58 protein-coding genes and 2 riboswitches (1 of these 60 running past the window's edge) are annotated in these 57,671 nt (G+C 44.8%); of the genes, 35 read left to right on the top strand and 23 right to left on the bottom strand.

Annotation, left to right across the window (positions count from 1 at the left end):
* The 5 genes in view from hflK to ACN0V2_RS10090 are tightly spaced (at most 5 nt apart) and all read left to right on the top strand, a layout consistent with a single transcriptional unit that may run on beyond the window.
* Positions 1 to 506, top strand: partial view of an FtsH protease activity modulator HflK gene (hflK, locus tag ACN0V2_RS10110; protein WP_417550691.1) — the 3' end only. Its footprint begins 703 nt before the window's first position; only the last 506 of its 1,209 coding nucleotides appear in the window; the start codon falls outside the window, past its left edge; the stop codon is at positions 504 to 506.
* Between the two features lie 2 nt (positions 507 to 508).
* Positions 509 to 1,378: a protease modulator HflC gene (gene hflC / locus ACN0V2_RS10105; RefSeq protein ID WP_417550690.1), complete on the top strand. Its 870-nt coding sequence runs from the start codon at positions 509 to 511 to the stop codon at positions 1,376 to 1,378.
* Positions 1,378 to 1,575, top strand: coding sequence for a DUF2065 domain-containing protein (locus tag ACN0V2_RS10100; RefSeq protein WP_417550689.1), 198 nt, complete (start codon positions 1,378 to 1,380; stop codon positions 1,573 to 1,575). The genes hflC and ACN0V2_RS10100 overlap by 1 nt, the downstream gene beginning before the upstream one ends.
* Positions 1,576 to 1,580: 5 nt before the next feature.
* Positions 1,581 to 2,771, top strand: a complete 1,191-nt coding sequence (locus tag ACN0V2_RS10095; protein WP_417550688.1) for an ATP phosphoribosyltransferase regulatory subunit — start codon at positions 1,581 to 1,583, stop codon at positions 2,769 to 2,771.
* A complete protein-coding gene (locus ACN0V2_RS10090; protein ID WP_417550687.1) occupies positions 2,764 to 4,059 on the top strand; it encodes an adenylosuccinate synthase in 1,296 nt (431 codons plus the stop codon). Before ACN0V2_RS10095 ends, ACN0V2_RS10090 begins: the two co-directional genes overlap by 8 nt.
* Before the next feature lie 58 nt (positions 4,060 to 4,117).
* Here the strand turns inward: ACN0V2_RS10090 and ACN0V2_RS10085 are convergent, their stop codons facing one another.
* A complete protein-coding gene (locus tag ACN0V2_RS10085; protein WP_417550686.1) occupies positions 4,118 to 4,981 on the bottom strand; it encodes an NAD(P)-dependent oxidoreductase in 864 nt (287 codons plus the stop codon).
* 105 nt (positions 4,982 to 5,086) lie between these two features.
* Here ACN0V2_RS10085 and glyA point away from each other — a divergent pair, with 105 nt between their 5' ends.
* The 14 genes from glyA to ACN0V2_RS10015 all read left to right on the top strand — a co-directional run bounded on the left by glyA (position 5,087) and on the right by ACN0V2_RS10015 (position 17,959).
* Entirely contained in the window at positions 5,087 to 6,340 is a 1,254-nt protein-coding gene (gene glyA / locus ACN0V2_RS10080) for a serine hydroxymethyltransferase (RefSeq protein WP_417550685.1), read from the top strand.
* A gap of 14 nt (positions 6,341 to 6,354) precedes the next feature.
* A complete protein-coding gene (gene nrdR / locus ACN0V2_RS10075; RefSeq protein ID WP_292357693.1) occupies positions 6,355 to 6,828 on the top strand; it encodes a transcriptional regulator NrdR in 474 nt (157 codons plus the stop codon).
* 87 nt (positions 6,829 to 6,915) lie between these two features.
* Positions 6,916 to 8,013, top strand: coding sequence for a bifunctional diaminohydroxyphosphoribosylaminopyrimidine deaminase/5-amino-6-(5-phosphoribosylamino)uracil reductase RibD (gene ribD / locus ACN0V2_RS10070; protein WP_417550684.1), 1,098 nt, complete (start codon positions 6,916 to 6,918; stop codon positions 8,011 to 8,013).
* Positions 8,014 to 8,016: 3 nt separating this feature from the next.
* The gene (locus ACN0V2_RS10065) at positions 8,017 to 8,658 is read left to right on the top strand and encodes a riboflavin synthase (RefSeq protein WP_417550683.1); all 642 of its coding nucleotides are present in this window, start codon (positions 8,017 to 8,019) and stop codon (positions 8,656 to 8,658) included.
* A complete protein-coding gene (ribBA, locus tag ACN0V2_RS10060) occupies positions 8,658 to 9,764 on the top strand; it encodes a bifunctional 3,4-dihydroxy-2-butanone-4-phosphate synthase/GTP cyclohydrolase II (RefSeq protein WP_417550682.1) in 1,107 nt (368 codons plus the stop codon). The genes ACN0V2_RS10065 and ribBA overlap by 1 nt, the downstream gene beginning before the upstream one ends.
* Positions 9,765 to 9,773: 9 nt before the next feature.
* Positions 9,774 to 10,910: a lipid-A-disaccharide synthase gene (lpxB, locus tag ACN0V2_RS10055; protein ID WP_417550681.1), complete on the top strand. Its 1,137-nt coding sequence runs from the start codon at positions 9,774 to 9,776 to the stop codon at positions 10,908 to 10,910.
* The gene (gene rnhB / locus ACN0V2_RS10050) at positions 10,907 to 11,479 is read left to right on the top strand and encodes a ribonuclease HII (protein WP_417550680.1); all 573 of its coding nucleotides are present in this window, start codon (positions 10,907 to 10,909) and stop codon (positions 11,477 to 11,479) included. Before lpxB ends, rnhB begins: the two co-directional genes overlap by 4 nt.
* Before the next feature lie 51 nt (positions 11,480 to 11,530).
* A complete protein-coding gene (pcnB, locus tag ACN0V2_RS10045) occupies positions 11,531 to 12,904 on the top strand; it encodes a polynucleotide adenylyltransferase PcnB (protein ID WP_417550679.1) in 1,374 nt (457 codons plus the stop codon).
* Positions 12,904 to 13,392: a 2-amino-4-hydroxy-6-hydroxymethyldihydropteridine diphosphokinase gene (folK, locus tag ACN0V2_RS10040; RefSeq protein ID WP_417550678.1), complete on the top strand. Its 489-nt coding sequence runs from the start codon at positions 12,904 to 12,906 to the stop codon at positions 13,390 to 13,392. Before pcnB ends, folK begins: the two co-directional genes overlap by 1 nt.
* Positions 13,389 to 14,048 (top strand): deoxynucleoside kinase, encoded by a 660-nt coding sequence (locus ACN0V2_RS10035; RefSeq protein WP_417550677.1) that lies wholly within the window; start codon positions 13,389 to 13,391, stop codon positions 14,046 to 14,048. The genes folK and ACN0V2_RS10035 overlap by 4 nt, the downstream gene beginning before the upstream one ends.
* Positions 14,045 to 14,839 (top strand): 3-methyl-2-oxobutanoate hydroxymethyltransferase, encoded by a 795-nt coding sequence (panB, locus tag ACN0V2_RS10030; RefSeq protein ID WP_417550676.1) that lies wholly within the window; start codon positions 14,045 to 14,047, stop codon positions 14,837 to 14,839. Before ACN0V2_RS10035 ends, panB begins: the two co-directional genes overlap by 4 nt.
* Positions 14,839 to 15,693 carry a pantoate--beta-alanine ligase gene (panC, locus tag ACN0V2_RS10025; RefSeq protein ID WP_417550675.1) on the top strand — a complete coding sequence of 285 codons (855 nt, stop codon included), beginning with the start codon at positions 14,839 to 14,841 and terminating at the stop codon, positions 15,691 to 15,693. Before panB ends, panC begins: the two co-directional genes overlap by 1 nt.
* A 51-nt stretch (positions 15,694 to 15,744) precedes the next feature.
* Complete coding sequence (gene panD, locus ACN0V2_RS10020; protein WP_069296020.1) at positions 15,745 to 16,125, top strand: aspartate 1-decarboxylase; 381 nt, start codon at positions 15,745 to 15,747, stop codon at positions 16,123 to 16,125.
* A 118-nt stretch (positions 16,126 to 16,243) separates the two neighbouring features.
* Entirely contained in the window at positions 16,244 to 17,959 is a 1,716-nt protein-coding gene (locus ACN0V2_RS10015; RefSeq protein ID WP_417550674.1) for a GNAT family N-acyltransferase, read from the top strand.
* 4 nt (positions 17,960 to 17,963) lie between these two features.
* Here ACN0V2_RS10015 and ACN0V2_RS10010 read toward each other — a convergent pair whose 3' ends face one another.
* Together ACN0V2_RS10010 and ACN0V2_RS10005 are read right to left on the bottom strand one after the other, a co-directional pair.
* Positions 17,964 to 18,422 carry a YchJ family protein gene (locus ACN0V2_RS10010; RefSeq protein ID WP_417550673.1) on the bottom strand — a complete coding sequence of 153 codons (459 nt, stop codon included), beginning with the start codon at positions 18,420 to 18,422 and terminating at the stop codon, positions 17,964 to 17,966.
* Positions 18,422 to 19,201 (bottom strand): SDR family oxidoreductase, encoded by a 780-nt coding sequence (locus tag ACN0V2_RS10005; protein WP_417550672.1) that lies wholly within the window; start codon positions 19,199 to 19,201, stop codon positions 18,422 to 18,424. The genes ACN0V2_RS10010 and ACN0V2_RS10005 overlap by 1 nt, the downstream gene beginning before the upstream one ends.
* Before the next feature lie 128 nt (positions 19,202 to 19,329).
* Here ACN0V2_RS10005 and ACN0V2_RS10000 point away from each other — a divergent pair, with 128 nt between their 5' ends.
* The 3 genes from ACN0V2_RS10000 (at position 19,330) to ACN0V2_RS09990 (ending at position 23,706) form a co-directional block, all read left to right on the top strand.
* Positions 19,330 to 22,059 (top strand): cation-transporting P-type ATPase, encoded by a 2,730-nt coding sequence (locus ACN0V2_RS10000; RefSeq protein ID WP_417550671.1) that lies wholly within the window; start codon positions 19,330 to 19,332, stop codon positions 22,057 to 22,059.
* A gap of 18 nt (positions 22,060 to 22,077) precedes the next feature.
* Positions 22,078 to 22,605 (top strand): hypothetical protein, encoded by a 528-nt coding sequence (locus ACN0V2_RS09995; protein WP_417550670.1) that lies wholly within the window; start codon positions 22,078 to 22,080, stop codon positions 22,603 to 22,605.
* Positions 22,606 to 22,677: 72 nt separating this feature from the next.
* Positions 22,678 to 23,706: a CNNM domain-containing protein gene (locus ACN0V2_RS09990; protein ID WP_417550669.1), complete on the top strand. Its 1,029-nt coding sequence runs from the start codon at positions 22,678 to 22,680 to the stop codon at positions 23,704 to 23,706.
* On the opposite strand, the gene ACN0V2_RS09985 is transcribed toward ACN0V2_RS09990, so the two are convergent.
* Together ACN0V2_RS09985 and ACN0V2_RS09980 are read right to left on the bottom strand one after the other, a co-directional pair.
* Complete coding sequence (locus ACN0V2_RS09985; protein ID WP_417550668.1) at positions 23,699 to 25,258, bottom strand: hypothetical protein; 1,560 nt, start codon at positions 25,256 to 25,258, stop codon at positions 23,699 to 23,701. The genes ACN0V2_RS09990 and ACN0V2_RS09985 overlap by 8 nt on opposite strands.
* Positions 25,259 to 25,270: 12 nt before the next feature.
* On the bottom strand, positions 25,271 to 25,951 hold the full coding sequence (locus ACN0V2_RS09980) for a tellurite resistance TerB family protein (protein WP_417550667.1): 681 nt from the start codon (positions 25,949 to 25,951) through the stop codon (positions 25,271 to 25,273).
* Positions 25,952 to 26,059: 108 nt separating this feature from the next.
* Between ACN0V2_RS09980 and ACN0V2_RS09975 the strand changes: the two genes are divergently transcribed.
* Positions 26,060 to 26,584: a retropepsin-like aspartic protease family protein gene (locus tag ACN0V2_RS09975; protein ID WP_417550666.1), complete on the top strand. Its 525-nt coding sequence runs from the start codon at positions 26,060 to 26,062 to the stop codon at positions 26,582 to 26,584.
* On the opposite strand, the gene ACN0V2_RS09970 is transcribed toward ACN0V2_RS09975, so the two are convergent.
* From ACN0V2_RS09970 to ACN0V2_RS09940, 7 genes are all read right to left on the bottom strand, one after another.
* Positions 26,570 to 27,223, bottom strand: a complete 654-nt coding sequence (locus ACN0V2_RS09970) for an ElyC/SanA/YdcF family protein (protein ID WP_417550665.1) — start codon at positions 27,221 to 27,223, stop codon at positions 26,570 to 26,572. The genes ACN0V2_RS09975 and ACN0V2_RS09970 overlap by 15 nt on opposite strands.
* Positions 27,224 to 27,337: 114 nt before the next feature.
* A complete protein-coding gene (locus ACN0V2_RS09965; protein WP_417550664.1) occupies positions 27,338 to 27,961 on the bottom strand; it encodes a lytic transglycosylase domain-containing protein in 624 nt (207 codons plus the stop codon).
* A gap of 83 nt (positions 27,962 to 28,044) precedes the next feature.
* The gene (locus ACN0V2_RS09960) at positions 28,045 to 28,497 is read right to left on the bottom strand and encodes a CopD family protein (protein WP_417550663.1); all 453 of its coding nucleotides are present in this window, start codon (positions 28,495 to 28,497) and stop codon (positions 28,045 to 28,047) included.
* A gap of 11 nt (positions 28,498 to 28,508) precedes the next feature.
* A complete protein-coding gene (locus ACN0V2_RS09955) occupies positions 28,509 to 30,038 on the bottom strand; it encodes a fumarate hydratase (protein ID WP_417550662.1) in 1,530 nt (509 codons plus the stop codon).
* Positions 30,039 to 30,040: 2 nt separating this feature from the next.
* The gene (locus tag ACN0V2_RS09950) at positions 30,041 to 31,753 is read right to left on the bottom strand and encodes a proline--tRNA ligase (protein WP_417550661.1); all 1,713 of its coding nucleotides are present in this window, start codon (positions 31,751 to 31,753) and stop codon (positions 30,041 to 30,043) included.
* 74 nt (positions 31,754 to 31,827) lie between these two features.
* Positions 31,828 to 32,163, bottom strand: coding sequence for a phenylpyruvate tautomerase MIF-related protein (locus tag ACN0V2_RS09945; protein WP_417550660.1), 336 nt, complete (start codon positions 32,161 to 32,163; stop codon positions 31,828 to 31,830).
* A gap of 2 nt (positions 32,164 to 32,165) precedes the next feature.
* The gene (locus tag ACN0V2_RS09940; protein ID WP_417550659.1) at positions 32,166 to 32,624 is read right to left on the bottom strand and encodes a DUF4124 domain-containing protein; all 459 of its coding nucleotides are present in this window, start codon (positions 32,622 to 32,624) and stop codon (positions 32,166 to 32,168) included.
* A gap of 55 nt (positions 32,625 to 32,679) precedes the next feature.
* On the opposite strand from ACN0V2_RS09940, the gene ACN0V2_RS09935 reads away from it, so the two are divergent.
* Positions 32,680 to 33,492 (top strand): RluA family pseudouridine synthase, encoded by an 813-nt coding sequence (locus ACN0V2_RS09935; protein WP_417550658.1) that lies wholly within the window; start codon positions 32,680 to 32,682, stop codon positions 33,490 to 33,492.
* Between the two features lie 65 nt (positions 33,493 to 33,557).
* Positions 33,558 to 33,758 (top strand): hypothetical protein, encoded by a 201-nt coding sequence (locus ACN0V2_RS09930; protein WP_417550657.1) that lies wholly within the window; start codon positions 33,558 to 33,560, stop codon positions 33,756 to 33,758.
* Here ACN0V2_RS09930 and ACN0V2_RS09925 read toward each other — a convergent pair.
* A complete protein-coding gene (locus tag ACN0V2_RS09925) occupies positions 33,755 to 35,074 on the bottom strand; it encodes an MATE family efflux transporter (RefSeq protein ID WP_417550655.1) in 1,320 nt (439 codons plus the stop codon). The two genes, ACN0V2_RS09930 and ACN0V2_RS09925, sit on opposite strands and share 4 nt — an antisense overlap.
* A 116-nt stretch (positions 35,075 to 35,190) precedes the next feature.
* On the opposite strand from ACN0V2_RS09925, the gene ACN0V2_RS09920 reads away from it, so the two are divergent.
* From ACN0V2_RS09920 to clpA, 6 genes are all read left to right on the top strand, one after another.
* Entirely contained in the window at positions 35,191 to 35,985 is a 795-nt protein-coding gene (locus ACN0V2_RS09920; RefSeq protein ID WP_417550654.1) for a sulfite exporter TauE/SafE family protein, read from the top strand.
* Positions 35,986 to 36,077: 92 nt separating this feature from the next.
* On the top strand, positions 36,078 to 36,605 hold the full coding sequence (gene ppa, locus ACN0V2_RS09915; protein ID WP_417550653.1) for an inorganic diphosphatase: 528 nt from the start codon (positions 36,078 to 36,080) through the stop codon (positions 36,603 to 36,605).
* Between the two features lie 91 nt (positions 36,606 to 36,696).
* Positions 36,697 to 37,527: a phosphoserine phosphatase SerB gene (serB, locus tag ACN0V2_RS09910; protein WP_417550652.1), complete on the top strand. Its 831-nt coding sequence runs from the start codon at positions 36,697 to 36,699 to the stop codon at positions 37,525 to 37,527.
* A gap of 73 nt (positions 37,528 to 37,600) precedes the next feature.
* Positions 37,601 to 37,912: a Grx4 family monothiol glutaredoxin gene (grxD, locus tag ACN0V2_RS09905; RefSeq protein ID WP_417550651.1), complete on the top strand. Its 312-nt coding sequence runs from the start codon at positions 37,601 to 37,603 to the stop codon at positions 37,910 to 37,912.
* Between the two features lie 8 nt (positions 37,913 to 37,920).
* Positions 37,921 to 38,247, top strand: coding sequence for an ATP-dependent Clp protease adapter ClpS (gene clpS / locus ACN0V2_RS09900; RefSeq protein ID WP_417550650.1), 327 nt, complete (start codon positions 37,921 to 37,923; stop codon positions 38,245 to 38,247).
* A 32-nt stretch (positions 38,248 to 38,279) separates the two neighbouring features.
* Entirely contained in the window at positions 38,280 to 40,529 is a 2,250-nt protein-coding gene (clpA, locus tag ACN0V2_RS09895; protein ID WP_417550649.1) for an ATP-dependent Clp protease ATP-binding subunit ClpA, read from the top strand.
* 358 nt (positions 40,530 to 40,887) lie between these two features.
* Here clpA and cobO read toward each other — a convergent pair whose 3' ends face one another.
* From cobO to ACN0V2_RS09845, 10 genes are read right to left on the bottom strand one after another with little or no spacing between them, the layout of a single operon-like run.
* Complete coding sequence (gene cobO / locus ACN0V2_RS09890) at positions 40,888 to 41,496, bottom strand: cob(I)yrinic acid a,c-diamide adenosyltransferase (protein WP_417550648.1); 609 nt, start codon at positions 41,494 to 41,496, stop codon at positions 40,888 to 40,890.
* A gap of 7 nt (positions 41,497 to 41,503) precedes the next feature.
* Complete coding sequence (locus tag ACN0V2_RS09885; protein WP_417550647.1) at positions 41,504 to 42,226, bottom strand: adenosylcobinamide-GDP ribazoletransferase; 723 nt, start codon at positions 42,224 to 42,226, stop codon at positions 41,504 to 41,506.
* Positions 42,226 to 43,284: a nicotinate-nucleotide--dimethylbenzimidazole phosphoribosyltransferase gene (gene cobT / locus ACN0V2_RS09880; RefSeq protein WP_417550646.1), complete on the bottom strand. Its 1,059-nt coding sequence runs from the start codon at positions 43,282 to 43,284 to the stop codon at positions 42,226 to 42,228. Before cobT ends, ACN0V2_RS09885 begins: the two co-directional genes overlap by 1 nt.
* Positions 43,285 to 43,803 carry a bifunctional adenosylcobinamide kinase/adenosylcobinamide-phosphate guanylyltransferase gene (gene cobU, locus ACN0V2_RS09875; RefSeq protein ID WP_417550645.1) on the bottom strand — a complete coding sequence of 173 codons (519 nt, stop codon included), beginning with the start codon at positions 43,801 to 43,803 and terminating at the stop codon, positions 43,285 to 43,287. It abuts the gene before it with no gap.
* The gene (locus ACN0V2_RS09870) at positions 43,796 to 45,262 is read right to left on the bottom strand and encodes a cobyric acid synthase (RefSeq protein WP_417550644.1); all 1,467 of its coding nucleotides are present in this window, start codon (positions 45,260 to 45,262) and stop codon (positions 43,796 to 43,798) included. The genes cobU and ACN0V2_RS09870 overlap by 8 nt, the downstream gene beginning before the upstream one ends.
* Positions 45,259 to 46,248, bottom strand: a complete 990-nt coding sequence (gene cobD / locus ACN0V2_RS09865) for a threonine-phosphate decarboxylase CobD (RefSeq protein ID WP_417550643.1) — start codon at positions 46,246 to 46,248, stop codon at positions 45,259 to 45,261. The genes ACN0V2_RS09870 and cobD overlap by 4 nt, the downstream gene beginning before the upstream one ends.
* Positions 46,241 to 47,149: an adenosylcobinamide-phosphate synthase CbiB gene (cbiB, locus tag ACN0V2_RS09860; protein ID WP_417550642.1), complete on the bottom strand. Its 909-nt coding sequence runs from the start codon at positions 47,147 to 47,149 to the stop codon at positions 46,241 to 46,243. The genes cobD and cbiB overlap by 8 nt, the downstream gene beginning before the upstream one ends.
* The gene (bluB, locus tag ACN0V2_RS09855) at positions 47,146 to 47,808 is read right to left on the bottom strand and encodes a 5,6-dimethylbenzimidazole synthase (RefSeq protein ID WP_417550641.1); all 663 of its coding nucleotides are present in this window, start codon (positions 47,806 to 47,808) and stop codon (positions 47,146 to 47,148) included. Before bluB ends, cbiB begins: the two co-directional genes overlap by 4 nt.
* Entirely contained in the window at positions 47,805 to 49,097 is a 1,293-nt protein-coding gene (locus ACN0V2_RS09850) for a cobyrinate a,c-diamide synthase (protein ID WP_417550640.1), read from the bottom strand. Before ACN0V2_RS09850 ends, bluB begins: the two co-directional genes overlap by 4 nt.
* Positions 49,097 to 49,672, bottom strand: a complete 576-nt coding sequence (locus tag ACN0V2_RS09845) for a hypothetical protein (RefSeq protein ID WP_417550639.1) — start codon at positions 49,670 to 49,672, stop codon at positions 49,097 to 49,099. Before ACN0V2_RS09845 ends, ACN0V2_RS09850 begins: the two co-directional genes overlap by 1 nt.
* A gap of 54 nt (positions 49,673 to 49,726) precedes the next feature.
* Positions 49,727 to 49,929, bottom strand: a riboswitch (cobalamin riboswitch).
* A gap of 79 nt (positions 49,930 to 50,008) precedes the next feature.
* A riboswitch (cobalamin riboswitch) is annotated at positions 50,009 to 50,204 on the top strand.
* 60 nt (positions 50,205 to 50,264) lie between these two features.
* On the opposite strand from ACN0V2_RS09845, the gene ACN0V2_RS09840 reads away from it, so the two are divergent.
* The 4 genes from ACN0V2_RS09840 to ACN0V2_RS09825 form a co-directional block, all read left to right on the top strand.
* Positions 50,265 to 52,094, top strand: coding sequence for a TonB-dependent receptor domain-containing protein (locus ACN0V2_RS09840; RefSeq protein ID WP_417550638.1), 1,830 nt, complete (start codon positions 50,265 to 50,267; stop codon positions 52,092 to 52,094).
* 217 nt (positions 52,095 to 52,311) lie between these two features.
* Complete coding sequence (locus ACN0V2_RS09835) at positions 52,312 to 53,496, top strand: O-succinylhomoserine sulfhydrylase (protein WP_417550637.1); 1,185 nt, start codon at positions 52,312 to 52,314, stop codon at positions 53,494 to 53,496.
* An 87-nt stretch (positions 53,497 to 53,583) separates the two neighbouring features.
* Positions 53,584 to 55,407 carry a vWA domain-containing protein gene (locus tag ACN0V2_RS09830; protein ID WP_417550636.1) on the top strand — a complete coding sequence of 608 codons (1,824 nt, stop codon included), beginning with the start codon at positions 53,584 to 53,586 and terminating at the stop codon, positions 55,405 to 55,407.
* A partial coding sequence (locus tag ACN0V2_RS09825) for a hypothetical protein (protein ID WP_417550635.1) occupies positions 55,408 to 57,671 on the top strand: 2,264 nt, incomplete at its 3' end.

The following is a 57,671-nucleotide window of genomic DNA, read 5'->3' as shown; positions in this document are numbered from 1 at the left end:
CCAGTGTGAGCATGCAGGATGTACAACCGCCTGAACAGGTTCAGTCAGCGTTCGCGGATGTTGTAAAAGCACGTGAAGATGAAGTCAGAGCAAAAAACGAAGCGGAAGCCTATTCAAACGATATTATCCCTCGTGCGCGTGGTCAGGCATTCCGGGTCATTCAAGAAGCCGAAGCTTATAAAAGTCAAGTGGTTGCCAAAGCTAATGGTGAGGCAAGTCGCTTTGTACAAGTTATGACCGAATATGAAAAAGCACCTTTAATCACTCAAGAACGACTTTATATTGATGCAATGGAATCCGTTTATAGTCGTAGCCAAAAAGTAATGGTTGACGTAGATAGCGGTGGCAACAACGTGTTGTATTTACCACTGGATAAAATGCGTGGTAGCAGTAATAGCGCCCCGCGGGTTGATTTAAATAATTTGAATTATCCGACTACAAATAACCCCCAATCAACAACGAACACATCGACACAAGATGGTGCACGTAGCCGGGGAGGACGTTAATCATGAGTTCTAGATTTACTGCAATTATTTTTATTGTTGTACTTGCATTAATTACGCTAAGTTCAACCATCTTTTTTGTCGATGAACGTGAACGCGTGATATTGCTACGTTTAGGTCAAATTGAGCATGCAGATTTTGAACCGGGCATACATTTTAAAATTCCATTTGTAAATGAAGTTCGTCGCTTTGATGGTCGCATTCTGAGTCTTGATGCAACACCAGCTCGTTATCTGACAGGTGAAAAAAAGAACGTTATCGTCGATTCATTCATTCTGTGGCGTGTGTCAAATGTCGCTGATTATTTCACTTCAATGGGTGGTGACGAAGAAAGCGCCAAGCTACGTTTATCACAAATTGTAAAAGACGGATTGCGAGCTGAGTTTGGTCGTCGCACTATCCAGGAAGTTGTTTCCGGTGAACGTTCAGTAATGGTAAGTGGACTGATGGACGAAGCGAACCGTATTGCTAATGAGTTTGGTATAGAAGTCGTCAACGTGCGTATTAAACGTATCGACTTACCTACAGAAGTAAGTTCATCGGTCTACACCCGTATGGAAGCTGAACGTGAACGTGTTGCTAAAGATTTACGGTCACGCGGTGCAGAAGAAGCTGAAAAAATTCGTTCAGATGCTGATAGACAAAGAACTGTCATTTTGGCTGAGGCTAATCGTCAGTCTGAAATGCTTCGAGGTGAAGGCGATGCTTCTGCAACTCAAATATACGCAGATGCATATGGTCAAAACGAATCTTTTTACTCGTTCTACCGACGTTTAGGGGCATATAAGCATATTTTCCAAGGTGATGATTTGCTAGTTATTGAGCCCAAAGGTGACTTTTTCAGCAGTTTTAGTGACTTGAATACACTGGACTAGTGAGTGAGTCTCTGATCCACAGCCTATGGCTCGCCACTGCATTAATGCTGATTATTGAGGGGATTTTGCCTTTTATTAATCCCACAGCATTAAGGCGGGCCTTACTGCAAGTTGCCACTATGACTGACCAACAATTACGTACAACGGGATTGCTCAGCATGGTGGCAGGCTTGCTGATTTTATATTGGGTTAATTAATTTACATGACATTAAAAGAGAGTTGGTTGCTCCCTGAGGGCATTGATGAATTAATGCCGGAAGAGGCTGCGCAGCTGGAAAGAATGCATCGGCAGTTGGTTGATCGCATGCAAAGCTGGGGATATCAACTTGTTGTCCCACCCTTGGTCGAGTACTTGGACTCCTTGTTAACAGGAACGGCAAAAACACTTGATCTGCAAACCTTTAAACTGATTGATCAATTATCCGGTCGTTTGCTTGGCATTCGTGCTGATATGACGCCTCAAGTAGCCAGAATTGCAGCACACCGCCTACGCGACAACTCAGATGTTTTACGCCTGTGTTATATCGGTAGCGTATTGCATACGTTACCTGCTGGTCAGGCCAGTTCAAGAAATCCCATTCAATTAGGTGCTGAAATTTACGGACATGCTGGTCCGGAAAGTGATATGGAAAGCATCCAGCTGATGATCGAATTGTTGGTTAACAGCGGTGTCGCTGGACCTATTTCTTTAGATATTGGTCATGTTGGCATTTATCGTGGACTAGCAGACTTTGCTGAACTGGATGAAGAACAGGAACAAGCACTTTTTTCGGCAATGCAGCGTAAAGCCCTACCGGAAATCGAAAGTTTGTTAAGCCGTTATGCTATTGCTGAACCGGCAAGCAAAATGTTGGCAGCTTTGTCTGAACTTAATGGTGATGTCAGCGTTTTGGATAAAGCCAAACAGATATTAAAGGACGCACCAAAAGCGGTGTTAAACGCTTTAGATACATTAAATGTATTGGCGGAGATGTCGCAACAACGATTATCCGGTATCCAATTAAATTTCGATTTGGCAGAGCTTCGCGGCTATCATTATCATACAGGCGTGGTTTTCGCGGCTTACCAATCTAGCTCAGCACAAGCGATCGCCCTGGGTGGCAGATATGATGATATCGGGCAAGATTTTGGTCATGCTCAACCCGCCACGGGTTTTAGTCTGGATTTAAAAAAGTTAGTCACCAGCTTTCCCAAACCCACTGAAAAGCGCCAAGTGATTAGCGCAAGCTGGTCATCGGATCCAATTCAGCTAGAGATGGTCGAAAGCTTACGTGAGCAAGGTGAAATAGTGATGTTTACTTTGCCTGGCAGTACAGCTCAAAGCGAAAAAACATTGATTCAACAAGATGACCGCTGGCAAGTGGTCGAGACAGGAAATAACACGCGTGGCTAAAAATATTGTAGTAATCGGTTCTCAATGGGGTGATGAAGGCAAAGGCAAAGTAGTAGATTTGCTGACTGACAGCGTTTCCGCTGTAGTGCGTTTTCAAGGCGGACATAATGCAGGCCACACTCTGGTAATTGAGGGTAAAAAGACCATTTTGCACCTCATTCCTTCTGGCATTTTGCGTGAACATGTTCAATGTCTGATCGGTAATGGTGTAGTGCTATCACCGGAAGCATTAATTAAAGAAATGAACGAATTGGAAGCGAATGGTATTCCAGTTCGCCAGCGTCTGAAAATCAGTGCAGCCTGTCCGTTAATTTTGCCTTACCACGTGGCATTGGATGTCGCCAGAGAATCACGTCGTGGTAAAGATGCGATTGGAACAACTGGTCGGGGCATTGGCCCGGCCTATGAAGACAAAGTAGCTCGTCGTGGTTTGCGTCTTGGCGATCTGACTAATGAACAAAAATTTGTCGAAAAACTACGTGAAGTAGTCAATTTCCATAACTTTGCATTAATCAACTATTATCAGGCGGCGCCAGTCAGTTTTGAACAAGTACGTGATGAAACATTAGCTATGCGTGATGTGTTGCTTCCGATGATTGCTGATATTCCGGCTATGCTGCAACAATATTACCTCAATGGTGATCGTGTCATGTTTGAAGGTGCTCAAGGCGCTTTACTGGATATCGATCACGGTACTTATCCATACGTGACATCATCGAATACCACCGCAGGCGGCAGTGCGACAGGTGCTGGCGTCGGGCCATGCCATATTGATTACGTATTAGGCATTACCAAAGCTTACGCCACACGTGTTGGCGCAGGTCCATTTCCATCAGAATTAAGCTGTGACATCGGTAAACATTTATCGGTAAAAGGTCACGAAAAAGGTTCTACTACCGGGCGTGATCGCCGGTGTGGTTGGCTGGATATGGTGGCATTAAATCGCGCCAGTTGGATCAACAGTATTACTGGCTTATGTTTAACCAAACTGGATGTGCTGGATGGGCTGGAAACTATTCGTCTATGCGTTGGTTATAAACGTAATGGTGAAGATGTAACGGTTCTGCCTTTAAGTGCGGATGAATTTGACGGATGTGAGCCGGTGTATATTGATATGCCAGGCTGGCAGGAAGCGACCATAGGTATTACAGACTTTGATGCATTACCGGAGAATGCACGCAACTACATCGACAAAATCCAGGAATTGGCTGGCGTGCCGATTGATATTATTTCCACAGGTCCAGATCGTTGCGAAACCATTATTCGTCGGGATTTATTCAGTTTGTAATATCGACTGAAAATTATTTCAAAACGCCCTCTTTTTGAGGGCGTTTTTGTTTGTGGCATTATTTTCTATCAGGAGAAATCGCGGCATAGAGTGCCGAATAGTCGGTATTTTCCATGCCCATTGCTACAGCTTTATCTAACAATCGACTTATACCTTCAAGTGCTGTGGTATCAAGTCGCAGTTTTTCACCGACCTCCAGGAATAGTCTAGTGTCTTTAGCTAGATGTTTAGTCGGGAAATTCGGATCGCTGAAGTTTCGATCGCGCATGCGATCTAATTTTTTATCAAAGGTTGGTGCGTATAGAGCACTTTCACGCAAAATCTGCATAAATAGATCAACATCAATCTGAGATTCCTCGATTAATGCAAGACTTAATGAAAATGTTGCAGTAAGACCGGCGATTAACTGATTCATAGCTAATTTAACCGCCGCCCCCTGGCCAGTTTCACCGATGTAGCGAGGTGTTTCTCCAATCATTTTCAACAACGGAAGTGCCTGACGATAATTCTCTTCCAAACCCGCCGCCATAAGAATTAATGTACCACTCCGGGCTTCAGGTAAACTGCCTAGCACTGGACATTCAAGATATTTAGCATCAACACTGTTCAGCTGGTTTTCAAGATGCTGAGATTGCTCCGGAGCAATCGTGCCCATCTGGATAAATAACTTATCCGAAAAGGCACCGGGACTGACACTGTCCAGTACGGTTGCAATCGCCTCGGCATCGCTTAACAGCAAGATAACCATTTCACTTTGCTCAACAGCTTCGCTGGCAGTTTCGCAAATTCGGGCACCATGAGTGCTTAGATCTGCAATCTTTTCAATACTTCGATTATAGATACTTAACTCACATTTCTCGCTGAGAAGGTGTTCTGCCAGAGCATTGCCCATCAGGCCACCGCCAAGAATGGCTATTTTCATAATGACTCCTAAATTTGTGTAACTAAAAAAACTATTCTTACATAGATGCTACGTGCGTTGTGGGATACAATATGCGGGCATTTACAGCCGCTACAGGGGAAAACTGTGTACAAAAAAAACATGAGCATCGCTGATTTTGATGACGAGTTATTTCAAGCAATTTCTGCTGAAGAACAACGTCAGGAAGATCATATCGAATTAATCGCTTCTGAGAACTATACCAGCCCACGGGTGATGGAAGCTCAGGGCTCATTGTTAACCAACAAATATGCAGAAGGTTATCCCGGCAAACGTTATTATGGCGGTTGTGAACACGTTGATACTGCTGAAGATTTAGCCATTGAACGTGCTAAAGCTTTGTTCGGTGCGGATTACGCTAACGTGCAACCACATTCCGGTTCACAAGCCAATGCTGCGGTTTATCTGGCTTTATTGCAACCTGGCGATATGATTCTAGGCATGAGTCTGGCACACGGTGGCCATCTAACTCATGGTGCCAAAGTCAGCGCATCCGGAAAAATCTATAATTCTGTTGCTTATGGCATTAGCAGTGATTCCGGTGAGATTGATTACAACGAAGTTGAAAAACTAGCCAAAGAACATCAGCCAAAAATGATCGTTGCCGGTTTCTCGGCTTACTCACGTATTATCGATTGGCAAAAATTCCGTGATATCGCGGATTCTGTTGGCGCTTATCTGTTGGTCGATATGGCACACGTTGCCGGTTTGGTAGCTGCAGGGCTTTATCCAAATCCAGTACAAATCGCTGATGTAACGACCACTACGACTCACAAAACATTAAGAGGCCCGCGTGGTGGTCTGATTCTGGCCAAATCTAATCCCGAGATTGAGAAAAAATTGAACTCCGCTGTCTTCCCTGGTTTCCAGGGTGGTCCGTTAATGCACGTCATTGCGGCGAAAGCGGTTGCTTTCAAGGAAGCAATGTTGCCAGAGTTTAAAACCTATCAACAGCAAGTTGTTAAGAATGCCCAAGCCATGGCCAAAGTGTTTATGGCTCGTGGCTATGATGTGGTTTCGAAAGGAACTGATGATCATCTTTTCCTGGTCAGCTTTATTGAAGCCGGTCTGACCGGTAAAGAAGTCGATGCATGGTTGGGTAATGCACATATTACGGTCAATAAAAATGCCGTTCCTAATGATCCACAATCACCATTCGTTACCTCTGGTATTCGTGTCGGAACACCGGCGGTTACCACTCGCGGTTTCAGCGAGCAGGATTGCACTGATCTGGCCGGCTGGATGTGTGATGTCATTGATAGCCATGGCGATGAGAAAGTAATTGCAGCTATTCGTGACAAAGTAACGACTATATGCAAACGATTGCCAGTTTACTCATAAGTTTGTGCTGACTGATGCGCTGCCCGTTTTGCGGAGCTGAAGATTCAAAAGTCGTCGATTCGCGTCTTTCTTCCGAGGGAGACGCGATTCGACGTCGTCGCATGTGTCAGGAATGTAATGAACGTTTTACTACGTATGAAACGGCTGAGCTGAGTTTGCCTCGGTTGATCAAGCGTGACGCTACTCGTGAAGCATTTGATGAAAATAAATTACGTGCTGGCATTATGCGGGCTTTGGAAAAACGCCCGGTCAGTATTGATGCCATTGATAATGCAGTAAAAACCATTACTCGGCGCTTATGGGCGACGGGCGAAAGAGAAGTGCAGAGTCGTCTGGTGGGTGACTGGGTAATGGATGCATTGCGTGAGCTTGATGAAGTGGCTTATGTCAGATTTGCATCAGTGTATCGAAGTTTTCAGGATGTGAATGCATTTCGAGAAGAAATCGAGCGTATGGAAAATCGTGCTTTATCTGATAAAGACAGCTGAATCTCGCTATCAGCCTAAGTTTATGCAAACGCATCATTCGAATGCGATTACAATCAATGTAAAAGATCATCTGTGGAGGCAACCCCAATGAGCCAACACGAACAATACATGGCCCAAGCAATTCAACTGGCTTGGAAAGGCTTATATACCGCCGATCCTAATCCGCGGGTGGGTTGTGTCATTGTCAAAAATGATCAGATCATTGGCCAGGGCTGGCATCACCGTGCCGGAGAAGCGCATGCCGAAATAAATGCTCTGCATGATGCCGGACATGATGCAGAAGGCGCAGATTGTTATGTAACACTTGAACCTTGTAGTCATTTTGGTCGCACTCCGCCTTGTGCTGATGCATTGATCCGATCGGGAATTAAACGTTTATTTGTGGCAATGACCGATCCCAATCCAGTCGTTTCGGGTACTGGTATTCAGCGTATTGAACAAGCGGGCATTGAAGTTCATCAAGGCATATTGGCAGCTCAAGCAGAACAATTAAATCCTGGTTTTATTCAACGTATGCGTATCGGCAGACCCTATGTGCGAAGTAAAATGGCCATGAGTCTTGATGGTCGCACAGCCATGGCATCAGGCGAGAGCAAATGGATAACGGGTACAGAAGCACGCGCTGATGTACAAAAACTTCGAGCTCGTAGCTCAGCGATACTCACCGGTGTGGGCACCATTATCGCGGATGATCCTTTGTTAAATGTTCGCCATGTTGCTGAATGGTATCCGCAAGGAGAGGCGATACGCCAACCGCTAAAAGTCATCGTAGACAGCGAGCTTCGGATGCCTGTCAATGCACAAATCCTCAATGATGAAAAAGTGTTGCTGTTTACTGCCTGTGATCGCATGGTGCGTGATGATGTTGAAACCATTGTATTGCCTGCACCAAATAATCAGGTCGATTTAACTGGCATGTTATCGGTATTAGCCAAGCGTGAAATTAATGAAGTTATGGTTGAAGCTGGCGCGGTATTAAACGGCGCATTATTACGCTCACAATTAATTGATGAAATGATTTTTTATGTTGCACCGAAACTGATGGGGGATTCCGCTAGAGCCGTTTTCCACCTCCCAGGCATGGAGCGCATGGCTCAGAATATTCAACTTAATATCATCGATATTCGCGCCGTTGGCAATGACTGGCGGATTACCGCTAAACCCCAATATAACGAGGCTTTTTAATTCATGTTCACAGGTATTATTGCGGCTGTAGGTCAGCTTAAATCTTTGCAATCAGTTGGTGGTGATATCCGCTTGCATATTGACACTGCGAAGTTGGATCTTAATGACGTCAAGCTGGGTGATAGCATCGCGGTAAATGGTGTGTGTTTGACTGTGGTGGAAATGGCAGCTAAAAGCTTACAGTTTGATGTGTCTCAGGAAACATTACAGCGAACCAGTCTGGGACAATTAAAAACCGGTAGTGAAGCCAATCTTGAGAAAGCCCTTGCCGTTGGGGATCGATTAGGTGGTCATATGGTGAGCGGCCATGTTGATGGTTTGGGTGAAGTGATCAGTAAAACGGCTTCGGCTCGTTCTTGGCAATATAAGATAAAAGTTCCGGCAGAACTGGAGCGTTATATTGCAGAAAAAGGTTCAATTACCATTGATGGAGTCAGTCTTACAGTCAATGGTGTTTTTGAGGGTGGATTTGATATCAATATCATTCCGCATACCCTTGAAGAAACCATTATCAAACATTATCAAACCGGCACCAAGGTCAATCTGGAAGTAGATTTGATTGCCCGCTATCTGGAGCGTTTACTGCCTCAGACCGGCTCTAACATCAGCCGGGACTTTCTTACACAACATGGTTATATCCGTTAATGCAAATCAATAGTACTCAAGAGATCATTGATGATCTAAAACAAGGCAAAATGGTCATCATCATGGATGATGAAGATCGTGAGAATGAAGGTGATTTAGTGATGGCCGCCGATAAGGTTACTGCTGAAGCGGTTAACTTTATGGCTAAATTCGGTCGCGGACTGATATGCCTGACATTAACAGAAGATCGTTGCCGTCAGTTACGTCTACCTTTAATGGTGACCGATAATCAAACGCCTTATGCCACCAATTTCACTGTTTCAATAGAAGCTGCTGAAGGGGTAACAACCGGTATCTCCGCAGCGGATAGAGCATTAACCATTCAGAAAGCCGTAGCTGTACAAGCTAAACCAGAAGATCTGGTTCAGCCCGGGCATATCTTTCCGTTAAAAGCCCAACCTGGTGGCGTGTTAACGCGTGCTGGGCATACAGAAGCGGGTTGTGACTTGGCTTATCTAGCAGGGTGCACCCCTGCAGCAGTCATTGTTGAGATCCTCAATGATGATGGCACCATGGCCCGCCGTCCAGATCTGGAAAAGTTTGCCGAAACGCATCAGCTTAAAATCGGCACGATCGCAGATTTAATCAGCTACCGCCTGCAAAATGAAATGACCATTAAAGCCATGTCGACATGTGACTTTCCGACAGAATATGGTGATTTCACTTTGCACAGCTATCAAGATGATGTAAACGGCCAAACCCATTTGGCATTGGTGTTTGGTGATATCGATGCCGAGCAGGAAACATTGGTGCGGGTACATATGGCCGATCCTTTAGGTGATTTATTGGCCTCAAAACGTGAACCGACACATTGGCCTTTGCCGGATGTGATGCGCCGAATTCAACAGGCTGGCAAAGGTGTGTTAGTGGTCTTGCGGCAACCTGAACAAAATAAGCAACTGGCGGCAAAAATTGCTCGTTACCAACAGCAAGATCAAGGTGAAGCCGCGCCATTCAAAGCGAGTTGGGATTTAAGAACCTTCGGCGTCGGCGCACAAATTTTAGCGGATCTCGGTGTTCGCAAAATGCGGGTGATAGGTACGCCGACTAAACTGACGGGTGTTTCGGGTTTTGGTTTGGAATTAACCGGCTACTTAGAAGATTGAATATAACCGGTGAATAAGCATATTTATATTGTGGCGGGTGAAGCATCGGGCGAAGCACATGCGGCTCGCCTTGTCAGTGCTTTAAAAAAACAACAGCCAGCGATTTATATCACCGGTATCGGTGGTGAAAAAATGCGGGCAGCTGGCGCCGATATCAGTATCGATTTTGCTGAACTTGCGGTGATGGGCTTAGTGGAAGTCATCAAACGCTACCCCAAAATTAAAGCCATTTTTAATCAGGTCGTCGCCGAATTACGCCGTCAGCCACCTGATTTGCTGATTTTGGTGGATTATCCGGGCTTCAATCTAAAACTGGCTAAACAAGCCAAGAAACTCGGTATTAAAGTTTTGTATTACATTAGCCCGAAAATCTGGGCTTGGCGAGCGGGGCGTATTGAACAAATTAAACGTGATGTAGACCATATGGCCGTGTTATTTCCATTTGAACAGGAGATATACGAAAACGCAGGTGTTGCGGTTACTTGTGTAGGACATCCGTTGGTTGATGCAGTTTATAGTGAACTTTCTCAGTCTGCTGCACGTGAAAAATTTTCTTTAGATAAAGATATTCGGGTTATTGGCTTGTTTCCTGGCAGTCGCCGCAGTGAAATTTCAGCCTTACTACCGATAATGTTGGATGCGGCGGAACGAATTGAAACACGACATTTTCCGATTCAGGTAGTGATTCCCCAAGCCCCAGGAATTAATGAAGAATACCTGCAACAATTTTCAGCCGGATCAGTTTTACGCATCAGTATTATTAAAGACGATTTTTACGAGGTCATAAAAGCTTGTGACGCCGTAGTGGCGGCTTCGGGTACCGTGACCTTGGAAATTGCATTGATAGGTGTGCCACATTTTATTGCTTATCGGGTGTCTCCATGGAGCTATCGGATACTGAAACGTTTAGTGAAAATTCCGTATGTAGGATTGTGTAATATAGTGACTCAACAGCCCGTCATTAAAGAATTACTACAAGATGAAGTCACGGCGGTTCGATTAGAACAGCAATTAATGGATTTGTTAACCCATCCCCATAGGCAAGAACAGGCAGAAAAAATTCGACAGCAAGTACGTGATGCACTTGGACCGAGTGGCGGGGCTGACAATGCGGCTGAGCTTATACTGAGACTTGTTTCCGAATGAGCATAATCGCATTAATTGCCGGCATAGATGAAGTTGGAAGAGGTCCTTTAGCTGGTCCAGTTGTTACGGCTGCAGTTGTCTTAGATCCAAGCAAACCAATTCACGGGTTAACCGATTCCAAAAAGCTCAGTGAAAAGCGTCGCGAACAATTAGTACCGTTGATTGAGCAATATGCGTATGCCTGGGCACTTGGCCGGGCAGAGGTGGAAGAGATTGATCAGTTAAATATTCTGCAAGCCAGTTTACTGGCGATGCAACGGGCAGTGGCTGCTTTGCCTTTCGAAATTGAGCATGCACTAGTTGACGGTACGCATGCACCGAATTTGAACTGTAAGGTCACGACCATTATTAAAGGCGATTTAACTGAGCCGGCCATTGCGGCAGCTTCGATATTGGCCAAGGTTGCCAGAGACCGTGAGATGCTAGTTTTAGATGAACTTTATCCTGGCTATGGACTTGCAAAACATAAAGGCTATCCAACGGTACAGCATCAACAGGCTTTGCTTGAACTCGGGCCATCTCCCATCCACCGTCGTTCATTTGCTCCTGTACGCCGAGCGTTGAGATAAATTGATGCATTTTCCAGATAACGTTTACAAGCATGGTATTATTCGCACCTTATGCTTTCGATAAATTCACTCATCAGCTCATTCAAACGGATCAAAGCCGGTAAAAAAAGCCGTGCAGCAGCCGAGGGAGCCGCACCACTTATTGTGCCGCGTGCCGACCATAATATTTCTCGTGATGTCATCAGTCCCAGTGCGTTAAAAGTACTCTACACGCTTAAAGATGCGGGTTTTGAAGCCTATTTGGTGGGCGGCTGTGTACGTGATTTATTATTGGGCTATGAACCTAAAGATTTTGATATTTCCACCAATGCGCTGCCGGAGCAAGTTCACCGTTTATTTCGTCGCAGTCAGCTGATTGGCCGCCGTTTTAAACTCGTTCATGTGCGCTTTGGTCGGGATGAAATCATTGAGGTTGCTACTTTCCGGGCACCCCCAGAAGCTGAAAATCATGTCGATAAACAAGGTCGTATCATGCAGGATAATGTGTACGGCACATTAGAGCAGGATGCGTGGCGACGTGACTTCACCATTAATGCTTTGTATTACAACATTCGTGACTTTTCAATAGTTGATTACACTGGCGGCATTGCCGATCTGCAAGCGGGTTTGATTCGCTTGATTGGTGATAAACCGGTTCGTTATCGTGAAGATCCAGTCAGAATGTTGCGGGCTTTACGCTTTATGGCCAAACTAGGGCTAAAGCTAGAAGCTGAAACGGAACAACTGATTGTCGATTTAGCACCCTTGCTAAGTGATATACCACCCGCCAGATTATTTGATGAAACCTTAAAGCTATATTTAAGTGGTCAAGCGGCCGTTACTCATGAGCTGCTTTGTCACTATGGCGTATTTGACCATCTTTATCCCCAAACGGCGGCTTTATTGCACCAGGAAAAAGATGGTTATCCACGTACTTTACTTATGAAAGCCCTGGAAAACACCGATAAACGACTAGCTGAAAATAAACCTGTCACACCGGCATTTTTGTTCGCCGCTTTATTGTGGGAACCATTACGTCAACGCTGGTTACAATTAAGCAAGGATATGCCTGAAATCCCGGCAATGCAGCGTGCGGCTGGCGAAGTATTATCCGAACAAATTCAAACGGTGGCCATTCCTAAACGCTTCAGTCTGGTCACCCGTGATATCTGGACTATGCAACCCCGGTTGACTCGTCGTCAGGGTAAGCGCGCTTTTGCTTTGTTATTGCATCCTAAGTTTCGGGCTGGTTATGACTTTCTGGCTTTACGAGCCCAATCAGGTGAACCGCTGCAGGAGCTGACCGATTGGTGGACTACTTTCCAGCAGGCTTCTGCTACCACTCAGTCCGATATGGTGAATGCTTTGGGTGCTGGTGGAGAAACAGAAAAACGTAAACCAAAGCGTCGTCGCAGACGTAAACCTGCTATAAAAAAAGTGGAATAATGCTCGCTTATATTGGACTTGGCAGTAATCTGGAAAACCCGTTGCAGCAGATTAAAACAGCCATAAATGATTTGCAGTCTTTAGCCGATATAACTATCGTCTCAGTATCTTCGTTATACCAGAGTCCGCCCATGGGCCCTGCAGATCAGCCAGATTACATCAATGCGGTATTGTCATTGGAAACCACGCTGCCTCCACATCAATTACTGGACGCCTTACAATCTGTAGAACAATTGCATGGTCGTGTGCGCAAGCGTCATTGGGGGGAGCGCACGCTGGATTTAGATATCTTGCTCTATGGCAATCAAATATTGGATGATGAACGATTGAAAATACCTCATCCCGGCATGCATGAGCGGGCTTTTGTATTATACCCATTAGCCGAAATTGCCCCGGAGGTTGAGATCCCAGGTATTGGCGCCTTGCAGGAAATATTACCTTTGTGCCCTCAAGGTGATTTACAACAAGTGGAACAGATTAGCTTATGAAAACATTGCCACATCGATATATTGTTGTTGAAGGTCCGATTGGTGTCGGCAAAACGCATCTGGTTAAACGAATAGCCGAGAGTTTTTCTGGCAATACATTATTAGAAGCACCAGAGCAGAACCCATTTTTAGAACGTTATTATCTGCATCCCAAACAATCAGCATTACCGACCCAACTAAGCTTTTTGATGCAGCGCGTTAAATTAGCCAAAACCTTACAACAGGATGATTTATTTACATCACTGCATGTAGCAGATTTCATGTTGGAAAAGGACCGATTATTCGCCCAGATATCGCTGGATGACGATGAGCTGGCCTTGTATAACATGGTTTATGACAGCCTCACTATGCACCATCGCACCCCCGATCTGGTGATTTACCTGCAAGCTTCTTTACCCATATTGAAAACCCGGATTTCACAACGAGGTATCAGCTATGAACAGCACGTTGAAGATGCTTATTTGAAACGTCTGGCAGATTCGTATGCTGACTTTTTTCATTATTACGACTCATCACCGCTGCTCATTGTGAATGCCGAGCAGATTGATTTGGTGAAAAGTGAAGCTGATTATCAGCAACTTCTGGATCAAATTTGCACCATTCAAAGTGGTCGACAATATTACAATCCGCTACCGGTGAAAGAGAAAAAAGCATGAGCCGTTTGAGTCTGCATCAGCTGCGTAAAATGAAAGCTGAGCAAAACAAAATTGCTGTTTTGACGGCCTATGATGCGACGTTCAGTCATGTACTTGAACAGGCTGGCGTTGATATTGTTCTGGTCGGTGATTCATTAGGCATGGTCATTCAAGGTCAGGAAAGTACCTTGCCAGTCACCGTTGATCATATGATTTACCACACCGCTAATGTGATACGCGGCAGTGATCGTTTGTTTGTCATCACTGATATGCCTTTTATGAGCTACGCCAATATTGATCAGGCTTTGCATAATGCCGCTCGGTTGATGGCCGAAGGTGGGGCGCAGATGGTTAAGCTTGAAGGCGGATCAGAGCTGGTTGATTTAATCACTGCGTTAACTCAGCGTGGCATCCCGGTGTGTGGACATCTTGGCTTATTACCGCAGTCAGTCCATAAGCTGGGTGGTTATCTGGTTCAGGGCAGAGAACAGGCTGCTGCAGATAAAATTCTGCAGGACGCGATCAGTCTGGAAAAAGCCGGCGCTGATATGTTGGTTTTGGAATGCGTACCTGCAACGTTAGCAAAACTTATCAGTGAAGCATTAACCATTCCGGTAATAGGCATTGGTGCTGGTGCTGATTGTGATGGGCAAGTGCTGGTGTTATATGACATGTTGGGTATTACACCTGGAAAACGTCCACGCTTTAGCCATGATTTTCTCGCTGATAGCGATCATATTCCCGCGGCAATAACTCAGTATGTGGCAGCCGTTAAAAATGGTGAATTTCCTACCTCTGAGCAACAGTATTAATGCAAATTGTTGAGTCAATTCTGAGCCTGCGAGGCCAGATAAAAACGTGGCGCGTGGATGGTGAGACCATTGCCTTTGTGCCGACTATGGGGAATCTGCACGATGGTCATATTTCACTGGTTAAAAAAGCCCAGACATTGGCTGACAGAGTTGTAGCCAGTATTTTTGTGAATCCATTGCAGTTTGATGACAAACAGGATTTAGCTAAATATCCACGTACATTGCAGGCTGACATTAAAAAACTCATGCAAGCTGGCTGTAATCTGTTATTTACCCCAGATACCGATGTGATGTATCCCCATGGCATGGATTTTCATAGTTTTATTCATGTACCCGGCATGGATGACAAACTATGTGGACTGGAACGACCTGGGCACTTTGATGGTGTGGCAACTGTGGTCACCAAGTTATTTAATATGGTGCAGGCTGATGTCGCAGTATTTGGTGAAAAGGATTATCAGCAATTGTTGTTGATTCGAAAATTGGTCAGCGATTTGAACCTGCCGGTTAAGGTTGTCGGTGCGCCGACCGTAAGAGAGGAGAATGGTCTGGCAATGAGTTCACGTAACCAGCATTTAACGGAAGCCGAAAAGCAGCAAGCGGCAACGTTGTATGCGAGTTTAAACCAACTTAAACAGCAGCTGGAAACGGGCAACCAAGATCCTAACGGTTTACTGAGCCATGTTCATTCTCAATTAACTGCAGCCGGATTCGCCATGGACTATATTGATATTCGCCGTGCTGAAGATTTGCAATTAGCCAATCCTGCAGTTGATAAAGAATTGCGTTTGCTGGCAGCGGGTCGGCTAGGCAATGTACGTTTGATTGACAATATCGCGTGTAACCTTGCTTGAAAATACTGAAAAAGCGATAATACACAGCTTACTGACGGAAATTTGCCTGCTATGCATCTGACACTGTTAAAAGCTAAATTACATCGTGCCTGCGTGACCCATTCCGAATTGGAATACGAGGGTTCATGTGCGATTGATGGCAAATTACTTGAAGCCGCCGGCATTCATGAGTATGAACAAATCCATATTTACAACGTCGCCAATGGCGAACGTTTTGTGACTTATGCCATTCGTGCTGAAGACGGTTCTAATATCATCTCAGTTAACGGTGCTGCGGCGCATAAAGCCTCTCCCGGTGATCGCATTATTATTTGTGCATATACCGCGATGGATGCTGAAGAAGTAAAAAGCTTCAAACCGACGCTGGTCTATCTAAATGAAAATAATGATATTACTCATATGCGTCATGCCATTCCTGTTCAAGCGGCTTAATTAAACTCCTTCAAATATAACGGTTTGTAAGACTGTCATTGAACAGTCATCAAATCGTTATTTTTTTGTCATAAGAGTTCTCTAGACTTTGCAAGCATGAAGTCACCAGAGAAACTGTATGCTCAATATTGAACAAGCTGTTCAACAAAAATTTCCCAATTTCCAGCATCAAAAACCTTGGCTCAGAATACCGACGTTAGGCTTTCTTCGAAAAATCACTCACGAACAAGAAGTTAATCGTTTCCTGGAACAGCATAAGCAGCTTGAGGGCTTCGATTTCATTGATGAAGTCCTGGACTACTTCAACTTCAGCTACAGTATTACTCACCGTCATCGTAATAATATTCCAGCCACAGGTCGCGTAGTGATTGTCGCCAATCATCCCCTGGGTGCATTGGATGGCTTGTGTTTATTAAAGCTGGTGGGTGAAGTCAGACGTGATGTCAAAATTGTTGCCAATGATATGCTGCTGAATTTTTCGGCATTAAGTTCGTTGTTTCTGCCAGTTGATAATCTCTCCAAATCTACTCGCAAAAGCAGCGTCGCTCGGATTGTTGAGTGCTTGAATAATGATGAAGCTGTCATTGTGTTTCCTGCTGGAGAAGTGTCACGTATTAGACCAGGCGGTGTGCGTGATGGTAAATGGAACAGTGGCTTTTTAAATTTTGCCAAAAAAACACTAGCCCCCATTTTGCCGATATACGTTGAAGCCAGAAACTCATCGTTATTCTACAGCGCCTCAATGGTATATAAGCCATTGTCAGGCATGATGCTGGCACATGAAATGTTCAATAAAAACTCCAAAACCATCTCGATGCGAGTAGGGGAGCCGATTGCTTATCAGCAAATTGAACAATTACCTTTGGTCAAAGCCGAAAAAGCCAAATTATTACGGCGTCATTTATATCGGCTGGCTAAGGGTAAAAAACCATTATTTATAACTGAGCAAACTATTGCTCACCCGCAAGAACGCCGGGCAATCAAAAAAGAATTGCAGCACGCAGAATTATTAGGTGAAACTGCCGATAATAAGAAGATATACCTGTTTGATTATCAGGCGAATTCTGCCGTTATGCAGGAGATTGGTCGGCTACGGGAAATTACCTTCAGACAAGTTGGTGAGGGCACCGGTAAAAAGCGAGATTTAGACGATTATGATCGGGATTATCGGCATTTAATACTCTGGGATGAACAGGAGCTTGAGATAGCCGGTGCTTATCGAATTGGTGAAGTCGCACGCATTATGTCTGCAGGACGAGATATCTATACCAGTGAGCTGTTTCAATTTAATTCAGCGATGCAGAATTATTTTCCAGTAAGCATTGAATTAGGCCGCAGCTTTGTCAGCCCCAAATACTGGGGCAAACGTAGTCTGGATTATTTATGGTATGGCATCGGTGCTTATCTAAAACGTTATCCAGAGGTACGGTATCTATTTGGTCCTGTCAGTTTGAGCAATACCTATCCTGATTTTGCCAAGGCGTTGATTGTCAGTTTTTATCAAAAACATTTTGCTGATACAGAAACCCTAGCGAATGCCAGAGTACCTTCAGTGTTTGATATTGAGATACAACAACGGGTAAATACAACATTAGTTAATGATGATGCGGATAGTGATTTCATGGCGATGCGTGAGCAATTGGCGCATATGAATGTCACTGTGCCGACACTGTATAAACAATATGCTGATATTTGTGAGCCAAGTGGGGTGCGGTTTATTGATTTTAATATTGATGCCAACTTCGGAAACTGTATTGATGGTCTAGTGATGGTGGATTTACAGCAGTTAAAGCCAGCTAAGCGTAAACGTTATCTGGGGGAAGCGAAGGCTTAACCTGCTATCCATGACAGCGTTTAAGTTTTTTGCCACTGCCACAAACACAGTTCTCGTTGCGACCCAGTTTTGTCGGTGGTAAAAACTCGCCATCTAGATAAAACCATTGACCTTGTTGGCGAGTAAATCGTGAGCGTTCATGTAATTGTCCGATAGGTTTATCGACATAAAAAGCAATAAAATCGATCTCAGCTTGATCGTCAGTTTCGGTATGCTCCAAAATGGTTAACCCCAACCACTCGGTGGTTTCCATCGTTTGCTGCAGATTTAGCAAATCATCTGGCCGTCGTTGTGATGGATGTAATGTTGCATGCAAATAGCTCGTATTGTGAAGTACAAACGCACTGTAGCGTGAACGCATTAATTGCTCAGCGTTGGTCGCCACATGTTTGCCTTGATGCAGCAAGCCACAACACTCGTCATACACAGATTGACTTTGGCACGGACAAAGTTGGTTTTTCATTAGAAGGTAATCTTCATTAAATCAGGGTGTTGAAGATGATAGTTTAATTTATTCTTAACTTTCTGGTTGCTTATTATTTTGTACTTAATATCGGTTTCGCTATCGAATTCAGGTGGTGACAATCCCATTAACTGCCTTGCATAACTGTAAAACTCCCGCTTAGTCGGGTGAGTATCAGCACAGCCATTAAAGATTTCACCCCAAGCTTGTTGCTGCAAGATGGCATTGATAATACCTAAACAATCATCCAGATGAATCAGATTTACCGGGGCGTCTGCTTGAGGCACATTGCGGCCATTGCGAAAAAACCGGCCAGGATGGCGTCGTTTATCAATCAAACCACTGAAACGTAAGATGGTTGTTTGGAAATGTGGGTTAGCTTGAAACTGTTGTTCAATTTGCCATAACAAATTGTTGTGATCTTCAGCTTTTTCATCTTCACTAACTTCACGGTTTAGGTTTTGATATACCGAGGTTGAACTAATAAACAAAACTTTTTGAATCGGCGATTTTTCAATTTGCTGGATAAGATCGGCAAAACCAGTTTGGTTTTTAGAGGTGATGTTGATGATCAGAATTTCGCTATGTAAAAATTCTTGGATATTGGATAACTGATCAATATCAACATAAAATGCGCTAGCGCCAGCGGTTTCAAGTTCAGAGAACCTTTCACGATGTCGAGTTGAAGCTTTTACATCAAAGCCTTGTTTATATAGTTGAGTTGCCAGTGGTAAGCCAAGCCAGCCGCTCCCTAAAATACTAATAGTGTTGATGCTCAACTCCTTCTAGACAAATACATAATCTGCCTATTGTGCAGCTTGATGTAGATCAAAACAAACCACTTTGTTACATAGGCTTAACTTATAAACACGTTATGCTAGGTTGTGATCGTTGCCTGGAGTTACTGATGAAACAGCATATGCAGTCTCAACCATTCGAACAATCCTGGCATCACCTCAGCTCAGAAGAAAGTTTGTCACTACTTGAGAGTGACAAGCATGGTTTGGATTCCGAAACCGTTGAACAACGTTTGCAGCAATTTGGTGAAAATCATTTGCCCCGGGCTAAAGGGCGTTCTGCAATAGCCAGGTTATTTGCTCAGCTGCACAATATGATCATTTATGTGTTGTTAGCTGCGGCGTTGCTTACCGCTTTGCTGGGTCATTGGATAGATTTCTGGGTAATTCTTGCGGTTGTCATTTTAAACACGCTAATTGGCTTTATTCAGGAGGGAAAAGCGGAAAAAGCGCTTGATGCTATCAAAGATATGCTGGCGCCTCATGCAACAGTAATCCGCAGTGGGCACCGTCTGCGGATTGAAGCCGATCAGCTGGTTCCCGGTGATGTGGTTGTGTTGGAACCCGGCGATAAGGTACCCGCTGATCTAAGACTTTTCAGTGCAAAAGGCTTACAAATTCAGGAAGCAGTATTGACCGGTGAGTCAGTCGCTGTTGAAAAACATCATCAACCGGTAGCAAGTGATGCCGTATTAGGTGACCGGCTGTGTATGACGTATTCAGGCACGTTAGTCACTTCTGGTCAGGGACATGGGGTGGTGGTTGCAACCGGAGCACATACTGAAATTGGTCGTATCAGTGGCATGATTTCTGATATCGAAAACCTAACTACACCGTTGTTACAACAAATTTCCGTCGTCTCCCGCTTGCTGACTCTGGTCATCATGGTGGTTGCCGGATTGGTATTCAGCTACGGTTACTGGTTAAACCAGACACCTGCTATCGAGATGTTCATGATTGTAGTCGGTTTGGCCGTGGCGGGGGTTCCTGAAGGATTACCGGCTATTCTGACCATCACACTGGCGATTGGTGTTCAACGCATGGCCAGTCGTAATGCCATTATCCGGCGTCTTCCAGCGGTAGAAACTCTTGGCGCGGTATCTATTATCTGCTCTGATAAAACGGGCACCTTAACCCGCAATGAAATGACCGTTGCTACGATAATCAGCTCGGCAAATAACTATAGCGTCAGTGGCGTGGGATATTCTCCAGCGGGCGAGTTCACCATTGATGAGCAGCCCATTGAAATCGAACAGCATGAAATTTTAACGTTGCTTTTACGTTGTGCCGCTATTTGCAATGATTCAGCATTGAAGCGACACGATGATGAGTGGCTGTCAGAAGGCGATCCGATGGAAGCGGCGATGCTTACCGCCGCATTAAAGGCGGAATTTACGCTAGAGGACCTGAAACAGTTTTACCCACGGCGTGACGTTATTCCATTTGATACCGCACATCGTTTTATGGCCACCTTGCATCATGATCACCAGGGACATGATTTTATTGCTGTGAAAGGTGCGCCGGAAAAACTTATCGAACTTTGCCAGTTTCAGCGTACTGATGACGGTGATATACCCGTTGACTCAACTTATTGGTATACACAGATTGAAAAAATTGCAGCTGAAGGCCAACGTGTCCTGGCTGTAGCTACTAAAACGATGGAACAACATACTGGTGAATTGCAGTTTGAAGATTTAGACCAAGGACTGGTGTTGCTGGGGCTGATTGGGTTGATCGATCCACCTCGAGAAGAAGCCATTACGGCTGTTAGTGAATGTCATAAAGCCGGTATTGAGGTCAAAATGATCACTGGTGATCATGCCGCAACAGCCAGTGCGATTGCCGCCAAACTGGGGCTGCATAATACGGACAAAGTGCTGACCGGGCACGATCTCACACAACTCAGTGATGCAGAATTGCAAAACGCGGTGAACCAAACGGATGTTTTTGCCCGGACTGCACCGGAACATAAATTAAGATTGGTCAGTGCTTTACAGGCCAATGGCCATGTCGTTGCGATGACGGGGGATGGGGTAAATGATGCGCCTGCATTGAAACGAGCCGATGTTGGAATTGCTATGGGCCATGGAGGCACCGAAGCCGCTAAGGAAGCGGCTGAAATGGTGTTAACCGATGATAACTTTGCTTCGATTGCCAGAGCGGTAAAAGAAGGGCGCACTGTTTATGACAACCTGAAAAAAGCCATCTTATTTTTATTGCCCATTAATGGTGGCGAGTCATTGAGTATTATCGTGGCGGTAATGGCGGACATGACCTTGCCGATTACGCCATTGCAGATATTGTGGATCAACATGGTCAGTTCTATCGCTCTAGCATTATCGTTAGCATTTGAGCCAGGTGAAGAAGATGCCATGCATCGCCAGCCACGTCAGCCTGATGAAAAAATGCTTTCTGGTTTTCTGGTCTGGCGGATCACTTTTGTGTCATTACTGTTTGTGATCGGGGTTTATGGCATGTTTTTATGGACCCAGTCTCAGGGAGCATCACTCGAACAATCACGAACCTATGCAGTCAATACCCTGGTGGTGATGGAAGTGTTTTATTTATTTAATGTGCGTTGTTTAAGCACGGCCTCATGGTCAATCAGGCAATGGTTTACTTCTCGTATCGTATTTATTTCAATCGGTTTGGTTATTTTCCTGCAGCTAATATTTACCTATGCACCCTTTATGAACAGGTTATTTGAATCAACACCCATTGGCTTACGTCACGGAATAGAAATTATCGCGGTAGGAGCTGTGATGTATCTGATTTTAGAAATTGAAAAATGGTTACGTCGCAGCATAACCAAACATCATCAAACTGAAACTGCAAACTAAATGAAAAATGATATTTCAATGAAAAAATTACTTTTGTGTTCTTTACTTGTGGTGAGCCCAGCTCATGCCAAAGTTATTTTTACTGAGGGTGATGAGCTGTTACTGCAAACCTCTGTCTGGACCAAACATTTCAATCCAGAACCGGATCACAACAACCATCAGAAAATGATTAATCTTGAATACTATTTTAACGATGAAGTGAAGTTTTTCTTAAATCCAGAACAGGCTAGTTGGCGAGATGATGTTCGCTGGTTGGTGGGTGGGGCGACATTTAAGAACAGTTATGATCAGCAAAGCACCTATGTTTATGGTGGTGGGCGTTATGATTATGCCTTAGGAGCAAATACCAAAGCTTATGCCAAACTGACTGCCGGCCTGCTGTATGGTTATCGCGGTGAATATAAGGACAAAATCCCTTTTAACAGTTTGGGGGTTGCGCCAGTTATTTTGCCAGCGGTAGGAGTGCAGCACAGTAGAGTCAATCTGGAGTTGGTACCTTTTGCTGCGGCGGGTGTAATGATTAACGCGGGGTTTTATTTTCGCTAATTTGTGTCGATATACAGTAACTTGCAGCCGGTGTATTATGATTGTCCCTTGTAACCGGAGCTTTTAAACCTCATGACTTTGCTTATCGCATTTGCGGTACTTTCAATTTTAGTCTCATTTATTTGTTCAATTCTTGAAGCGGCTTTACTCTCTGTCACCCCTAGTTATATTGCCCAACAGAAAGAACACAAACCAAAGCTATACAGCCAGCTCAATCGACTCAAAGATAAAATTGATCAGCCACTGGCGGCAATTCTTACACTGAATACCGTAGCTCATACTGTTGGGGCGTTAGGTGTAGGTGCTCAGGTGACAGTGGTTTTTGGTAATGGCTATTTAGGCATTGCCTCAGTCATTATGACGCTATTAATCCTGATTCTTTCCGAAATTCTGCCTAAAACAATTGGTGCAAAGTACTGGCGCAGTTTAGCCCCAGTAATGCCTCCTATTCTGAACGGAATGATTTGGATATTGAAACCGTTTATCTGGGTGTCAGATCAGATGATGAAATTGCTTGGTGGCAAAGAGCAACAAGGTGATATTCGTCTCGAAATCAAAGCGATGACGTCATTAGGGCAGGAACTGGGTGAACTTGATGAGGATGAATCTCGAGTGATTTCCAATATTTTGGATTTACATGAAATCCGTACTCGGGACATCATGACACCACGCACAGTCTCTGAATATGTGGGACCTGATGAAACCATTGCTGAATTTATTGAGCGCTCCAATGAAGGTCAATTCTCACGTTATCCAGTGTTAGATGCCAATGAATCGCCATTAGGTGTTATTTTCCGTCGGGATGTGATTGGCGCTGACGAAAGCACCAAAGTTTCTGAAGTGATGAAACCCATCGTTGTGGTAACGGATCAGAAGGATGTTGAGTCAGTTATGACGTTATTGATGAAAGAACGCCAACATATGGCCATTGTTTATGATGAATATGGCAGTTGGCTTGGTATCGTGACCATGGAAGATATTTTTGAAACGATCATCGGTAAATCGATTATGGATGAAACCGATGATATTCCGAATATGCGTCGATATGCTAAGAAACTATGGGAAAAACGTCAGCGAAACACTACCCATCAAACTAGCTAATTCTTTTTTTGGCTATCCAGCGTAATGCTAAAGCGACAAAACTGGAAAGACCAAATAAAATCAAAATGATAGGCCAGGGAATCGGATAGGGGCGTGGATTCACTGGCTTTTGTTGTTTTAGTGATGGCGGAATATCTCGGTTAGCCAATTCAATCGTGACCCAATCCTCTCGATCAGACGGAGCGGTTTCTAAATATTCGTTAACACTATAGATGGGTGCATTGCCAAAAGCTCGACTAGATGGGATTTGGGGAATACGCACAAACCAAATGGCCTCAATTGACTCGACTAAGTTTTGTTCATAAGCCGTAAGAGTTCGGGGTGGTTCAGCAGCAGTTAATTGCATTAAATCTTCGCCAATAGCATCAAAAGCAACTGCTGGTAACAAGCGAGTTGTTTCTGTCGTTAAATAATCATAAACCTGTCTGGCAGCATGCAGATCTGCATCGGTTATTGCCGTATAAAAATAGGCACCGATAGCCTGAATATAGCCATTTATCCCGCGTGTAGGAATATTCCAACCCAACGCTCGTAAGGTATCGATTGATATGCCGGTACAGTTAGCATCGGCATGGTTATAAATAAAATTGTGTCGATAGAAATGGTTCATTACTTGATTAATGGATTGCTGAAACTCAGTCGATAACTGATCATTCTTGAGAGTAACAAACAACATATAAGAAGGGCGGTAATAATTCTGCCCAGCATTTAAATCTGCCAGATAATTATCCATCGGCGTTACGGCAGCAATAATGCCTTTTTCACTGACCGTTTCCAGGTTATAAAAGTTATTCACTAGCCAGTCATGATAACTGCCATCAGCGTTAAATTGACCGGTGACGACGGCAAAGTGCCCAGCCAATGCTTCGTGATCATCTCCCTGTGCGCCATTTAACATTAAACCGATAACTGTTTTGCCAGCCGAATTTAAAGCGCCACCTGCAGTACGTTCCCATAACAAGCGACTTTGATGCGGTTGTTGCACACCGCCATCATCAGCTTGGACTAAGGTTTGCAAAGACTCTTCTGGATTGAGCGGCAATAATTGAAAGTTGTTGATACTGAATTCAGATGGCCAAACAGTTCGGGCAACAAACCTATTTTCTATTGTTTCTCCACGAAGACGAATGGTTTGGTTACTGAAAAAATTGCTGGTGGTTTCATTCCAATAGGACTGATTTTGTGGAATTTTAGGTACCGTTTGGAAAGCAAGTCGTTGCCCATCAGACAGTTCAATCATTTGATCTGAAGCATCCAAATTGGCGGATTCAATCAGTTCTGGGGAGGCTATCCAAACAGGCGTGTCATCGTGAATTTCAGGTAATTTTTGCAGCCAGTTTGGTAATGTGATTACTGACGGGGTAGCGGGACGGAGAGCGATAATTTCATTTTCAAAATACCATTTGGCTTGTGGAGATAGGTTACATTGCTCACAACTTCCTGTAGTAAGTTGGGATTCAATTTTTTGCCACGAGGCATCTGTTAGAGGACTGATTGGCTGAGCATAACTTATGCTCAGCCAAAAAATCAGGGTGTGTGATAAAAATGACATGCGCAGAGCATATCATGCCACCGTATTATTTTTAGCTTGGTGTATTTCGGCTTTTAAAGCGTCATCCAGCTTAAGCTGGCGTGCCAGTTCATCGAGATAGACTTTTTCCATAAAGCTGTCTTCATCAGTCATGATCAAGCTGGCCAAATACATTTCAGCAGCCATTTCTTGAGTGGTCGCCAGCTTAGCAATTTCAGTCGGGTTTACCGGTTTTTTCAGTTCCACATCTATCCAATGTAGTAATTCCGGATCATCCGTAAGTTGAGCAATTTGTTGGTCAATCAATAGTCGTTCCTGATCATCAATATGACCATCGGCTTTGGCTGCCCCAATCATCGCTTGTAAAATCGCATTACTATGCTGTTCGGCTTCAGGTGCTGGCAATCTATCTATGGTTTGCGGAGTGGCTTGTGGTGCAGTTTGTTGATTATTTTGCTGCCAGCTCTGATAGGCTTTAAATGCAACAGCCCCCAGTGCTGCTACACCACCATATTTAAGGACACTGCCGCCCATTTTGCGTGTTTTTTTATTACCGAGCAAAAGACCTACCGCGGTCCCAGCTAACGCGCCACCACCCGCACCACTTAAGAATTGACCGATTTTATTGTCTCCGCCATTTGAGCCATTATTTTGCTTATCCAGAAATTGCTGACCCGATTGTAGAAGTTTATCCATCAGACTGCGTGTGTTCATTTGCTAGTATCTCCAGGTTTGGATGTAATTTAAGTGGCTTGCCCGCATAATGTGATTCTCAGACCGCGGTTATATTAAATTGGTTTTACCTTAACTGAATTAACTTAAATGAATATGAATCCAGCACATCAACAAGGCTCGTCAAAAGCATTTACCCTTATTTTCTGGTTGTTATTAATGGGATCGTTGACGTTGTTTTTTAATGGTTTTATTGAGCAAAAACACAATCCTAACCGTCACTTGGTTGAGATAGAAGCAGGTCTGGGTACCGATGTGGTTTTAGTGAGGAATCAGGCTGGACACTATGTGGCACCAGGTTTTATTAATGGCCATGAAGTCACTTTTTTGCTGGATACAGGAGCAACTAATATCAGTGTGCCAGCCGGAATTGCTAAAAAGGCAGGTTTAAAACAGGGACGACAGGCGATGGTGAATACGGCAAATGGTGTAGTGCCGGTCTACGCTACAGAGTTAGACATTGTGCAGCTGGGAGGGATTAAATTGCAGCATATCCAGGCGCATATCAACCCACATATGTCGGATGATATTGTGTTGCTGGGCATGAGTTTTATGAAACATTTAGATATGACGCAACGTGATGGAACGTTGACTTTACGTTTACCGGGGATCTGAGGATTGACTGCTTTTTTCCACAGCCCATTTTTCGTAATGTGAACCGGGTTCGCCTGGATGGAAACAACAGGCTACCCAAGTATTACCAATGAGTTCGGTAATCACTGATTTTGCTCCGTCGCTAGTTTTCCACCATTGTCTAAGTTCAAAACTTTGCGGAACAGCAGCATAAATACCTATTTTAAAATCAGGAAAGGCTTCACGATACAAACTGCGAGTACGTCTGGCATGAACATGACTGGTATGCACATTAAGTTCAGTTAAGTTACTGCCTTTAATATCCAACCAGTCTCGCACCATCACAGCACTAAGATAGGTACGTTCCTGTGCAGATTCAGGTGCAGGAATCATAATCAGTTTGTCGTTATCCAAACCATGTACCAGCATAAATGCCCCAGCTTGTTCGGCATAGGAGGCATGGGCAGGGCTCAAGAAACGTATATTGGGTCCACCGGTGGTAATCATGTATTGATACCCCTCGGCGTTGAATAAGGCTAAAGCGGCTAACAAACTATCTTCATCCTGCCAGCCTTCCACTACCAGATATGTTCGATCAGGTACGGGATCGGTAGGGGAGAGGATAACGGCCAGTTGTCTTAATAGAACCAAACTACAAAGGGTTAGCAGTAATAAAATCATTAAACCACCCCAAATTGTGGGGAACCACACATGGCGTTTTCGAAATAAACTGAATTTAGGCAAAAAACTATCCCTGAAAAAAAACGATTGTGGTTAAGTCAGAACGGTCTTAGCTTAGCCTTCTTGTCCATAACGCTGATGCAAAATGCCTACGCGCTCTACATAAACTTCGGTTTCGGCATAGGGCGGTATACCGTTAAAACGTTTGACAGCGCCAGGACCGGCATTATAGGCCGCCGTAGCTAATTGAATATTCCCATCAAATGTTTTTAGCAAACCTGCCAGATACTTCACGCCACCTTCAATATTCTGCTGAATATCAAATGCATTGGTCACACCTAGATCTTTGGCGGTACCAGGCATTAACTGCATCAGACCCTGTGCACCTTTCTTAGATAAGGCTTTGGAATTAAAAGCCGACTCGGCATGAATTACAGCGCGAACCAAGGCAGCATCGACTTTATATTTTTTCGCCATGGCTTTGACCGTGTCAGCATAATCTGCCTTATTAAGACTGATAGTATGCCAATTGATTTTGGATTTTGGGTTACATGCATAACAATCATAAGCCAATACTTCGAAATCACCATTAATGGGTCGTTGATCAGAAAAGCTGAAGCTTTCGCCATCATTGGAAAGCGACTTGTAGATAATGGTTTTATTGCTATTAATCGAAGTGGGTTTACGAACATCAATATCGGCATTGCTAAACTCCACAACACCGTCGCTGTTACGCACTTGTTTTATTTCATTTGCCAGCACGCCACTGGTTAACAGTAGCGTGCATAGAAAAATGAAAATAGGCTTTAGTGTCATGGATACTAAAAATAGCGTCCGGCTGAGCCAATGACAATCACAATTAAGCCAAGAATGAGATTTGCTCGAATAAATTTGCGAATTTTATCCAGTTCATTGGCTGATGCTATCCAATCATGTTCTGCCACAGCCGATTTTAGTTTTCTGAACGGATTGAAAAATACATGCAGAAATAACAACACCATAAAGATCCCCAGCAATAGCATGATATGCACATGAACGCCGACAGCGCCCATACCTCCTAGCATAAAGAGCATGCCGAATCCGGTAATTAAAATGGTTACTACGGATGCCCACACCCAGGGAAAAAATCGTTTAAAGACATTGGCCCAGAGTGGAAAGCGTTGTTCAGCTTCAAGTAAGTTAGCTGCGGCAGGGCGTAAAAACATAAAGGCAAAGAACATTCCGCCCACCCAAATCACCGAAGCCAGTAAATGTAAACTAATTGCAATGCCCATAATAATTCTCTTTAAGTTGTTATCGTTTTAATGGGAATACCAGCAATTCTCTGCTGCCATTCTTGAGGGCCAGTTTGATGTACCGAACTTCCCCGGCTATCAACAGCCACAGTGACTGGCATATTTTCAACATAGAATTCACGAATCGCTTCCATGCCTAATTCTTCAAAAGCCACCAATCGTGAAGATTTAATCGCTTTGGATACCAGATAAGCAGCGCCGCCAACCGCGATCAAATAGGTCGATTGATACTTTTTGATTAAATCGACGGTTTGTTCACCGCGTTCGGCCTTGCCTATCATGCCTAACAGACCGGTTTTCGCTAGCATGGTTTCAGTAAATTTATCCATCCGGGTTGCCGTGGTGGGACCTGCCGGACCGACAATTTCATTTTTAACCGGATCCACCGGACCGACGTAGTAGATAAAGCGATTATGGAAATCCAGCCCTTCGGGTAACGGCTTACCACTATCCAGCAAATCAGCAATCTTTTTATGCGCTGCATCCCGGCCGGTTAAAAAATGACCGGTGAGTAATAAGGTATCACCTGGTTGCCATTGTTTAATCTCATCATGCGTTATTGTGTCGAGATTGATATGTCGGGTGTTTTCCGCAGCCTGCCAGGTAATTTCCGGCCAGTCAGTTAACGAGGGAGGAGTGAATGTTGCCGGACCAGAACCATCCAGCGTGAAGTGGACATGTCGGGTCGCGGCACAATTAGGGATCATCGCCACCGGAAGTGAAGCCGCGTGGGTCGGATAATCCTTGATCTTGATATCCAATACCGTGGTCAGGCCGCCTAAACCTTGAGCGCCAATTCCCAGTTGATTCACTTTTTCGTATAACTCAAGCCGCAACTTTTCAGTGGCCGTTTGTGGGCCACGTTCCAGCAAATCCTGAATATCAATATCTTCCATCAGGCTTTGTTTAGCCATCAGCATGGCTTTTTCTGCTGTACCACCAATGCCAATACCGAGCATGCCAGGAGGGCACCAACCAGCACCCATTTTGGGAACGGTTTCCATCACCCAATCCACCAGACTGTCACTAGGGTTCAATATCGTGAATTTGGCTTTGTTTTCGCTGCCACCACCTTTGGCGGCAATATCAATTTCTATCTTGTCGCCGGGCACCAGTTCGGTATAAATAACTGCTGGTGTGTTATCACCGGTATTTTTGCGACTGCCAATCGGATCGGCAACGATAGAAGCACGCAATACATTATCAGGATGCTGATAAGCCTGGCGCACACCTTGATTAACCATATCTTCCAGGCTCTGATCGGACTGCCATTGCACCTGCATACCGACTTTGAGAAAGATATTAACAATGCCGGTATCCTGACAAATAGGCCGGTTGTTTTCGGCGCACATCCGTGAATTGACCAGAATCTGGGCGATAGCATCTTTTGCCGCCGGAGATTGTTCACGCTCATAGGCTTTGCTCATTGCCTGGATAAAATCCTGGGGATGATAATTGGCGATGAACTGCAATGCATCGGCGATGCTTTGCACAAAGTCCTGTTGGCGAATCAGCGTCATAATTATTGCGCTAACTTTTGTTGAATAGCGTTAAGCACATTATCTAAAGCCAATTCGTCGGCTTCACCTGATGCACGATGTTTATATTCAATCACACCGTTATCCATACCACGTTCACCCAGAATCAAGCGGTGCGGAATGCCGATAAGTTCCATATCCGCAAAAGCAACACCAGGACGCAAGCCGCGATCATCCAGCAACACATCGACACCCGCCGCTAGCAACTGTTGATAGATCTTTTCAGCTTCATCACGAACCCGTTGTGATTTATGTGAATTGACCGGTACAAGTACTACTTCAAAAGGTGCAATGGCCTGTGGCCAGATAATGCCGTTTTCATCATTGTTCTGTTCAATGGTTGCAGCAACCACACGGGAAACCCCAATGCCGTAACAGCCCATGGTAATGACTTGAGATTTTCCGGTTTCGGTTAATACCACGGCATTCAGTTTACTGCTGTAGTTTTCGCCAAGCTGGAAGATATGGCCCACTTCGATACCACGGGCGATTTCCAAGGTACCTTGGCCGTCCGGGCTGGTATCACCTGCTACTACATTACGTAAGTCTGCAGTTTCAGGTTCAGGACAATCGCGACCCCAGTTTACGCCGGCCAGATGTTTTTCATCTTCATTGGCACCACAAACAAAATCGGCAATATGTGCAGCAGCGTGATCAACAATCAGTGGAATGGTGAGACCAACCGGGCCGATCGAACCGATATTGGCACCTGTTGCTTCATGCACTTGTTCTGGGGTGACAAAGGTCAACGGTGCAGCAATTAACGGATGTTTTTCTGCCTTAATTTCATTGAGTTCGTGATCGCCTCGTAACACCAAAGCAACAACACTGTTTTTCTCAGCACCTTCGACCAGCAACGTTTTCAGACATTGCGATGCGGGCACCTTCAAAAAGCTGCTGACATCTTCAATGGTGTGTTTATGCGGTGTATCGACTGTTTGCATCGCTGCACCAGGGGCTGGGCGATCACCTGCAGGTTTGAGTGCTTCAGCCAATTCAACATTGGCGGCGTAGTCACTGGCATTGCTGAACGCAATTGCATCTTCACCGGAGCTGGCAAGAACATGAAACTCATGTGAGGCATTGCCACCAATGCTGCCGGTATCGGCCAGCACCGCCCGGAAATTCAAACCGATACGCTGGAAAATGCGCGTGTAAGTTGCGTACATATCATCGTAAGTTTCCTGCAGAGATGCTTGATCCACATGGAAGGAATAGGCATCTTTCATCAGGAACTCACGAGCCCGCATCAAACCAAAGCGTGGACGAATTTCATCACGGAATTTGGTCTGGATCTGATAAAAATTCACTGGCAATTGTTTGTAACTACGGATTTCCTGACGCACCAAATCGGTAATGACTTCTTCATGGGTTGGGCCATAACAGAATTCACGTTGATGGCGATCGGTGATACGTAATAATTCAGGGCCATACTTTTCCCAGCGCTGGCTTTCCTGCCACAGTTCAGCCGGTTGCACGGACGGCATTAACACTTCCTGAGCACCGACTTTATTCATTTCCTCACGCACAATCGCTTCAGTTTTACGCAGCACCCGCAAGCCCATCGGCATCCATGTGTACAGACCTGATGCCAGACGGCGGATAAGGCCTGCTCGCAACATCAATTGATGGCTGACGATTTCGGCGTCTGCAGGTGTTTCTTTTAAAGTGGAAATGAGAAGCTTCGAAGTACGCATGGAAAACGTGATTCCTGATTATTGTTATTAAATTAAAAACTGCGCCACAATTTTTGCGGCGCAGTCTGGTTGTGTTAAAAAGTACTGTGATCCCAACCCCAGTTTTGTCGTTCGGAGTCGGTCATGCTGATATAAACCCGACTGCCGCTGACGCCAATTTGATCTTCAATCATCGAACATAAAGCATTAGACAACGCTTTACGATCACTGGGCAAACCAAGCGAACGATAATCCAGAATTGCAGTAGGCTCAGTGCTGCCACCAAATGACATGGCTGTTTTGGACTCAACCGCGATCATCACATAACTTTCTGGTTTACCTGATGCCTGTGCCACGGTTTTGCTGGCGGCTTTTAATAAGGCTGTTTCGTCGTTAATGCTTTGATTGGTCACAATATTTAAATAAGGCATGGTTACTTCTCCTGTTTACAGAATTGGTTAACTTGCTGTTGAAGCGTGCTTATTTGTTGTTGTCTTTCTTCTTCAGTAGGCCTTGTCACATTGCCCTGTGAATCCATCACGCGCCGACCAGGATTGTCCTGATACTGCTGTAAATTATAGTTGGCAATTCGACAGTTTTCCGCTAAAGCTTCAGCAATCCGTTCTTCCTGTTGTTGATTTTGTTGTTGCTCCTCACGGGCTTCATCGGTTGCTTTTTGTTGCTCAATTAACAACTCGATTTCTTTTTTTGCCGCTTCAGGATTCATCGACGGTGGAGGCGGTGTGCCCATTTTTTCATAGGGTTTATCGACCGGAGGGTTTTGTGAATAGATAACTTCACCATCATCATCAATCCACTTATATGCATCCGCTTGAACCGTCATCGCAAAGACTAAAGCAAGACAGCAACAGCTTAATTGCGGTATAAACATCACGGATACCTAATCAAATAAATCGTTATTCTACGCCAAAGCGCTATTTCATAAAATGTCTGATCATACTGTTCGTTTTGAATTAAAAATTCCGGTGGAAAATGGCTCTGTAAATGCCATCGATCTGTTAGCTCACCACTGTGAACTTTCCCGCCAGCAAATCAAGCAGGCGATGAGCAAGGGAGCTGTCTGGTTACAAAAAGGCAAGCGCACTCAACGATTGCGTCGAGCGACAAAAACCCTGAGTTCCGGGGAGGTATTACGGTTTTATTACGATAAGCGTTTATTGGACCAAATCCCTGAAGCCCCAACGTTATTACATGATTTTGGTCTTTACAGTGTGTGGTTTAAACCGGCTGGAATGTTAGCGCAAGGAACGGAGTGGGGTGATCATTGCAGTCTGCTTCGAGTTTCCGAATTGGCCTTTGATAAACCCAGACAAAGTTTTCTGGTACAGCGTTTGGATCGTGAAGCCTTTGGATTGATGATTATTGCCCATCAGCAAAAAGCGGCGGCTCAGTTATCCACGCTGTTTCAACAACGAAAGATTGAAAAGCACTATGAGATTCAGGTTGATGGTGACGTTGAGTGGCAAAAACTGACAATTAATACACCTTTAGATGGAAAGCATGCCGTCAGTCATTTTACAAAACGTACTTTTGATGTTGATAAAAACCGAACAAAGCTAGATGTCTCCATCGAAACGGGGCGTATGCATCAAATTCGCCGGCATTGCGCATCGATTGGGCATCCGGTCAGTGGTGATAGCCGTTACGGAAAAAAGACTGCAGATGGTTTGCAGTTGAAAGCCTGTCGTTTAGCTTTTGATTGTCCTATTACTCATAAAAAACAAATGTTTAGCAGCTGAATGCGTTGACATTGCGCTTTTTACGGCGCAATGATCAACTATCACATCAATGACAGAGTCCAGCAATGAGCCAGTCTGAACAACAATATGTTTTCGATCCTGAATATGGTCAGTTTTATGGTGATGATGATCGACGTCGTTATCAACGGCGGCAAAGTCTCACAAGACGTGAGCAGATCCGTTTTGATTTGAGTCACAGCTTGCGCCGTTCGGGACGTGATCGTCGTTTATCGCCTACAAAACTACAGACCAGAAAAAATCATTAAGTTGGATCTGCTAGACGCATTATCTTGCCAATATAAACACTTTGGGAAATGCCTCTTGCTGCGAGAAAAATAATCAAAGCGGCCCATAAGCCATGATTACCAAATGGTTGTAGCAGATAAAAAGCGGGTAAATAACAACAGAATGCAGCAAATAACATGGTATTACGCATTTCCCGACTTCGCGTCGCGCCAACAAAGAGGCCGTCCAGTAAATACGACCACACCGCAACCAGCGGCGCGATAATCACCCAGATAAGATGCATCCCAGCAAATTCTATTACCGCATCAATACCGGTTAGCAATCGGATAATCGATGATCCGAATAACAGATATATCAGCGAAAACAACATTGCCATTAATATTGACCAGAATGCGGTTAAGCTGAGCGCTCTCTTCAACATGGCTGGTGATTTACGGCCAATCGCTTTACCCGTCAATGCTTCAGTGGCATTAGCAAACCCATCTAAAACAAACGCCATGAAAGTAATAAAGTTCAACAAAACACTGTTGGCTGCTAATACGGTATCGCCCTGGCGGGCACCTTGAGTAGTAAACAAGGCAAAACAGCTGATCAATAAAAAGGTTCTGATCATTACATTGCCATGCACATGCAAGCCATGGCGGCTTTGTTGCAGTACCTTTTTGCTCAGTGATAGACGAATACCAGCTTTATTTACTCCGTAGTTTTTGAGTAATAACAAACCAATTAGCAGGCCGCTGTATTCAGCGATAACCGATGCCAATGCCACACCATCGACATCCATACCCAGCCCCATGACAAATAATGCATCTAGCAGAATATTGGTGATATTGATAACCAGCACCATCAGCAGAGCCGCTTTTGAAGCTTCACGGCCGATAAGCCAACCTAAAATGGCGTAATTAATTAATGTCGCCGGGGCGCTCCAAATACGGACATCAAAATAAACGGCAGCGAAATATTCGACGTCCTGGCTACTGCTAACCAGATGCAAAGCCAGATTGCGAATAGGCAGTTGTATTAGCAGTAATAACACGGCAATCGTTAGCGCCAGCCAAATGGATTGCATTAATACCGCCTGCATTTTTACGGTACTATTTTCGCCATAAGCTTGGGAGGTCAGGCCGGTAGTGGCCATTCTGAGAAAACCAAAGCCCCAGAAAACAAAGGTAAAAATCATACTGCCAATGGCTACGGCACCAAGGTAATGTGCTGCGCTGAGATGGCCTACCATTGCGGTATCCACCATCCCTAACAAGGGCGTAGAGATATTGGCAATGATCATTGGTCCGGCAATTCGCCAAACCTGGCGGTGCGTTACAGTATTATCTGACACAGCTTATCCAGTAAATTCAGCCTACAAAGGCAAAGCTAGAAAGGTTTGGAAAACCTTATCGGGGAAAACAATGATTTTAGCGAAAAAATGCAGCATGACTGAGGAAAAAGACACGTATGTGGATTGAATGGCTAAGTTATGCTGCAGCGGGTATGGTGGCTGGCACACTTGCCGGACTGTTTGGTATTGGTGGGGGACTAGTGATTGTGCCTGTCCTGGTCTGGTTATTTAGCAAACAGGGGTTACCCAACGAATATCTAATTCATATGGCAGTGGCGACATCACTGATGACCATTATTGTAACTTCCATGTCATCGATATTTGCCCATTGGCGGCTAGGTAATATTTCGCTGCTGGCGGTTCGCCGTTTGGTACCTGGCCTCATCATCGGCGGATTTGGCGGCGCATTGTTGGCCAGTCTGATAAGTGGTGAAAAGTTACAGATATTTTTTGCGATATTTGCTTTTTTAATGGCATTGCGGATTTGGCTGCCTAACGCGACGGCATCCTATCCCATATTATTAAATCGATGGCCTGCCACTATCTATGCTTTGTTTAGTGGTGTGATCAGTGCGCTAGTTGGCATTGGCGGTGGCACTTTGATTGTCCCTTATTTATTAATGGCACGACTTAATATTCAGCAGGCAATTGGCTCCGCTGCATGCTGTGGATTACCAATTGCTATTGCTGGAGTGATTGGTTTTATTGTGTTTGCTCCCAGTGAATTGAGCCAAGAATCTTCCTGGCAAACTGGCTTTGTGCATTGGCAGGCATTTATCGGCATTATTATCACCAGTGTGTTTTTTGCCCAGGTGGGTGCCAAACTTGCCAAAAGATTACCGTCCCATTGGTTACGTCGTTTGTTTTCACTGTTGTTGATTTGCGTCGCGATTTATTTTTTTAGTCGTTAGCTAAAGTGACTTCAACTTTGATGGCGGCGTGGTTTCTTTTATAATTGACGGGTTTATTCTCTATCCTAATTAATTACTGGAGCAATCGCTTTATGAATCTTGACCGAGTCGGCCCTGGCAGCAACCTGCCTGAAGATATCAACGTCATTATCGAAATTCCCGCTAACGCTAATCCGGTCAAATATGAAGTCGATAAAGCGACTGGCGCATTGTTTGTTGATCGTTTTATGAACACGGCTATGTTCTACCCAGCCAACTATGGCTATGTGCCGCAAACTTTATCTGATGATGGTGATCCGGTTGATGTATTGGTCGTCACACCATTTCCATTAATTAACGGTTGCGTGGTGGCATGTCGTCCAGTTGGTATGCTTAAAATGACCGACGAAAAAGGCGAAGATGCCAAAGTCGTTGCGGTTCCACATGACAAAATGTATGACCACGTTAAAGACATCAAAGATGTGCCGGAATTTTTGCTGAACCAGATCGCACATTTTTTCGAACACTACAAAGACCTGGAAAAAAACAAATGGGTCAAAATTGAAGGTTGGCAAGGAATTGATGCCGCTAAACAGGAAATTGTGGACAGTGTTGCGCGTTATCAAAATGAAGCGAAATAACTATCATTGAATTGATAACTCATCCTGTTTGTGCACGCGGCGAGCTGACGAATGTTAGTTCGCCGTTTGTCATTTTACGACTGGAAAAATCATGACACAGATTATTGTTCAGGGGCCCCAATTAACCCAGCAACTGGCTACTGAGATTGCTGAAAAATTAGACGGGCAGTGCCAGTGGAAAAATCGTTATGCATTGATTGAAGATACTCAGCATGCGGATTTGACGATGTTACGAAAACTTTACGCAGTGGATATTAATGTGCTGCCGGCAGATTTTGTAGCAGAAGAGTGTCGCTTGATAGTAATGGATATGGATTCCACCTTAATCACGATTGAATGTATTGATGAAATCGCTGACTTTATGGACCTAAAGCCCCAGGTTGCAGCCATTACCGAGGCTGCTATGCGTGGTGAGATAGACTTTGAAACGTCGCTTAAACAACGGGTAGCGCTATTAAAAGGATTGCCCGTCGATATGCTAGATCGTGTTTATAACGAACGCCTTATGCTCAATCCTGGTGCAGAGTTGATGTTGAAAACGGTGCAGCAGGCTGGTATTAAAACAGCACTGGTCTCTGGTGGTTTTACGTTTTTCACCGACAAACTCAAAAAACGGTTAAATCTAGATTTTACCCAGGCAAATGTGCTGGAAAACGAAAACGGTTATCTGACAGGTCAAGTCACTGGAGATATTTGTGGTGCTCAGGCTAAAGCAGATTTTTTAATTAAACGCTGTGAAGAACTCAACATTGATAAAAGCCAGAGTATCGCTATTGGTGACGGTGCCAATGACTTACTGATGATGGCTGAAGCCGGCATGAGTGTGGCTTATCATGCCAGACCTAAAGTACAGGAAGCGGCCGATACAGCGTTGAATTTCTGTGGTTTAGATGGTGTATTAGGACTATTGCAACGACCTTGACCAAAGGCGTAATCTTGAATTAACAGCAGGTGCCCCCATCTGCTAAAACTAACTAATCAAAGAGGTAACAACGATGGATATTATGGAACGCATTAAACAGGCAATTGAATCAAACTCAGTGATTCTGTTTATGAAAGGTACACCGGAATTTCCACAATGTGGTTTTTCCAGTCGTTCATCACAAGCTTTAACTGCCTGTGGCTCAGAATTTGCTTATGTAAATGTACTGGCTGACCCGGAAGTGCGTGAGAATCTTCACCGTTATGCTGATTGGCCAACTTTTCCACAACTCTATATCAACGGTGAATTAGTGGGTGGATGTGACATCATTATGGAACTGTATGAGAACGGCGAACTCAAACAGATGGTTGAAGCAGCGAGTTGATTTTTGCTATGGCAGAAAAACGTGATCAAGATTGGCAAGCCGAGCATGATTTTGCGGTTGCGCCGTCTAAACCGGAGTTAAAACAGCCACCCAAATATCGGGTGATCATGATGAATGATGATTACACGCCGATGGATTTTGTTGTGGAAGTGTTAGAAACCTTGTTTGATATGGGACGTGAACGTGCTACACGTACTATGTTACAAGTGCACACAGAAGGACAGGCGTTATGTGGTGTCTTTACATTTGAGATCGCGGAGGCCAAAGTGGAACAAGTGAATAGTTATGCCCAAAGACATGGGCATCCTTTACAGTGCACCATGGAACAGGAATGAGATGGCTGCAACGACAATAGGCGGATAGCAATATGCTGAGTAAAGAACTTGAACACACGCTGAGTCAGGCATTCAATTATGCTCGACAAAGATCCCATGAATTTCTGACAGTTGAGCATTTGCTGTTAGCCCTGCTGGAGAATGGGCAGGCGTTGGCGGTGCTCAAAGCCTGTGAGGTGGATATCAATGCCTTGCGTCAGGATCTGACCGATTTTCTTGCCGATAATCTGCCAACCTTGGCTGAAGACAGCGATCGTGAAACTCAGCCAACATTAGCTTTTCAACGTATTTTGCAACGTGCAGTGATGCATGTGCAGTCTTCTGGTGGGGAAGAGGTTACTGGTGCAAATGTGCTGGTTTCAATCTTCTCTGAGCAACAATCTCAAGCGGTTTATTTACTGCAGAAACAAGATGTCAGTCGACTGGATGTGGTGAATGCCATCAGTCACGGTGGCATTGAAAATCTGGCTGAAGAAACCAAAAGTGAAAAGATTGATGTCGAAGACGGCAATTCTGAAAGCAAAAGCCCATTGGCGTTATACGCTACCAATCTGAATGCTGAAGCCAAACTGGGTCGTATCGATCCATTAATTGGTCGAGCTAATGAGATTGAACGTACTTTGCAGGTGTTATGTCGCCGCCGTAAAAACAATCCATTATTTGTCGGTGAAGCTGGCGTCGGTAAAACTGCGCTGGCGGAAGGTTTAGCGAAACGCATTGTTGATGGTGAAGTGCCAGAAGTATTGGAACAGGCGGTTGTTTATTCTCTGGATATGGGCGCTCTGGTCGCTGGTACCAAATATCGAGGTGACTTTGAAAAACGTCTGAAAGGCCTGCTTCGAGAAATCAAACAGCAGGAGCATGCGATTCTGTTTATTGATGAAATCCACACAATGATTGGTGCTGGCAGTGCCGGTAACAGTGCAATGGATGCGGCTAATTTACTTAAGCCGTTATTGGCTAATGGTGAATTGAAATGCATTGGTTCAACCACTTATCAGGAATACCGCAATATCTTTGAACACGACCGTGCTTTGGCGCGTCGTTTCCAAAAAATTGATGTGCCTGAGCCTTCAGTGGCAGAAACCATTGAGATTCTTAAAGGCTTAAAACCCGGATTGGAGTTGCATCACAATGTGCGTTATTCCAATGCGGCGATTGAACAGGCGGCAGAATTAGCTGCTCGTCATATCAATGATCGTTATTTGCCGGACAAAGCAATTGATGTGTTAGATGAAGTCGGTGCGGCGCAACGTATTTTGCCTAAATCAAAACGCAAAAAAATGATTGGTGTACCGGATGTACAGCAGATCGTTGCCAAGATTGCCCGGATTCCTGCCAAGACTGTCAGTAATGCAGACAAAGACAATCTGCGTAATCTTGAACCAAACCTTAAACATGTTATTTTCGGTCAGGATGATGCAATTTCTGCATTAAGTTCAGCGATTAAAATGGCGCGCTCCGGTTTGGGTCATCCAGAGAAACCAACAGGTGCTTTCCTGTTTGCTGGCCCAACAGGGGTCGGTAAAACAGAAGTCACTCGCCAATTAGCGCATATTCTTGGTGTTGAATTAATACGCTTTGATATGTCCGAGTATATGGAACCACACACGGTATCACGCTTAATTGGTGCGCCTCCTGGTTATGTGGGTTTTGATCAGGGCGGGTTATTGACCGATGCGATCATCAAACAACCGCATGCCGTATTACTGTTGGATGAGATTGAAAAAGCCCATCCGGATGTCTTTAACTTGTTATTGCAGGTCATGGATCACGGTACCTTGACGGATAACAATGGCCGTAAAGCTGATTTCCGCCATGTGGTGTTAGTGATGACCAGCAATGCCGGTGCACAAGAAATGGGGCGAAGCTCGATAGGCTTTACCAAACAGGAACACCATATGGATGGTACAGAAGCGCTGAAACGTGCTTTCTCACCAGAGTTCCGTAATCGTTTGGACGGTATTATCCAATTCAAGCCACTCAGCAAAGAAGCGATTCTCCGGGTAGCTGACAAAGCGGTACTTGAGTTGGAAATGTTGTTGCAGGATAAAAACGTCACCATTGAAATTGAGAATGATGCGCGTGAATGGCTGGCAGAGCATGGCTATGATGTACAGATGGGTGCTAGACCTATGGCACGCCTGGTACAGGAAAAAATCAAACGTCCGTTGGCTGATGAATTATTGTTCGGCCAACTGAGCGATGGTGGTCATGTCAGGGTCATTTTGAAAAATGATGAACTGGTTTTGGATATCATCAAAGAAACTGAACCTGCATAAAGATAAACAATCAACCCGGTAGTTATTCACTACCGGGTTTTTTTGTGTCTATAAATTGTTACTCACGGAAATTTTTCCATTTAATACCGGCAAGTTATTCACCTATTTCACATATTCTTCACATCTTTATATAACAGATGTCGCTAACTCACTGATTATCTTAAAGGTGGTTTTAAGCTATTGAATATTAAGAAGATTTGCAATTTGATTGTTTTTTGACCATTTTGAGCAGAGTGCTTAAATATGAACAGCTTAGCGACTAACTCCAAAGTTAAACACAGACTTATCCACAGAAAATGTGAGTAACTTTACCGTTTGATGACACAGCAAAATTCAAGCCAAAACTATGTAAAATTCCTTAGAGCTCTATGCCTTTTTGAGCACGGATACCATCGCGAAATGCATGTTTGACATCCTCAATCCTGCTGACAGTATCAGCAGCCTCAATGATGCTGTCTGGAGCACCGCGACCGGTAATAATCACGTGTTGCATTGCCGGGCGAGCAGCTAAGTCAGCTATTACTTTATCTGCATCCAGATATTTCATTTTCAAGACAATATTCAGTTCATCTAGCAAAATCACGTTAATGCTGTCGTCTTGTAACATCGTTTTAACAATATCCCAGCCTGCTTCTGCAGAAGCTTTATCCTGTTCCAGGTTTTGCGTATCCCAGGTAAAACCATCGCCAACCACGTGATAACTAACCTGTTCAGGAAAACGACGATAAAATGCTTCTTCACCCGTACTCATCGCACCCTTAATAAATTGTACGATACCGACTTTCATATCATGGCCCAACGCTCTGGCAATCATGCCAAAACCGGATGAACTTTTACCTTTGCCGTTGCCAGTTATGCACAGCAGTAAACCTTTATCCTTGGTGGCCTTTTGGATCTTTTGATCGACCACTTCCTTGTGACGTTGCATGCGATCTTTATGGCGTTGGCTTTTTTCTGAATCAGTCATAACTTTCCTAAAATAAAATAAAAAATATTAATAACGCCGCTTCCAGCAGTTCCACCATTGCGCCTGCAGTATCACCGGTAAACCCGCCTAATCGACGTTCCATCAGGTAACGCAGTAACAGAAAAACCAATAAGCCAAACAACAGGACGAACAGACCGACACTGAATAACGCCAATACACCAACTGCGAGCATCAGCCGTTGTGTATGCAACGCAGATTGTTGTTGTTTAAGAATACTGCCCAAACCGTGGGGCCGCACATATTCGGTGGTTAAAAACAATAATGGTAAAGCGGTGCGTGCCAGTATCACAGACCAGATTAATGCCCACCAGTTCTGCTGACTGAGTAAAACAGTAAGCATGGCAAACTTAATCAACAGCACTAATACGATTGTCACTACTGCAATAGGGCCGGCAGCCGGGTCTTTCATAATCAATAAGGTTTTAGCTGTATCACCAATACCGCCCAACCAGGCATCAGCACTGTCTGCCAATCCATCCAGATGTAATGCACCGGTGATGGTTATCCAGACTGCTAACACCAAGATCGCAGAGACCATTGGCGCTTGAGCGTTAAGCCCCCAGGCTAATAGACTTAACACGATACCGATGAGCAAGCCTACAACTGGATAAAACAACAATGAGCGGCCAATATCCTGTTCGGTAAATTCACCCTGCAATCTGACCGGCAGAATAGTCAAAAACTGCAGGGCGATTAAGAAAGATCGCATTAGTTGATGGCTCCGGCGATGGCCGCTTCTTCAAAAGTGGCCATTTGATTGTGCAGGGCACAGGCCATTCTTAATAACGGGATAGCAACGGCTGCACCACTAGCTTCGCCCAGGCGCATATTAAAGTTTACTAAAGGCTGTGCCTCAAGAGTCTGTAACACCACGCTATGTCCTGGTTCGGCGCTATGATGACTGAACAGAAACCATTGCCGACTGCCCGGACAAATTTGTTCAGCACATAAAGCGGCTACGCTACTGATAAAGCCATCAATCACCACCGGCAGACCAGATTTGGCACAGTGCAGGTAACTACCCACCATCGCAGCAATTTCAAAGCCGCCCAGATAACGCAAAATGGCTAAGGGCGAAACAAGATGGTTTGTATGTAATAACAAAGATTCTTTAATGATAGTTGCTTTATGTGAGACGCCTTCAGCATTAAGTCCAGTACCTGGGCCGGCCAATTGGCTAGCCGGTAGATTCAACATCGCACAGGCCATTGCACTTGCTGCTGTGGTGTTGCCAATCCCCATATCGCCGGCGATATAAAGCTGAGTTCCGTTCTGCAAGCAGCATTCGACATTATGTTGACCAATCAGTATGGCTTGTTTGCATTCAGCTTCATTCATTGCTGCTTGCTGATGAAAATTGGCGGTACCATTGGCGATTCGTTGATCCTGTACACCTTTAATCTCTTCCAATTCACTGACCGTACCAACATTGATCACGTCCAGCGAGGCATCCAAATGTTTTGCTAAAACGCTAATAGCCGCGCCACCACTGGCGAAATTACGAATCATCGCCGCGGTAACGGATTGTGGATAGGCCGAAATGTTTTCTGCCATCACACCATGATCAGCAGCATAAACGGTGATATGCACATGATCGGCTTGCGGTGTTGTGCCTTGCAATGCTGCCAGTTGCACGGCTAATTGTTCGAGTTGGCCTAATGAGCCTGCCGGTTTGGTCAACTGGCTTTGTCGCATTAAAGCTGCATCTGCAGCATTTTGGTCAATCGTTTTGGCAGGTAATGTTAACCATTGGGTGAAGTCGATCATTCAGTTTCCTTTCAAAGCATGCGGCAAACCTGCCACTGTGAGGATGACATTATCCATCAGCACAGCAAGTTGTTGATGCAGGCGGCCGGCTTCATCACAAAAGCGTCGGGTCAATTCACCCATAGGTACAATGCCCATACTGGTTTCATTACTGACCAATATGATGTCAGCCTGCAGAGTTGGCAGAGTCTCAAGTAATCGTTGGATTTCTTTTGATAATAAATTTTGATCATCGGCTAGCAGCAAATTGGTCAGCCATAACGTAAGGCAATCAACCAAAATGCATTTATTGTTATGGTCCTGTTGTTGCAGCGCCGTGGCAAGATTAAGTGGCACTTCGACAGTAGTCCAATGAGCAGGACGTTGCTGTTGATGCAAGGCAATACGCTGCTGCATTTCACTGTCATCAGCGCGGGCTGTCGCCACATAGCAGACGACTAATTTACTGTTGATAGCGCGTTGTTCAGCCAGTCGGCTTTTACCGGATTTTACACCGCCAAGGATCAGAGTTTTAGCCATTTGCTGCCTTTAAAATTGTCAGTAGTGCTGTGGTATCCATATGCTGTTCAACCATTTCTGCCAGTCGTTCAATATCCGCTTCACGCAAAGCATGATAATTAGGGCTACTGACGTTATTCAGTCCAGCCCATTGCAGCAATGCATCACAGCTTGTTTGCTGTTCAAATAATCCGTGCAGATAGGTGCCGATAATCTGATTATCTTCGCTGATCGCTCCATCGGGACCATGCGATAACCGTAGCAACGGACGCAATAACGCTTTGCCTTCACTGACACCGGCATGAATTTCGTAGCCACTGATAGCAGCATTATTTAATAATAACTGTCCTTGATTTTGCCGTAATTGTTTCTTGGCATGCAGGGTAGTGTGCATATCCAGTAAGCCGAGACCTTTTTTGCAAGTGTCAGGCGAACCTTCAACGCCAGTTGGATCATCAATCTGCTGCCCGAGCATTTGAAAACCACCACAAATCCCTAATAGTTTGCCCCCGTAGCGCAGATGTTTTTGAATCGCTACAGGCCAGGCTTGTTGTTCTAGCCATAGCAGATCGGCGCTGACATGTTTACTGCCAGGAAGAATGATCAAATCTGCTGGCGGTATCTGTGAATCCGGACCGATAAATTGTAAGTTTACGTTGGGGTGCAGGCGTAATGGATCCAGATCGGTATGGTTACTGATACGAGGCATGACCGGCACGATAACATTCAGCACATTGTCGGCTTTTTCTACCTGCGTAATGTTAATCGCATCCTCAGCTTCCAGGTGCAGTCCATGCATATAGGGCAGCACACCTAGAACCGGCTTGCCAGTGCGTTTTTCCAGCCAGTCCAGACCGGATTGCAATAAGCTGATATCACCACGAAAGCGATTAATCACAAAGCCTTTGACACGCTTTTGCTCAGAAGCTGATAGAAGATCTAATGTACCCACCAAGTGAGCAAATACACCGCCACGATCAATATCAGCAACCAGGATCACCGGACAATCCACGGCTTCAGCGAAACCCATATTGGCAATATCGCGATCGCGCAGATTAATTTCTGCCGGTGAGCCCGCACCTTCCACTATCACGACATCATATTGTTTAAGCAGACGGCCATGCGATTCCAATACTGCAGTCATCGCGGTTTGTTTATAGTCGTGGTAGAAGCGGGCATCCATATTGGCAATGGCTTTGCCGTGAATAATCACTTGAGCGCCGGTATCACTGTTAGGTTTTAGCAAAACCGGATTCATATCGATATGCGGCGGTAGGTTGCAGGCCTGGGCCTGAACGGCCTGAGCACGACCAATTTCACCGCCATCGGCAGTCACAGCACTGTTTAGCGCCATATTTTGCGGTTTAAAGGGTGCGACAGAATAATCTTGATTGACCAGCCAGCGACATAATGCCGTAACCAGTGTACTTTTTCCGGCATCAGATGTGGTGCCTTGTACCATTAGCGTTTTAGCTATCATCTAGGCATAACCTGCTGTAAGGCATTTTCTAATCTTGACCAATCATGTTCAGAAGAGGGCAGACCAAAGCGTATTGCAACAGGTTTATCAAATAATCTGCACAAGATGCCTTGCTCGGCTAATTGATAATGGATCTGGGAAGCCTGCTCAATTTTGATCCATTGAAACAAAGCGCAGCCTCCCGTTGGCCGAAGTCCGTAAGCGCTTAATAGTTCGGCTAAACGTTGAGCATTTTGAGGCAGGTACTGTAATGATTGCTGTTGCCAAATCTGATCTGACAATGCTTGACTCGCAATCCAACGAGACGCAGATGCAATCGGCCAGGGGCCCAATTTTTCTTTAATTTCAGACAACAAATCAGGATGACTAATAACGAAGCCAACCCGTAAACCAGCCAATCCAAAAAATTTTCCTAACGAACGTAAAATAATCAATCCCGGTTGAACAGGCAAAGAAGCGAGACTTTTTTGAGCGGTGACATCGATAAAGGCTTCATCGACAATTAGCCAACCATTACGGGATTGCAAATTACGATGCCAATTTAATAAACATTCCTCACTGAATGTTTGCCCGGTCGGGTTATTGGGATTTATCACAATCACCACATCAAATTGTTCGATCTGTTGTTCCAGTTCAAAGCTTTCGAGTGCCACCACCTCATGTCCTGACTCTTGCCAGCAATGTCTATGCTCTTCATAGGCTGGTGAGAGTATGGCAACACGACAAGGAGCTCTGAGTGTTGGTAGTGTCTGAATAGCAGCTTGTGAACCGGCAATGGGAAGAATATATTGGCATTGATAATAGTCCATCGCTTTATCAATTAAATCATCTTCAGATTCAGGCAATCTAGACCAGAGTGATACTGGAATAAATTCCGGCACAGGCCAACCATTTGGGTTAATACCCGTGGATAAATCCAACCAATTATCTACTGCAATGCCATAACGTTGAGCATAGGCCTTAATGCGGCCACCGTGATTAAGCATAAAAAATCCCTGTAATCATGCCAATAATAAACAGCCATAGCACGACGCTATGAAATACCAAATCTAAAGCACGTTGAATATCGCTAGCGGTAGCCTGATGATTTGAACCGAGCAAAGCACGCTGATGCCATTCACCGTGATAACAGGCAGCCCCACCGAGTTCAATGTCCAATGCACCGGCACCACTGGCCATCACTGGTCCAGCATTGGGGCTGTCCCATAATGGTGCTTGCTGACACCAGCAACTCAATGCTTTTCGCGTATTGCCAAGCAGGGCATAACTTAAAGCAGTCAGCCGGGCGGGCACAAAATTTAATAAATCATCCAACCGAGCTGCCGATTTACCAAAATAGAAAAATCGTGGAGTTCGATAGCCCCACATGGCATCCAAAGTATTAACCAGACGGTAGGCAACCGCGCCGGCTGCACCACCGATAACAAACCAGAAAAGCGTACCAAAAACGGCATCGTTGCCATTTTCCAGTACTGATTCAATGGTCGCTTTATTCACATCAATATGATCTTTATCCCGACTAACAATGCGGCTGGTCAAGGTTTTGGCTTGTTCGACGTCGCCTTGTTGCATGGCATGCAGGATAGGTCGGGCATGATCAAACAAACTGCGATGCCCCAGGCACAGCGTTAACAGCACAACGGAAAAAAGGGTGCCCCATAACGGAATCTGGCTGATCAAATAAGTAATAAATGTAATTGGCACAATACAAATTATTAATGCCAGCATGCCAGCAAAAAACTGAAGAATTCGATGCTGATTGGCGTGATTAAAATATGCTTCGATTTTATTCACCAAAGCGCCAAAACCAACCAGAGGATGCATCCGTTTTGGTTCACCGACAAACCAGTCAATGATCAAAGCACTGAGCATGATAATAAAAGTCATGTTTTGGTTTTGTTTTCCCAGCGGTTTTCAAAGATAAGCTCATCCAGAGGCTGACGTTGTCGCCAGTTTTCCTGCTCCAACATGGGCTGTTGGTAAAATGCATCAACATGACCAAGACACAGAATCGCCACCGGGCAGGCACCTTCTGGAATGTCCAGTAAATCGGCCAATTTTTGGGGATCAAATAACGAGACCCAACCCATACCCAATCCTTCGGCACGGGCAGCCAGCCACATATTCTGAATGGCACACGATACCGATGCCAGATCCATTTCCGGCAGGGTGCGGCGACCAAAAATATGCGATTCACGTTTATCCATCAACGAAACAACCAACACTTCGGCGCAATCCTTGATGCCTTCTACTTTCAGCTGCAGAAATTCCGTTTCACGTTCACCCAAGGCTTTTGCGGTCAGAACTCTTTCATTTTCAACGATTTGATGGATAGCGTTACGGATGCCGTTATCGGTAATCCGAATCATCCGCCAAGGCTGCATCATTCCTACGCTGGGAGCCTGCCAGGCTGCTTGAAATAATCGCTGCAGGATATCTTGATCGATGGGATCAGCGATAAAATGGCGCATATCCCGACGCTCACCAATGGCGCGATAAACCGCTTCACGATCTTGGTCATTAAAACGATATTTATCCTTACTCATAGGGTAAACCAGCGGGCAATTAGTTCAGGGGCTGACGGAAAATAAAAGTGGATATAACTGGCGGTCAGGCGTTGTTGCTGAAATACCGCTTCACTGACTTTGTTGTCATTAGGGGATTCAGCATAAGCAATAGCGTCGAGTTGGTTTTCCAGCAAGGAATGGTGATAGGTATGCCCACGTAAAGTATGATTATCAACAGTGACTTGTTGCAGAGCCAAGGCTGTCAGTCTGGCTTGTAATTTGGCATCAGCACCCAGCACACCACACATTTCAGCTTGATGGCCATGCTTATCGGTTAATGTGCGGCACAAATACAGCATGCCACCACATTCAGCCAGCACCGGTTTATTGGCATTAATGTGTTCACATATCGCCTGACGCATCGACATATTTTGGCTGAGCGTTTCCAGATGCAGTTCAGGGTAACCTCCAGGAAGATAAAGACTATCCACCTCAGGCAGCGTTGTATCCGATAACGGTGAAAAAAATATCAGCTCAGCACCCAACGCGGTTAAACAATCCAGATTTGCCTGATAAACAAAGGCAAACGCTGCATCCTTAGCCACGCCGATGCGAAGATCTTTTAATAATGGGGGTAAAGCTTCAACAGGTTCGTAGTCTAGTTTGATTTGCGGTAAAACAAATTCGGGATTGAGCTGAATGCTATCTGCCAGTCGGTCCAGGCGCTCATTCAAATCCGTGAGTTCATCAGCCTGAACCAAACCCAGATAACGGCTGGGCAGACTTTCAGTTTGACGAGACATAGTAGCAAGGCAGGGTAGATCTTCTGGTAAAGCGGATGTCAACATTTCAGCATGTCTGGCACTGCCCACACGATTGGCCAGAACGCCAGTCAACGTCACATCCGAACGAAAGTGGGCTAAGCCAAACGCTAAAGCGGCGAATGTTTGTGCCATGGCACTGGCATCAATCACCGCTAACACCGGGATTTCCAAAATGGCAGCCAGATCGGCTGTGGAGGGCGCGCCATCAAACAAGCCCATCACCCCTTCAATCAGAATGATATCTGCCTGTTTGGCAGCGTCGGCAATCAATTGTCTGGAGTGAGTTTCACCGACCATCCATAAATCAACTTGATAAACCGGATGGCCGGAGGCAAATGACAAGATCATTGGGTCCAGAAAGTCTGGACCCACTTTGAAAATTCGGACCTGTTTACCCTGACGTCGATAATGCCACGCCAAGGTCGCGGTAACAGTTGTTTTACCTTGACCTGAGGCGGGGGCAGCAATAATCAGCGCAGCGCAGGTTTGCGGCTGCTTTGACATTAACGTAGCTGATTACTGCGCTGGCTCAAATTCGCAAAACGGAAGCTGATATGAATCACTGCGGCAACAGCGATGTAAAAGCTTAATTTACTCAGGTTGCCAGGATAGGACTGGATAAACCGGTTCAGATAATCAGCCATGGTTGGGTCGACATAACGACCTGAAAACCAGTAAAAACCACCGCCACTGAACAGGCCGGCAACTGCGGTAACCGTCACCAGCGTCATCGCCAGTGTAAACAGAGCCGTCCAGTTAAATTGGTATCTGGATAACAACCAACGACCGGCCAGCCACAAACTGCCGTATGCAGGCAGTAAAAAGCCATAGGATGGTGAAACACAGAAATTACTGGCGCCACCAATATAAACCGACATCAAATCCAGCACAACAGCCAGACCTAAAAAAGCCGGAAACCACAATTTTGAAGCTAGATAAAATCCGGCGAGGAGAAATACTGCCCAGGAGGCGCTGGGTAAAACGTTGATATCGGCGAAATGATGACCACGAGTCATCACCATTAATAAGGCAAGAAGCGCAGCCACGATCAGTTGCTGACGTTGAGACAATAACGACATTGAGGTTCTCCGATGTGCTCACCCGCACAACTTGGTTAATAGCATTTTCGGTCAACAGACCAGGATATTTCAGGCCGGTCTCCGGACTCATGAGCGGTGCTGTCACCGGTTGAACACCTTCCCGTAATAGATACAGTGGCTAACGTTCAATCTCAACTCATTTACCGTTGCGGGGGCAGTGTCGGGTTTATCCAATGTTTGGCTGTACCGACTTCCCGTTTCATCACTTTCGCGACACCTGAAACTGCCGACAGAATAAGGATTAGCAAGCTATATTGTCAATTTGGAAATCAATTATTGCCCTTATCAGGTTTGACGATAAGCCACGGGAGATTTAAGATGCGCGCCTCTTCAGGTGCTTTTATATCCATCAGAGTTAAACGGGAAGTTGGTGAAAAACCAACACTGCCCCCGCAACGGTAAACGTTGAAAATGCATCCAATCAGCCACTGCGATTAATCGTGGGAAGGCGGATGTACTGGCGCAAGCCACAACGTGAGTCCGGAGACCGGCCTGAAGTTCATCACAACCAACGTGTGTTGTGTGACTTTATTAATCCGGATCGCGGGTGAGCGTATCCCTAGGAGACAATATGAAACCTTTAACAAAGGCAATGCCTTTGCGCGTCTGTGCACGTCTTACAGTAGCGGCACTGGCTACTTCCACCTTCTCTGTTACGGCTCTGGCTGAACAGGAATCCCTTGATGCAATGACGATTACGGCTAATCGGATGCCTACCGAAAATGCGTTGGCACCCAATACGGTTATTACCCGTGCGGATATTGATCGGTTGCAGATTAATAATTTGCCCAGCTTACTGTCACGGTTTCCGGGTATGGATATTTCTAATAGCGGTGGTTTGGGGAAAAACAGCAGTGTGTATTTACGAGGCACAAATTCAGATCACGTGCTTTTTTTAGTTGATGGAGTTAAATGGCATTCTGCTACATCCGGGGGGGCCGCCATCCAGGACTTTCCAGTAAATCAGATTGAACGAATTGAAATCGTACGTGGACCAAGGTCTGGTTTGTATGGTTCAGAGGCGATTGGTGGTGTCATTCAGATATTTACCCGCCAAGGTAAAAACCAAGATCCAACCCCCTATGCGTCGGTGGGTGTTGGTAGTCATAACACTAAACAGGCGAGTGCAGGCGTAAGCGGAGGTAATGGAACGACTCGTTATCATGCCAATTTCACACATCAATCAACCAATGGAATTAATGCCCGAGAACAAGATAATCCGGATCATGATGGTTATCGAAATAATAGTGTTTCAGCAAAAGTCGATCACGCCATTAATAAAGACTGGAGTGTTGGAGCTAATTTTTTACGCGCTCAATCACTAAACCATTATGACAGCTTTTCCCTGACCGAAGATTTTTATGCTGATAATATTCAACAGGTTATAGGTATAAATTCACGTTATCAATTTACTGATAATTGGTTAATGTCCTTTAATTTATCTGAATCCCGCGACGAGTCAGATAATTATGCGGATGGAATTGCAGACGGCACGTTCAATACCCGTCATCGTTTTGTCAGTTTGGTAAACACTTTTATTCTGTCAAAACAGCAAAGACTCAATGTAGGTCTTGACTATGATCATGACCGTGTTGAGGGCACGATTGATTACGATGAAACTTCACGTGATAACAAAGCGCTCTTTATTAGTTGGCAAGGAAATGCTGGAAACCATAGTTGGTTATTGAGTACACGTCATGATAATAACGAAGCCTATGGGGAAGAAACTACTGGCACTGCAGAGTGGGGCTATCAGTTAACACAGTCACTTCAGCTTACGGCAAATGCAGGAACCGCATTCAAAGCCCCCACATTTAATGAACTTTATTATCCAGATGTTGGTTTTTTTGTAGGCAATCCCGATTTGGAAGCCGAAAAGTCCAAAAACTATGGCGTAGGTTTGTTAGGCAACGCTGATTGGGGTACCTGGGGTGTTCATGCTTTTCAGAACAAAATTCGTGATTTGCTAGTGTATCAATTTCCCACCACGGAAAATGTGGATGAAGCCAAAATCAAAGGTCTTGAGCTTGATTTATCGACAATAGCATTCGACTGGCAGGTTCAGTTCAATGCGACTGTGCTTAAACCCGAAGATGAAGAAACGGGTAATAAGCTACCACGCAGAGCACAGCGCATGGCGAATCTGCATGTGGATCGCCAGTTTGGTGATTGGTTAATTGGCGGTAGCTGGAAAGTCAGTGATTATCGTTATGATGATGCCGCTAACAATACACGCCTAGGTGGTTATGGCCTGGTGGATTTCCGCGTTGCTTACAAGATTGATAATGACTGGTCAGTTAAGTTAAATGCAATGAATGTATTCGATAAGGAATATCAAACTGTAAATAACTTTAATACCTTGGATCGGACTTATATGCTGTCTTTGCATTATCAACCATAAAATTAAGTCGATTAAATCATGCTCAGTTGTTATCGGCTGGGCATGATTGTTTAAATTCGTGGGTTTTTTCACCATCGTTTTGATAAACGCAATTTTCCAAAAGTTTTTAAATTTCTTCCCTAAGTTTTATTTCGCTAAGTCACTCAAGGATAAAGCTGGTCAGTAATACGGCTTATCTTTTAGAATGGCAGGCTTTTCCAGCTATTTCAGAGTTGTCATGACCGATCTAAAAGATAAAGGTTTTGCTACCCGGGCAGTGCGTGCCGGACAGGTAAGAACGCCAGAAGGTGAACATTCCGAGCCGATTTTTCCTACCTCAAGTTTTGTTTTTGATAGTGCAGAGCAAGCGGCAGCTCGTTTTGGAGGTGATGAACCGGGCAATATCTATTCACGATTTACCAATCCCACCGTACGAACTTTCGAGCAACGTCTGGCCTCATTGGAACAAGGTGAATCCTGCGTAGCTACTGCTTCAGGCATGTCCGCAATTCTGGCCACCTTTATGGGCTTATGTGCTGCCGGTGATCATATTGTTTCATCACGCAGTGTGTTTGGTACCACCCGGGTGTTGTTTGATAAATACCTCAGCAAGTTCGGTTTGCAGACGGACTATGTGCCGTTAACCGATCTGGCAGCCTGGGAAGCGGCAATTAAGCCCAATACCAAAGCGTTATTTCTGGAAACACCTTCCAATCCACTCAATGAAATTGCTGATTTAGCTGCTTTATCGGCTTTGGCTAAACAACATGACTGTTTGCTAATCGTTGATAACTGCTTCTGCACACCGGCTTTACAACAACCTTTATTGCTTGGAGCCGATATCGTGATTCACTCTGCTACCAAATATATTGATGGGCAGGGGCGTTGTGTGGGCGGTGCTGTTGTCGGTGATGCAAAACGTGTAGGTGAAGACGTCTATGGGTTCCTTCGTACTGCCGGACCAACCATGAGTGCATTTAATGCCTGGACTTTTTTGAAAGGTCTTGAAACATTAGATTTACGCATGAGAGCGCATTCCACTAATGCCAATCAAATTGCACACTGGTTGCAACAGCAAAAACAGGTAACACAAGTGTTTTATGCTGGACTGGAATCGCATCCCGGACATCAATTGGCCAAACAACAACAATCTGATTTTGGTGGCATTATTGCTTTCGAGGTAAAGGGCGGTCAGCAAGCTGCTTGGAAACTGATTAACGCTACGCAGTTTATTTCGATTACGGCTAACCTGGGTGATACTAAAACGACTATTACTCATCCGGCCACCACCACACATGGCCGCTTGTCAGTGGAAGCTCGTGCGGAATCAGGTATCAGTGATGGCATGATACGTTTGTCGGTTGGTTTGGAAAATGTAGAAGATATTCAAGCAGATATCCAATGTGGGTTGGATCTACTTTAAGCTCGCCAAGCAAATAACTGAACTATCGGCATAAAACCTGCATATTAAGTCTGAAATAAAACAATTCGCGTCAGGAAGTCGTCAGTAATGACATTTTCTGCCGCTTCTCAAGTCAAACAGGTTGTTTTTATGCAGAGAATATTGAAGCTAATACTGGCACTGCCGCTCATCTGGTTTGCGTTACCCGCACTCGCGGATACTAACCCAAACGCTGATGTACGCATCATTATTGATGTCTCTGGCAGCATGAAACAAAACGACCCACAGAATCTACGATCGCCGGGCCTGAGATTATTAGGTGGGTTGATGCCGGGTGACGCTGAGAGCGGTGTCTGGACCTTTGCCCGCTACGTCAATATGCTGGTGCCAATACAAAAAGCTGACGATACTTGGCGACAACGCGTTCAGCAAAAATCTTCCGAAATACATTCTCATGGTTTATTTACTGATATTGAGCAGGCGCTGCAAAAGGCCACAGCGAATGTCAAAGCTTCTGATCCAGCCAAGCAACGCAGCATTATCCTGTTATCTGATGGTCTGGTGGATCTGCATCAGGGAAAAGCAAACAGTGATCAATCCCGTCAAAACATCATCGATAAATTATTACCGCAAATAAAACAAAAAGGCTTTCGAATTCATACCATAGCCTTGTCCGAAGATGCAGATCATGAACTGTTAAAGCAACTATCACTTTCCACCGATGGCTGGTATCACAAAGTCGATAATGCTGATGAATTGGAACGGGTTTTTCTGCATTTATTCGAGCAAGCTACTCAGCGTGATTCCGTTCCGTTAGTCGATAATCGGTTTACCATCGATAACAGCGTCAATGAAATGACGATTTTGGTGTTTCGTGAAAATGAAACCGATGTCACCCAACTGGTTCAACCTGATCAAAAAAACCAATCACACGAAACTCATGAGACCTCAGTAAGCTGGATGCAAGAAAAACATTTTGATTTGATTACCATTGATAAACCGATGCCAGGAGAGTGGTTTATTGATGGCAATATCGATCAAGATAACCGGGTAATGGTACTGACTGATCTGCGTATGGAAACCATTGATCTGCCAAACAATATTTTGGCGGGAGAGCAATTTGATATTGTGGCCAAATTAACCGACCATGGTAAGCAGGTTGAACGGAATGATTTTCTGCAACTGGTTACTGCAGAATTAAGTACTCAGCCATTGCAAGGTGAACCCATCAATAACACGATGACCTTAAACAACCAAACGGCGACGTTTATGGCAAATTTGGGCAAGTTGTTTGATAGTGGACAAAACGATATTGTGATCACGGCTAAAAGTGACACCTTTGAGCGGCAGCGTCGGCAATCAGTCAATGTGGTGGCACTGCCATTCGATGTGACCGTGACACAGTTAGAAGCGGATAGCCGCAGCCATCGTTTATCTATGTCTGCTGATGCCAACATGATTGATCCTGAATCTTTGCAAATCACTGCTTTGCTCAGCGCACCGGATGGTAGTGAATTCCCATACGATGTACTACGTCAATCAGATAATGCCTGGCAGTTAACAGTGGCTGATTTACAACCTGAAACTGCTTACCAATTATCATTGCAAATCCGTGGTAAAACCCTGACAGGGCGGAATGTTTATTTACAGCCTAAACCAATCCAATTGTTAGATGAAGCGGGCGCAACGTTAACGATTACTTCAGAAACGCCGATTGTGGCCGAACAAAATAACGCTGAGCCGTTTGAGCCAGTTATTATTGATCCATTAGTAGATGAGCAAGCCTCAGAAACCACCAACCCGTTGTTTGAACTATCAGACACAATAATTTTAGCCATTGGTAATGCGGTTATTGTTTTACTGTTATTGATTGGATTTTGGTTTTGGCATCGCAGCCGTCGCCGGCAGCTATTACCTGGAGACTTATTGTAAATGTCGATGACTGATCCCGTTTTTCAATGGTTGGCTTATGAGCTGGCCGGCATCTTTGCCATTTTATTTATCTGGGTTTTACTGCGCGCCCGTCGTAAACAAAAACGCACTCAAGCCGCCGCAGCCAGCAAAGCGAAATTGTTGAAAAATAGTTATGAACAGCGTGTTGCTGCATTAAGCAGTCAGCTCAGCACTCGTTATGGATTAAGTGGCGCGGCACTTGACTCAATGGTCGATGAGTTAATGCTGCGGGAAAAAGAAATCTTTAAATCGATTGTTAATTTGTACACTCAGCAAGACGAGAAAACGCTTAATAATCTGCCTGAACAAATCACCGCGTTAACCGATGCCACCATCAGCATCATGGAGGCTGATGCGGAACAGGAAATAACCGCCCCGGAACTACTTGTTGAAGAGGCTGATGATTCGCTGGTTGCAGAAGAAGTGGATGAACCCGAAACTTCCGAGGCCAACGATGTAGAAGCCGAACCCGAAGCCGATATCGAGTTTGATGGTGTATTTGATGACAGTAATGCTGAAACCTTTGTTGCACAAACTGAAATGCTGGATGACGAGTCTGAATTGACTGATGCGCCTACTGATGCTGAAGCGGATTTTGCAATTGAACTGGCAGATATTGAAACCGAAGAAGTCGATGTTGATGATATTTTTAATCAAAACCAGCCAATAGACGAACCAGTTGTTAGTGATGAACAGGATGAGCTGGCAGAAGCAACTGCCACGGCAGAGTCTGAGTTGGATATTGACCCTGATCTATTAGCAGAATTTGATGGGCTGGCGGAAGCTGAAACAGCAGAGGAGTTTGCTGAAGAGCCTGTGGTCGAACCTGAGCCACCACAACCAGCACCTGAAAAATCAGCCATGCGTATGGCCGACTTTTTAAAAAATGACTGGGATCCAACCATTCCTGATGTCTATGGTAAAACCCCAAATGAAACGCCAGTCGAAGAAACCCAGCCAGACATAGAAGATGAGTTAGATACGACGAGTAATGCTTCCGAGCCAAAAGGCATGAAAGCGCATTTGAATAAAGCTTGGACCAACCAGATTCCCGATATTTACGGCAAATCTGCCATTCCAATCGAGGAAGCACAACCCGATGAGGATCTTTCAACGTTTGAGCACCAAGAGCTAAAACTGCATGCTTTTGAAGCTGATGATACGACACCGCAAGATTATGCCACCTCAGTTTTACCGGCAGACATTGAATTAGACATTGAAGAGCCTGAAATCGATATTGCAGAAGATATGATTTCTGTTGCAGAAATCGACAGCCTAATGCAACCACATGCGTCACCCGTCGTAAGCGATGATGATAAAGCGATGGATATCGTTGTTGATTTCAATGATGAATCCAGTACTGAAAAAAATGCGGTAGACGAGCTACCAAATGATGAAACTGAAGTAAGGGCTGAAGTTAATGAGCCAAGTGAAATGGCGGCATTTGATGAACCAGCTGATGCAATTGAATCCGATAACGAAATAACCTCCCTAGCTGAACCCGATTCCTCCAATGAAACTTCTGAAATGACAGAAGACTATTCCGTTCATTTAGACGAAGACGATTTAATTGATACTGACTTGGAACAGCCAGAACAAAATTCAGAAATGATGGATGCTTCAGATTGGGAGGCAGAGCTGTATGCTGAAGCAGCTGATGAGGCTCCATTAGCTTCCTCAGAATTGACTCAGGAAACAGCTAACGAACTCTCAGAGTCAACATCTGAATCGGAAGCCCCAGACATTGAAAATGAGGCTGAATCAGCGGACTGGGACACTGATCTTATTGCTGAACAACTTGATGCTAATGCTGTTGATACAGTACTGACAGATGAAATTACAGCTTCTTTAGAAGATTTAGAACCAGAGAACTTACCAGACACTGAACAAGCAATAACTGTTGAAGAGACTACTGAAGATCTAGATTTAGATGACTTAACTGGGTTTCATGAGGATGAGGCAACAATAGCGCAAACTCAAGTTACAGATGAACCGAGTTTGGATGAAAATGGATTATCGCAGCAACAAAATGATGTCATTGAAAAAGATGAACCTGCAGAATTTTTGGCAGAAGATATTGAAGATAAGCTAGTTGACGATAGTAATCAGTTGGACGAGCTGCAAGATATTGATTTTGCAGAAATAAACCAACAAGAGGAATATATTGCCGAAGCCGAAGCCGAAGCCGAAGCCGAAGCCGAAGCCGAAGCCGAAGCCGAAGCCGAAGCCGAAGCCGAAGCCGA

The sequence above is a fragment of the Methylophaga sp. genome, assembly GCF_048266885.1.
Taxonomy (GTDB): Bacteria; Pseudomonadota; Gammaproteobacteria; order Nitrosococcales; family Methylophagaceae; genus Methylophaga.
Note: the sequence above shows the minus strand (reverse complement) of the source record. Positions and strands in the feature narration are given on the sequence as shown.

Coding starts and splice junctions, on each gene's coding strand:
- hflC (WP_417550690.1), top strand. CDS start 509: ATGAGTTCTAGATTTACTGCAATTATTTTTATTGTTGTACTTGCATTA.
- ACN0V2_RS10095 (WP_417550688.1), top strand. CDS start 1,581: ATGACATTAAAAGAGAGTTGGTTGCTCCCTGAGGGCATTGATGAATTA.
- ACN0V2_RS10085 (WP_417550686.1), bottom strand. CDS start 4,981: ATGAAAATAGCCATTCTTGGCGGTGGCCTGATGGGCAATGCTCTGGCA.
- nrdR (WP_292357693.1), top strand. CDS start 6,355: ATGCGCTGCCCGTTTTGCGGAGCTGAAGATTCAAAAGTCGTCGATTCG.
- ribD (WP_417550684.1), top strand. CDS start 6,916: ATGAGCCAACACGAACAATACATGGCCCAAGCAATTCAACTGGCTTGG.
- ACN0V2_RS10065 (WP_417550683.1), top strand. CDS start 8,017: ATGTTCACAGGTATTATTGCGGCTGTAGGTCAGCTTAAATCTTTGCAA.
- ribBA (WP_417550682.1), top strand. CDS start 8,658: ATGCAAATCAATAGTACTCAAGAGATCATTGATGATCTAAAACAAGGC.
- rnhB (WP_417550680.1), top strand. CDS start 10,907: ATGAGCATAATCGCATTAATTGCCGGCATAGATGAAGTTGGAAGAGGT.
- pcnB (WP_417550679.1), top strand. CDS start 11,531: ATGCTTTCGATAAATTCACTCATCAGCTCATTCAAACGGATCAAAGCC.
- folK (WP_417550678.1), top strand. CDS start 12,904: ATGCTCGCTTATATTGGACTTGGCAGTAATCTGGAAAACCCGTTGCAG.
- ACN0V2_RS10035 (WP_417550677.1), top strand. CDS start 13,389: ATGAAAACATTGCCACATCGATATATTGTTGTTGAAGGTCCGATTGGT.
- panB (WP_417550676.1), top strand. CDS start 14,045: ATGAGCCGTTTGAGTCTGCATCAGCTGCGTAAAATGAAAGCTGAGCAA.
- panC (WP_417550675.1), top strand. CDS start 14,839: ATGCAAATTGTTGAGTCAATTCTGAGCCTGCGAGGCCAGATAAAAACG.
- panD (WP_069296020.1), top strand. CDS start 15,745: ATGCATCTGACACTGTTAAAAGCTAAATTACATCGTGCCTGCGTGACC.
- ACN0V2_RS10015 (WP_417550674.1), top strand. CDS start 16,244: ATGCTCAATATTGAACAAGCTGTTCAACAAAAATTTCCCAATTTCCAG.
- ACN0V2_RS10010 (WP_417550673.1), bottom strand. CDS start 18,422: ATGAAAAACCAACTTTGTCCGTGCCAAAGTCAATCTGTGTATGACGAG.
- ACN0V2_RS10000 (WP_417550671.1), top strand. CDS start 19,330: ATGAAACAGCATATGCAGTCTCAACCATTCGAACAATCCTGGCATCAC.
- ACN0V2_RS09995 (WP_417550670.1), top strand. CDS start 22,078: ATGAAAAAATTACTTTTGTGTTCTTTACTTGTGGTGAGCCCAGCTCAT.
- ACN0V2_RS09990 (WP_417550669.1), top strand. CDS start 22,678: ATGACTTTGCTTATCGCATTTGCGGTACTTTCAATTTTAGTCTCATTT.
- ACN0V2_RS09985 (WP_417550668.1), bottom strand. CDS start 25,258: ATGTCATTTTTATCACACACCCTGATTTTTTGGCTGAGCATAAGTTAT.
- ACN0V2_RS09980 (WP_417550667.1), bottom strand. CDS start 25,951: ATGAACACACGCAGTCTGATGGATAAACTTCTACAATCGGGTCAGCAA.
- ACN0V2_RS09975 (WP_417550666.1), top strand. CDS start 26,060: ATGAATATGAATCCAGCACATCAACAAGGCTCGTCAAAAGCATTTACC.
- ACN0V2_RS09970 (WP_417550665.1), bottom strand. CDS start 27,223: ATGATTTTATTACTGCTAACCCTTTGTAGTTTGGTTCTATTAAGACAA.
- ACN0V2_RS09960 (WP_417550663.1), bottom strand. CDS start 28,497: ATGGGCATTGCAATTAGTTTACATTTACTGGCTTCGGTGATTTGGGTG.
- ACN0V2_RS09955 (WP_417550662.1), bottom strand. CDS start 30,038: ATGACGCTGATTCGCCAACAGGACTTTGTGCAAAGCATCGCCGATGCA.
- ACN0V2_RS09950 (WP_417550661.1), bottom strand. CDS start 31,753: ATGCGTACTTCGAAGCTTCTCATTTCCACTTTAAAAGAAACACCTGCA.
- ACN0V2_RS09945 (WP_417550660.1), bottom strand. CDS start 32,163: ATGCCTTATTTAAATATTGTGACCAATCAAAGCATTAACGACGAAACA.
- ACN0V2_RS09940 (WP_417550659.1), bottom strand. CDS start 32,624: ATGTTTATACCGCAATTAAGCTGTTGCTGTCTTGCTTTAGTCTTTGCG.
- ACN0V2_RS09935 (WP_417550658.1), top strand. CDS start 32,680: ATGTCTGATCATACTGTTCGTTTTGAATTAAAAATTCCGGTGGAAAAT.
- ACN0V2_RS09930 (WP_417550657.1), top strand. CDS start 33,558: ATGAGCCAGTCTGAACAACAATATGTTTTCGATCCTGAATATGGTCAG.
- ACN0V2_RS09920 (WP_417550654.1), top strand. CDS start 35,191: ATGTGGATTGAATGGCTAAGTTATGCTGCAGCGGGTATGGTGGCTGGC.
- ppa (WP_417550653.1), top strand. CDS start 36,078: ATGAATCTTGACCGAGTCGGCCCTGGCAGCAACCTGCCTGAAGATATC.
- serB (WP_417550652.1), top strand. CDS start 36,697: ATGACACAGATTATTGTTCAGGGGCCCCAATTAACCCAGCAACTGGCT.
- grxD (WP_417550651.1), top strand. CDS start 37,601: ATGGATATTATGGAACGCATTAAACAGGCAATTGAATCAAACTCAGTG.
- clpS (WP_417550650.1), top strand. CDS start 37,921: ATGGCAGAAAAACGTGATCAAGATTGGCAAGCCGAGCATGATTTTGCG.
- clpA (WP_417550649.1), top strand. CDS start 38,280: ATGCTGAGTAAAGAACTTGAACACACGCTGAGTCAGGCATTCAATTAT.
- cobO (WP_417550648.1), bottom strand. CDS start 41,496: ATGACTGATTCAGAAAAAAGCCAACGCCATAAAGATCGCATGCAACGT.
- ACN0V2_RS09885 (WP_417550647.1), bottom strand. CDS start 42,226: ATGCGATCTTTCTTAATCGCCCTGCAGTTTTTGACTATTCTGCCGGTC.
- cobT (WP_417550646.1), bottom strand. CDS start 43,284: ATGATCGACTTCACCCAATGGTTAACATTACCTGCCAAAACGATTGAC.
- cobU (WP_417550645.1), bottom strand. CDS start 43,803: ATGGCTAAAACTCTGATCCTTGGCGGTGTAAAATCCGGTAAAAGCCGA.
- ACN0V2_RS09870 (WP_417550644.1), bottom strand. CDS start 45,262: ATGATAGCTAAAACGCTAATGGTACAAGGCACCACATCTGATGCCGGA.
- cobD (WP_417550643.1), bottom strand. CDS start 46,248: ATGCTTAATCACGGTGGCCGCATTAAGGCCTATGCTCAACGTTATGGC.
- cbiB (WP_417550642.1), bottom strand. CDS start 47,149: ATGACTTTTATTATCATGCTCAGTGCTTTGATCATTGACTGGTTTGTC.
- bluB (WP_417550641.1), bottom strand. CDS start 47,808: ATGAGTAAGGATAAATATCGTTTTAATGACCAAGATCGTGAAGCGGTT.
- ACN0V2_RS09850 (WP_417550640.1), bottom strand. CDS start 49,097: ATGTCAAAGCAGCCGCAAACCTGCGCTGCGCTGATTATTGCTGCCCCC.
- ACN0V2_RS09845 (WP_417550639.1), bottom strand. CDS start 49,672: ATGTCGTTATTGTCTCAACGTCAGCAACTGATCGTGGCTGCGCTTCTT.
- ACN0V2_RS09840 (WP_417550638.1), top strand. CDS start 50,265: ATGAAACCTTTAACAAAGGCAATGCCTTTGCGCGTCTGTGCACGTCTT.
- ACN0V2_RS09835 (WP_417550637.1), top strand. CDS start 52,312: ATGACCGATCTAAAAGATAAAGGTTTTGCTACCCGGGCAGTGCGTGCC.
- ACN0V2_RS09830 (WP_417550636.1), top strand. CDS start 53,584: ATGACATTTTCTGCCGCTTCTCAAGTCAAACAGGTTGTTTTTATGCAG.